This window comes from Vibrio sp. V30_P3S12P165 (assembly GCF_009904905.1).
GTDB lineage: Bacteria > Pseudomonadota > Gammaproteobacteria > Enterobacterales > Vibrionaceae > Vibrio > Vibrio fujianensis.
Genome location: NZ_WXWH01000023.1, coordinates 1 through 54,394, shown reverse-complemented (window position 1 = coordinate 54,394; position 54,394 = coordinate 1). Strand labels below are relative to the sequence as shown.

General features: G+C 43.8%; 44 protein-coding genes. 29 read left to right on the top strand and 15 right to left on the bottom strand.

Annotated features, from left to right (window positions below; genetic code table 11):
- Window positions 1-548: ISAs1 family transposase (locus CAG57_RS05090; protein ID WP_161439501.1), on the top strand; the 548-nt coding region annotated here is incomplete at its 5' end.
- A 136-nt stretch (window positions 549-684) separates the two neighbouring features.
- On the opposite strand, the gene manA is transcribed toward CAG57_RS05090, so the two are convergent.
- Both manA and CAG57_RS05080 read right to left on the bottom strand, forming a co-directional pair.
- The gene (gene manA, locus CAG57_RS05085; protein ID WP_337247019.1) at window positions 685-1,905 is read right to left on the bottom strand and encodes a mannose-6-phosphate isomerase, class I; all 1,221 of its coding nucleotides are present in this window, start codon (window positions 1,903-1,905) and stop codon (window positions 685-687) included.
- A 79-nt stretch (window positions 1,906-1,984) separates the two neighbouring features.
- Window positions 1,985-3,892, bottom strand: a complete 1,908-nt coding sequence (locus tag CAG57_RS05080; RefSeq protein ID WP_099611143.1) for a PTS fructose transporter subunit IIABC — start codon at window positions 3,890-3,892, stop codon at window positions 1,985-1,987.
- Window positions 3,893-4,250: 358 nt separating this feature from the next.
- Between CAG57_RS05080 and CAG57_RS05075 the strand changes: the two genes are divergently transcribed.
- Window positions 4,251-5,093 (top strand): helix-turn-helix transcriptional regulator, encoded by an 843-nt coding sequence (locus tag CAG57_RS05075; protein WP_161426994.1) that lies wholly within the window; start codon window positions 4,251-4,253, stop codon window positions 5,091-5,093.
- Window positions 5,094-5,119: 26 nt separating this feature from the next.
- Here CAG57_RS05075 and CAG57_RS05070 read toward each other — a convergent pair whose 3' ends face one another.
- Together CAG57_RS05070 and CAG57_RS05065 are read right to left on the bottom strand one after the other, a co-directional pair.
- Window positions 5,120-5,896 carry a PTS sugar transporter subunit IIA gene (locus CAG57_RS05070; RefSeq protein ID WP_161426993.1) on the bottom strand — a complete coding sequence of 259 codons (777 nt, stop codon included), beginning with the start codon at window positions 5,894-5,896 and terminating at the stop codon, window positions 5,120-5,122.
- Window positions 5,897-5,951: 55 nt separating this feature from the next.
- Window positions 5,952-6,254 carry a PTS fructose transporter subunit IIB gene (locus CAG57_RS05065; RefSeq protein WP_099611145.1) on the bottom strand — a complete coding sequence of 101 codons (303 nt, stop codon included), beginning with the start codon at window positions 6,252-6,254 and terminating at the stop codon, window positions 5,952-5,954.
- 287 nt (window positions 6,255-6,541) lie between these two features.
- Between CAG57_RS05065 and CAG57_RS05060 the strand changes: the two genes are divergently transcribed.
- Window positions 6,542-8,404, top strand: coding sequence for a fructose-specific PTS transporter subunit EIIC (locus CAG57_RS05060; protein WP_161426995.1), 1,863 nt, complete (start codon window positions 6,542-6,544; stop codon window positions 8,402-8,404).
- Here CAG57_RS05060 and CAG57_RS05055 read toward each other — a convergent pair.
- From CAG57_RS05055 to pnuC, 3 genes are all read right to left on the bottom strand, one after another.
- Complete coding sequence (locus CAG57_RS05055; RefSeq protein ID WP_099611146.1) at window positions 8,378-9,067, bottom strand: Crp/Fnr family transcriptional regulator; 690 nt, start codon at window positions 9,065-9,067, stop codon at window positions 8,378-8,380. The two genes, CAG57_RS05060 and CAG57_RS05055, sit on opposite strands and share 27 nt — an antisense overlap.
- Before the next feature lie 268 nt (window positions 9,068-9,335).
- Complete coding sequence (locus CAG57_RS05050; RefSeq protein ID WP_161426992.1) at window positions 9,336-10,064, bottom strand: nucleoside phosphorylase; 729 nt, start codon at window positions 10,062-10,064, stop codon at window positions 9,336-9,338.
- A complete protein-coding gene (pnuC, locus tag CAG57_RS05045) occupies window positions 10,061-10,801 on the bottom strand; it encodes a nicotinamide riboside transporter PnuC (protein WP_161426991.1) in 741 nt (246 codons plus the stop codon). The genes CAG57_RS05050 and pnuC overlap by 4 nt, the downstream gene beginning before the upstream one ends.
- Before the next feature lie 755 nt (window positions 10,802-11,556).
- On the opposite strand from pnuC, the gene CAG57_RS05040 reads away from it, so the two are divergent.
- Genes CAG57_RS05040 through CAG57_RS05020 form a run of 5 tightly spaced genes read left to right on the top strand, consistent with a single transcriptional unit; the run spans window position 11,557 to window position 16,767 of the window.
- Window positions 11,557-12,582: a sensor histidine kinase gene (locus tag CAG57_RS05040; protein ID WP_161427083.1), complete on the top strand. Its 1,026-nt coding sequence runs from the start codon at window positions 11,557-11,559 to the stop codon at window positions 12,580-12,582.
- Window positions 12,583-13,281: a response regulator gene (locus CAG57_RS05035; protein ID WP_161427082.1), complete on the top strand. Its 699-nt coding sequence runs from the start codon at window positions 12,583-12,585 to the stop codon at window positions 13,279-13,281.
- A complete protein-coding gene (locus CAG57_RS05030) occupies window positions 13,274-14,734 on the top strand; it encodes a potassium transporter TrkG (RefSeq protein ID WP_161427081.1) in 1,461 nt (486 codons plus the stop codon). Before CAG57_RS05035 ends, CAG57_RS05030 begins: the two co-directional genes overlap by 8 nt.
- A gap of 13 nt (window positions 14,735-14,747) precedes the next feature.
- Window positions 14,748-15,401 carry a potassium channel family protein gene (locus tag CAG57_RS05025; protein WP_161427080.1) on the top strand — a complete coding sequence of 218 codons (654 nt, stop codon included), beginning with the start codon at window positions 14,748-14,750 and terminating at the stop codon, window positions 15,399-15,401.
- Between the two features lies 1 nt (window position 15,402).
- The gene (locus CAG57_RS05020) at window positions 15,403-16,767 is read left to right on the top strand and encodes a TrkH family potassium uptake protein (protein ID WP_161427079.1); all 1,365 of its coding nucleotides are present in this window, start codon (window positions 15,403-15,405) and stop codon (window positions 16,765-16,767) included.
- Window positions 16,768-17,046: 279 nt separating this feature from the next.
- On the opposite strand, the gene rplY is transcribed toward CAG57_RS05020, so the two are convergent.
- Window positions 17,047-17,325 carry a 50S ribosomal protein L25 gene (rplY, locus tag CAG57_RS05015; RefSeq protein ID WP_099611153.1) on the bottom strand — a complete coding sequence of 93 codons (279 nt, stop codon included), beginning with the start codon at window positions 17,323-17,325 and terminating at the stop codon, window positions 17,047-17,049.
- Window positions 17,326-17,539: 214 nt separating this feature from the next.
- Complete coding sequence (locus CAG57_RS05010; RefSeq protein ID WP_161433786.1) at window positions 17,540-19,312, bottom strand: DEAD/DEAH box helicase; 1,773 nt, start codon at window positions 19,310-19,312, stop codon at window positions 17,540-17,542.
- Window positions 19,313-19,399: 87 nt separating this feature from the next.
- Here CAG57_RS05010 and rsuA point away from each other — a divergent pair, with 87 nt between their 5' ends.
- The 3 genes from rsuA (at window position 19,400) to CAG57_RS04995 (ending at window position 22,062) form a co-directional block, all read left to right on the top strand.
- Window positions 19,400-20,095, top strand: coding sequence for a 16S rRNA pseudouridine(516) synthase RsuA (gene rsuA / locus CAG57_RS05005; RefSeq protein ID WP_161427506.1), 696 nt, complete (start codon window positions 19,400-19,402; stop codon window positions 20,093-20,095).
- A gap of 96 nt (window positions 20,096-20,191) precedes the next feature.
- Window positions 20,192-21,397: a Bcr/CflA family multidrug efflux MFS transporter gene (locus CAG57_RS05000; RefSeq protein WP_161427505.1), complete on the top strand. Its 1,206-nt coding sequence runs from the start codon at window positions 20,192-20,194 to the stop codon at window positions 21,395-21,397.
- Window positions 21,397-22,062: a DUF2913 family protein gene (locus CAG57_RS04995; RefSeq protein ID WP_099611156.1), complete on the top strand. Its 666-nt coding sequence runs from the start codon at window positions 21,397-21,399 to the stop codon at window positions 22,060-22,062. Before CAG57_RS05000 ends, CAG57_RS04995 begins: the two co-directional genes overlap by 1 nt.
- A 28-nt stretch (window positions 22,063-22,090) precedes the next feature.
- Here CAG57_RS04995 and CAG57_RS04990 read toward each other — a convergent pair whose 3' ends face one another.
- Window positions 22,091-23,530 carry a DUF2867 domain-containing protein gene (locus CAG57_RS04990; protein WP_161427504.1) on the bottom strand — a complete coding sequence of 480 codons (1,440 nt, stop codon included), beginning with the start codon at window positions 23,528-23,530 and terminating at the stop codon, window positions 22,091-22,093.
- A gap of 168 nt (window positions 23,531-23,698) precedes the next feature.
- On the opposite strand from CAG57_RS04990, the gene CAG57_RS04985 reads away from it, so the two are divergent.
- The 15 genes from CAG57_RS04985 to nspC all read left to right on the top strand — a co-directional run bounded on the left by CAG57_RS04985 (window position 23,699) and on the right by nspC (window position 43,217).
- A complete protein-coding gene (locus tag CAG57_RS04985; protein WP_099611157.1) occupies window positions 23,699-25,075 on the top strand; it encodes an MATE family efflux transporter in 1,377 nt (458 codons plus the stop codon).
- A 123-nt stretch (window positions 25,076-25,198) separates the two neighbouring features.
- The gene (locus CAG57_RS04980; protein WP_099611338.1) at window positions 25,199-25,870 is read left to right on the top strand and encodes an ABC transporter ATP-binding protein; all 672 of its coding nucleotides are present in this window, start codon (window positions 25,199-25,201) and stop codon (window positions 25,868-25,870) included.
- The gene (locus tag CAG57_RS04975) at window positions 25,851-28,307 is read left to right on the top strand and encodes an ABC transporter permease (protein ID WP_161427503.1); all 2,457 of its coding nucleotides are present in this window, start codon (window positions 25,851-25,853) and stop codon (window positions 28,305-28,307) included. The genes CAG57_RS04980 and CAG57_RS04975 overlap by 20 nt, the downstream gene beginning before the upstream one ends.
- Window positions 28,304-29,428 carry a lipocalin-like domain-containing protein gene (locus CAG57_RS04970; protein ID WP_443083785.1) on the top strand — a complete coding sequence of 375 codons (1,125 nt, stop codon included), beginning with the start codon at window positions 28,304-28,306 and terminating at the stop codon, window positions 29,426-29,428. The genes CAG57_RS04975 and CAG57_RS04970 overlap by 4 nt, the downstream gene beginning before the upstream one ends.
- Before the next feature lie 577 nt (window positions 29,429-30,005).
- The gene (gene nhaA, locus CAG57_RS04965; RefSeq protein WP_161433784.1) at window positions 30,006-31,190 is read left to right on the top strand and encodes a Na+/H+ antiporter NhaA; all 1,185 of its coding nucleotides are present in this window, start codon (window positions 30,006-30,008) and stop codon (window positions 31,188-31,190) included.
- 308 nt (window positions 31,191-31,498) lie between these two features.
- Window positions 31,499-33,790: a putative monovalent cation/H+ antiporter subunit A gene (locus CAG57_RS04960; RefSeq protein WP_161427884.1), complete on the top strand. Its 2,292-nt coding sequence runs from the start codon at window positions 31,499-31,501 to the stop codon at window positions 33,788-33,790.
- Window positions 33,787-34,218: a Na+/H+ antiporter subunit B gene (locus CAG57_RS04955; RefSeq protein ID WP_099611160.1), complete on the top strand. Its 432-nt coding sequence runs from the start codon at window positions 33,787-33,789 to the stop codon at window positions 34,216-34,218. The genes CAG57_RS04960 and CAG57_RS04955 overlap by 4 nt, the downstream gene beginning before the upstream one ends.
- 2 nt (window positions 34,219-34,220) lie before the next feature.
- Entirely contained in the window at window positions 34,221-34,568 is a 348-nt protein-coding gene (locus CAG57_RS04950) for a Na+/H+ antiporter subunit C (protein ID WP_099611161.1), read from the top strand.
- A gap of 14 nt (window positions 34,569-34,582) precedes the next feature.
- Window positions 34,583-36,067: a Na+/H+ antiporter subunit D gene (locus tag CAG57_RS04945; protein ID WP_237665744.1), complete on the top strand. Its 1,485-nt coding sequence runs from the start codon at window positions 34,583-34,585 to the stop codon at window positions 36,065-36,067.
- Window positions 36,064-36,537, top strand: coding sequence for a Na+/H+ antiporter subunit E (locus CAG57_RS04940; protein WP_099611163.1), 474 nt, complete (start codon window positions 36,064-36,066; stop codon window positions 36,535-36,537). Before CAG57_RS04945 ends, CAG57_RS04940 begins: the two co-directional genes overlap by 4 nt.
- Window positions 36,538-36,543: 6 nt before the next feature.
- Complete coding sequence (locus CAG57_RS04935) at window positions 36,544-36,819, top strand: monovalent cation/H+ antiporter complex subunit F (RefSeq protein WP_161430449.1); 276 nt, start codon at window positions 36,544-36,546, stop codon at window positions 36,817-36,819.
- Window positions 36,809-37,210, top strand: a complete 402-nt coding sequence (gene mnhG, locus CAG57_RS04930) for a monovalent cation/H(+) antiporter subunit G (protein ID WP_237665739.1) — start codon at window positions 36,809-36,811, stop codon at window positions 37,208-37,210. The genes CAG57_RS04935 and mnhG overlap by 11 nt, the downstream gene beginning before the upstream one ends.
- 565 nt (window positions 37,211-37,775) lie before the next feature.
- The gene (locus CAG57_RS04925; protein WP_161427760.1) at window positions 37,776-40,661 is read left to right on the top strand and encodes a pyridoxal phosphate-dependent class III aminotransferase; all 2,886 of its coding nucleotides are present in this window, start codon (window positions 37,776-37,778) and stop codon (window positions 40,659-40,661) included.
- 14 nt (window positions 40,662-40,675) lie between these two features.
- Entirely contained in the window at window positions 40,676-41,920 is a 1,245-nt protein-coding gene (locus CAG57_RS04920; RefSeq protein ID WP_161427761.1) for a carboxynorspermidine synthase, read from the top strand.
- 166 nt (window positions 41,921-42,086) lie between these two features.
- Window positions 42,087-43,217, top strand: coding sequence for a carboxynorspermidine decarboxylase (nspC, locus tag CAG57_RS04915; protein WP_161427762.1), 1,131 nt, complete (start codon window positions 42,087-42,089; stop codon window positions 43,215-43,217).
- A 129-nt stretch (window positions 43,218-43,346) separates the two neighbouring features.
- Here the strand turns inward: nspC and CAG57_RS04910 are convergent, their stop codons facing one another.
- Window positions 43,347-43,859, bottom strand: coding sequence for a glycine cleavage system protein R (locus CAG57_RS04910; RefSeq protein ID WP_099611167.1), 513 nt, complete (start codon window positions 43,857-43,859; stop codon window positions 43,347-43,349).
- Between the two features lie 324 nt (window positions 43,860-44,183).
- Here CAG57_RS04910 and CAG57_RS04905 point away from each other — a divergent pair, with 324 nt between their 5' ends.
- Together CAG57_RS04905 and CAG57_RS04900 are read left to right on the top strand one after the other, a co-directional pair.
- Complete coding sequence (locus CAG57_RS04905; RefSeq protein ID WP_161427763.1) at window positions 44,184-45,431, top strand: CinA family nicotinamide mononucleotide deamidase-related protein; 1,248 nt, start codon at window positions 44,184-44,186, stop codon at window positions 45,429-45,431.
- 227 nt (window positions 45,432-45,658) lie between these two features.
- Window positions 45,659-45,931, top strand: coding sequence for a 30S ribosomal protein S6 modification protein (locus CAG57_RS04900; protein WP_099611169.1), 273 nt, complete (start codon window positions 45,659-45,661; stop codon window positions 45,929-45,931).
- A gap of 5 nt (window positions 45,932-45,936) precedes the next feature.
- Here the strand turns inward: CAG57_RS04900 and yfaE are convergent, their stop codons facing one another.
- The 4 genes from yfaE to ubiG all read right to left on the bottom strand — a co-directional run bounded on the left by yfaE (window position 45,937) and on the right by ubiG (window position 50,888).
- Window positions 45,937-46,215 carry a class I ribonucleotide reductase maintenance protein YfaE gene (gene yfaE, locus CAG57_RS04895; protein WP_099611170.1) on the bottom strand — a complete coding sequence of 93 codons (279 nt, stop codon included), beginning with the start codon at window positions 46,213-46,215 and terminating at the stop codon, window positions 45,937-45,939.
- Window positions 46,215-47,348, bottom strand: a complete 1,134-nt coding sequence (nrdB, locus tag CAG57_RS04890; RefSeq protein WP_099611171.1) for a class Ia ribonucleoside-diphosphate reductase subunit beta — start codon at window positions 47,346-47,348, stop codon at window positions 46,215-46,217. Before nrdB ends, yfaE begins: the two co-directional genes overlap by 1 nt.
- A gap of 117 nt (window positions 47,349-47,465) precedes the next feature.
- Entirely contained in the window at window positions 47,466-49,748 is a 2,283-nt protein-coding gene (gene nrdA, locus CAG57_RS04885) for a class 1a ribonucleoside-diphosphate reductase subunit alpha (RefSeq protein ID WP_161426831.1), read from the bottom strand.
- A 429-nt stretch (window positions 49,749-50,177) separates the two neighbouring features.
- The gene (ubiG, locus tag CAG57_RS04880) at window positions 50,178-50,888 is read right to left on the bottom strand and encodes a bifunctional 2-polyprenyl-6-hydroxyphenol methylase/3-demethylubiquinol 3-O-methyltransferase UbiG (RefSeq protein WP_099611173.1); all 711 of its coding nucleotides are present in this window, start codon (window positions 50,886-50,888) and stop codon (window positions 50,178-50,180) included.
- 353 nt (window positions 50,889-51,241) lie between these two features.
- Here ubiG and gyrA point away from each other — a divergent pair, with 353 nt between their 5' ends.
- Window positions 51,242-53,938: a DNA topoisomerase (ATP-hydrolyzing) subunit A gene (gene gyrA, locus CAG57_RS04875; RefSeq protein WP_099611174.1), complete on the top strand. Its 2,697-nt coding sequence runs from the start codon at window positions 51,242-51,244 to the stop codon at window positions 53,936-53,938.
- Window positions 53,939-54,394 lie beyond the last annotated feature (456 nt).

Genomic DNA, 54,394 nt, shown 5'->3' with positions numbered 1-54,394 from the left:
CAGTAAAGGGGAACCAAGGCAAGTTGTCGGCAGCCGTACAGGCCGCCTTCGCCCCACACCGTCGTGCTCCGATTGAAAAAAACACCTATCACATCGAGAAACAGAAAGGCCGTGTTGAAGCACGAACTTGCCATGTACTCAAGGCCTGCGAGTTGGAGGGTGACTTCTCTACGTGGAGCCGACTAAGCAGTATAGTCATGGTTGAAAATTACCGAGCCGCAAAAGGCAAAGCACCAGTGTTGGAGTACCGCTACTACATAAGTTCAGCTGACCTGACTCCGGAGCAAGCTGGAAATGCTATTCGAGCCCACTGGGGCATTGAGTCAATGCATTGGATTTTAGATGTGAGCATGCGGGAAGATGCTTGTCAGATTTACCGAGAAAACGCAGCTGAAAACTTGGCAGGGTTAAGACACATGGCGCTTAACATGCTAAGAGCTGAGCCAACCAAAATTAGTGTGCCAATGAAGCAGAAGCGTTGCATGATGAACCCCGGCTTCTTGGAGCAAGTCTTGTTAGCTGGATTTAAGTTGGCGGCTAAATTCTAACCATTCATGCGGACGCCCTGTGCAGGGGGGTTGGTTACGTTCTTTCACCCCAATCACATAGCCTGTCTATGCTCATGGGGATTCACTCACTTGCCGCCTACCTGTAACTCCACGTTGTTTGGGTATAGTTTGTCGATTACTCGCTATATGCGCGAGCAACTCGGCCAGTACAACTCATCGTGTAATGTTTGGCATAAGCTGGAATGAACACGGAGCGGCCTTTCTCTACCACACAGGTTTCACCGTTTGCATGAGTGAGCACTAAGGTGGTTTCTAACGGAAGTAGGATTTCAGCACTTTGCACATCAAATGCATTGTGGTTTGAGGCGGTAATGATAGCAAATTTGAAATCGTTCACTGGCACGGGATATTCCAAGATACCATCACGTTCAATGGGGTCGAGTAATAAGCTATCGGATGGTTTTTCGGTAAAACGAGTGCAAGCGATTAACTCTTGTACATCAATATATTTAGGGGTTAAGCCTGCGCGTAAGACGTTGTCAGAGTTTGCCATAATTTCAAGACCTGTCCCTTGGAGATAGGCATGTGGCGTTTCGGCATCTAAAAACATCGCTTGACCGGGTTGTAGTGTGATCACATTAAGCAATAAGGGTGCAAATAGGCCAATATCATTCGGATACTGTTTTTCCAGTGTCGCAATGAGGCTAAACAGGGGAGAGTTTAGTTCGCGCGCTTTTACCAACAGAGCGGTGAGCGCGTTTTCTTTTTGTTGCCCTTCAAGAGATAATAAGCCAGAAAAGAACGCCGCTAAGCCTTGAGGTGTTTGATGAGCGATAAGCTCGTCTAATAGCGGTTGTAGCTCAAAAATAGCAAGCTGAGAAAAATGGCCAATAATCTCATTGATGGATCGAAAACCATTCATCGCTTGGTACTCAGTCAATGCGTAGACCAATTCCGGCTTGTGGTTGGGATCTTTATAGTTACGATGAGCCGCAGAGAGAGGAATGGCTTGTTGTTGTTCTAACGCGAATCCTTGTTCTGCTTGTTGTTTGTTTGGATGGACTTGAATAGATAAGGCTTTTTCTGCTGCCAATATTTTGAATAAATAAGGAAGTTCTTTAAAACGAGTGGCTACTTCTGTGCCTAGAAAAGCATCCATGTCTTGAGCAATCAGCGTAGAGAGTTTTGTGGCTTGACCGTGGATATTGACGGTTGAGCAGCCATTGGGATGCGCGCCCATCCACACTTCAGCTTGTGGCTCATGGGTTGGATTTTCAATCCCAAACAGTTGGTTGACAGAGGTTGTACTGCCCCAAGCGTAGTTTTGAATCACATTATTCATCAATAAGAACATGGGATAACCCGCCTGTGTTGGGGCCGTTTGTGCCTTAGACATTGTTAAATCAGACATAAAATCTCACCATTAAAAAATCATGGCTTGGACCAAATTGCCCAAGCCATTAGAATCGTTAGGGCTAAGCCGTAGCTTGCATCATTTTCGTTTTACGAATTTTCTTCAATGTGACACACGTTATTGCCGTTACTATTGCACCGACGATCATACAGAGAAGTGCAAGCACGGGATGGTTCATTGCACCTAATAGTGCAACCACGGGGCCACCATGTGCGACGCTATTGGTGATACCAAATGAGAACGCCATGACTGCCGCAACCATTGAACCTAGCATATTGGCAGGAATAACCGACATCGGATCTTGCGCGGCAAATGGGATTGCACCTTCAGAAATACCGACCAAACCCATTGCACCAGCCGCTTTACCGGCTTCTTGTTCTGATGCTTCAAATAGAGCGAACTTACGGCCCAATACCGTTGCTAATGCCATACCTAACGGTGCGACGGGGATAGCACATGCCATTGCCCCCATAAATTGTGTTTGACCGCTCGCTATCATACCGACCGAGAATAAGAAGGCAACTTTGTTGAAGGGGCCACCCATATCGAATCCAGCCATTCCGCCTAATACGATACCGAGCAATACCACATTACCGGTACTCATGGTGGTCAGAAGTGCGGTTAGGCTATCCATTAAGCTCGCAATTGGTGCTCCAATTACGAAGATAAATAGCCCCGCAATGAATAATGAACCAGTGATCGGCGCAATCATAATAGGGACTAAAGGTTGGATAAATTTGTGGTAGTTGATGGATGTAATCCATTTGACGAAATAACCCACCAATAGACCCGCGATGATCGCGCCAATAAAGCCTGTGCCTGCATCTGCGCCATAAAAAGATCCGTTATTGGCAATCCAGCCGCCGATCAATCCTGGGGTGAGTGCAGGGCGGTCTGCAATGGCGTAAGCAATGTAACCGGCAAGGATTGGGATCATCAGAGTAAAGGCAACCACGCCCACATTAAGGATTTGATTCCACATACTGCCGTCCGGAATCGCCATGCCAGTTTCACTCGGCTCACCGCCTACTGCCAGTGCTAAAGCGATCAGTAGACCGCCTGTTACAACGAATGGAATCATGTGTGAGACACCATTCATTAAATAACGGTAGAGATCGGAGCGAGCTTGAGAGGCTTTGCCAGCGGCAAATTTTTGTGTATTGCTGGTGGCATCTGCTTGGTAGATGGGGGCGTTTAACGCTTCATTAATCAGGGCCTGAGCATCGCGGATAGGAGCTTTTACATTCGTTTTAACCACACGCTTGCCCGCAAAACGGCTCATGTCCACTTGTTTATCACAGGCGACGATGATGGCGTCGGCACGTTCGATTTCTTGCTCAGTTGGGCTATTTTTGACCCCGATAGAGCCATTCGTTTCTACTTTAATATCATAACCCATGGCAGCGGCACCTTTCTCTAGTGCTTCTGCAGCGAGGTAGGTGTGCGCAACACCGGCAGGACAGCCCGTTACGCCAATAATGAATCCTTGATTGGTTACGGGGAGTGTGGGTTGTTGTGATTCTTGTTTGGTTAACAGCAACGCCAGCGCTTGCTGGCTATTGGATGCGTTAACAAAGGCATCAATAAAGCCATCTTCAATTAATTTTGATGAGAGTTCAGCAAGCACTTCAATATGGTGATTATCGCCACCATCGGGTGAGGCGATCATGAAAAATAATTTAGAAGGTAGCCCATCATCAGCACCGTACTCAATACCTGATTGGCTAACACCGATCACCACCGCCGGCTCAATGACGGCGGCACTTTTGGCATGCGGGATCGCAACCCCTTCTTCAAATCCTGTGTTGCCCAACGCTTCACGTGCTTGAATATCTGTTAAAAATTGTGCTTGGTCTGAGATGCGACCTTGAGCATAGAGAACTTCAATGAGTTCTTTAAACACCTCTTCTTTGCTCGTGGCTTGAAGATCAAGCTTGATTAAATTTTCATTAATGAGTTTGGTGATCATGAATAACCCCTGTAACGATCATTGTTATTTCAGTGCATTGTCAAAGTTGTGCTCAATTCAGGGTAGTGAATAAATAATGCATTTACTGGATAATTGTAACTCACTAGTAAGAGTGTGATTCAGATCATCTACTGTATTTTTATTGCAGCGGTGATTTGTGGGAAAATTATTATATAGAGTTCATCAACCTTATCACTCGTTTCGAGAGTGGAATTGGCGACGGGTTTTATCTAGAAAATTGATTCAGTAACTGGATTTTTATAACCTTGTTGGTGAAGTGTGATTTTGTTCTGTAGTACAAAAATTCAGCCCAGTGTATACCTAAAAAAATAGTCCCCAATAGATAGGGTATGAGCAAATGATTTTTAATGAGTTAATTTCAGCGGTCTTACAAGAAAGGGAACCCTTTCATCATATTTGGTTCGCAGGTGATTTTCATACCCCCCCCAAATTTAGCTATCAAGTCAATTTTCCGCGTCTAGAGTTGGTGTTAAGTGGGGAATATATTAATCAAATGGAAGATGATCATCGAAAAGTCAGCCATATTGTTGCCAAAAGTGGAGACGCCATTTTTATTCCACCAAACTGTTGGAATAAGCCTGATTGGGATACAGATTGTTCGGTATTGAGCATTCTGTTTGGCCGTCGTCAGCTTGGTCTGAGCTTAGTAAGCAAACGTAAAGGTGAGGCGACTTTTTACGATATTCAAAAACACAGTATTCAGACCCGTTCTGGGTTTGCGATTGATAACCTCTTAGAGGCGCTTAGTTCGCTGGCTCGTGAGAATATAAAAAAGCCGATGGATGAGCTTTTGTTACAAGCCCTATTACAATATGCCAAAACAATGTTGGATGCGCCGATTGAGCAGCAGTCGAGCCGCCGTGTGCAAGATTTGTATCAAGGTATTTGTATTTATATTCAAGAGAACTTTCACCGTCCAATTACCCGTGACAGTATTGCTGCTCGGTTTAGTATTTCATCCAATCATTTGTCGCGCCTTTTTCGGCAACAAGGTCACATGACATTAGCTGATTACATTACTTGGGTTAGGGTTGAGCGCGCAAAGTTTATGCTGAAAAAATATAACTTTAAACTGAATGAAGTGTCTGTCCGTTGTGGTTTTAAAGATGTGAACTATTTTTGTCGTGTGTTTAAAAATCGCACAGGGAAAACCCCAACTCAATACCGTGGCTCAATTTGACCAAGAGAAATAAAAAGCTTTATTAATCAAGCTAGTAGGCGAGACATAGCGTACATTAGCAATGCTTGTAAATCAACGCGACTTTTCGTCAGTAGCAGGCGTTCTGCCATTTGATCAGTTAATAAGTTACGGGTGAGATTTGTCGCAGCGATGATCTGTTCTCGAGAGGGTTTTTCCGGCATGACCAGTGCGATGGCAAGATGGACATTGCCCATTTTTGACGCCCAATCCATCGGGATTTGATTGGCAATGACAGCAACGCTAATGTGCTCAACGCCTGCAAACATAACATGAGGCAGAGCGATCCCTGGTATCACACATGTGGAAGATCGCTCCTCTCGTTTAATAAACGCAAGGAGCAGTTCATCTGGATGAATGGGATGAATTAATTGAGCCAATCCTTTTAAACATTCAAACTTAGTCAACGCTGTGTGTGCGTTGGCGTAAAGCCATTTAATGTCACAGGGTGGGCTGATCTGTGGTAGACGTTCGGCCAATTGGCTGGAAAACTCATAGTTGATTTGTGAGCCAACAACCGTAAAGTATTCTGCCATGATGTCTTTGATAACGAAGCAAGCCAGCTCGGCATCAATGCCTATGGCTGTGATTTGGCACAGGTCGTTTTGCTGTAATCCAACCTGTAATATAGCTAAGGATTTGCTTAATTGTGCCACGCGATTGCGAGTTATGTTGATGATATGCAAGGTGCTTTTGAATTTTTTTACCACTCGATTGAGGGGCTGAACGATATGAGCCCGTGCAGTGTTGTTATCAACAAAAAAAGTAATTTGATATTCGTTCATCGGTTATTTCTCCGCATGAAAACGGCAGCTTTGATGCTCAGCCACTTGGCAGTGGTTAATCGCGGCAATAGAGGAGAAATACTTTATCGACATTAAGTAATACATCTTCAATCGGGATTTGAACTTGATGTGTCCCTTCGAAACGTGCTGGTTGTTCAATATCAATGTCAGAGACGATCAAAACGCGATCCGCTTGGGCGATATCATGGGGCGTGAGCTGATTTTCGATGCCCATTGCGCCTTGAGTTTCAACTTTGATTTGTACGTTATATTTAGGCGCTGCTTTCATCAAAGCATCGGCCGCCATATAGGTATGAGCAATGCCTGTAGGGCATGCGGTGACTGCGACAATCTTCATGAACTATCCAATGATTTTTGGTAAATATTAACACAACAACAACCGATGGCATGAATCGATAACCGATAAACATTGGTGTTCTATCACAGTTTGCTCATCATGTTACATTAATCCAGTTGATGTTTCCTTAGTCCTATAGCTGCAAGCGAGTTGGCTGGTTAATCTATGCACAATTAACGTGCAGGTGATCACAGCAACCTTACCCATAGAGAGCCATTTTTGCTCTTCATCGCACAGGGTAAACGCCTATAAGGATACATTCGAGCGTGAATATTGAACAACAATTGATGGATATTACCGACTTAATCGAGCTAGATACGATTTGTTTAGAATTGAAGGCTCAAACCAAAGATGAAGTGTTCAAAGAACTGGTCGGTCTGCTTGGTGCGGCTGGGAAATTAACCAGTCAAAGCGAGTTTTTAACCGATATTTGGCAGCGGGAAGAGATAGGGAATACGGGCTTTGATGATGGAATTGCGATTCCGCACGCGAAAAGTCGTGCCGTTGCTAAGCCTGCGGTTGCTGTGGGTATTAGCCGTACTGGGATTGATTATGGTGCTGAGAATGGCGAGCGAGCGGAGGTTTTTTTTATGCTGGCTTCACCCGTTGGGGATGACCACCACCATATTGAAGTATTGGCACAAATTTCCACTAAAATTATTGAAGAGAGCTTTGTGGAAAAGCTTAAAGCGGCTCAATCATGTGCAGAAGCGTTCGCAATGCTAACAGAGACGTCAGAACAAGGTTCGCCAGCGATTTTTGATGTGAGCGAGCAGCCATTAAGCCCTTGGGCACAAAAGCTCGGACGGATCAAAGAACATTTGTTGTTTGGTACCTCACATATGATCCCGTTTATTGTTGCAGGTGGTGTTTTGCTGTCATTATCCGTGATGATCTCTGGCCATGGTGGTGTGCCGCAAGAAGGCGTTCTCGCCGATATCGCCCAAATGGGAATGGCCGGTTTAACGTTATTTACGGTTGTGCTGGGCGGTTATATTGCTTATTCAATTGCTGATAAGCCGGGGCTTGCACCCGGCATGATCGGGTCTTGGATTGCGGTAAGCCATTACAACACCGGATTTCTTGGTGCGATCATCGTGGGTTTTTTGGCCGGATGGGTTGTGTGGTTACTCAAAAAAATTCGGTTACCCGATAGCATGATATCACTCGGCTCTATCTTTATTTATCCCCTCGTCGGTACTTTCGTGACTTGTGGCGCGGTGATGTGGGTGATGGGAGTACCCATCGCAAGTGCCATGACGGCGATGAATAATGGGCTGACGGAAATGGCAGGCTCCGGAAAAGTTATGCTGGGTACTGTGCTTGGAGCAATGACTGCATTTGATATGGGCGGCCCGATTAATAAAGTTGCCACTTTGTTTGCGCAGACACAAGTGAATACTCAGCCATGGCTGATGGGTGGGGTTGGAATCGCTATTTGCACACCGCCATTAGGAATGGCTCTTGCGACGTTGTTATCACCGCATAAATTTAAGCGTGAAGAGCGCGAAGCCGGAAAAGCGGCTGGCATTATGGGTATGATTGGTATTAGTGAAGGTGCCATTCCCTTTGCCACTGCCGATCCGGCCCGCGTGTTACCTGCTATTGTTGCGGGCGGAATTGTTGGGAATGTGCTTGGGTTTATGTTTCAGGTGATGAATCATGCACCGTGGGGCGGTTGGATCGTATTGCCGGTCATTGATGGGAAAATCGGCTACCTCGTCGGTACAGTGGCCGGTTCTGTGACGACGGCGATGATTGTTATTGCTTTGAAAAAAAACGTGGTAGAAGAGCGATACTATATGCCAGGTTCTCCCGCTTATACGTCAGTGTATGGAGAAGGCGAAGCCGATGTACTAGCGGTTACCTCTTGTCCTTCTGGGGTGGCTCATACGTTTTTGGCAGCGAAATCCTTAGAAAAAGCCGCTTGTGCACTTGGCATTAAAATTAAGGTTGAAACACAGGGGGCAAATGGAGTGATTAACCGGATTACAGAGAAAGATATTGCACAAGCCAAATTGGTTATTTTTGCTCATGATGTTGCGATAAACGATCCGGAGCGTTTTAATAAAATAAACGTTCTTGATGTCAGTACTAAAGAAGCCATATTTAATGCTGCCGCTTTACTCACTCGGGTCAACAGACCCTAGAAAACGACGTAATTGCGGTTCATTCACAATGGCTAAGCGGTTGCCTTGTTTGGTGATTAGTCCTCTTTCGATCAGTTCTTTTACCGCACGTCTATATACTCGACTTGAAGTACCAAAGCGTTCAGCTTCCTGATTCACCTTGTCAAACCCTCCTAGCGTTACGGAATGTTGTTTTTGTTGAAGTAAATCAAAGGCAATGTTGTAAGCGATAGGGTGCAGTAAGCGGCTCGTATAAATCGCCATAGAGTCTTGATAATCCTCAGCTAATGCCGAGGCAAAGAAAACCATCATCTCAGGCTGTTGTTGCAATGCTTGCATTAAACGGTGAATACAAATGAGATCGACTTGTAAGTGTTCATCGGCGGTGACGGTCCACTGGCACGGTGTTTCGGTAAAAAATTCCATTTCACCAAAGATATGGTGGTCACAATTAACTTCACCGAGTTGAAAACGTCGGCCATTCACGGCGATGATATTCATTGAAACGCGGCCGACAGGCACGACAAAAATTTGTTCGAGCTGTTCGCCTTGACGCAGTATGGCTGTGCCAGCATCAACATAGTAGCTGTTTATTTGGCAGCGGTAGATGAGATCTCGAAAAGCTTTGGCTTGTTTTGTCAAATAAGTCGCGAAACGGCCAGTGGGATAGGGGCTGATTCTCATAGTTCATGATTACTGTCGATTAAGAAGGTAAAGAGTACGTTTCTTATTGCTCAATGTCACTCCTCTACGGTTGATAATGAGAGCTTACCAGATGTATCTCCTTGTTACCTGACGCTGCAGCGGTGTTAGCTACGCTCGTTCACCCCCAATCGCATCGTCTGTCTATGCGATTGGGGATTCACTTGCCACCTACCTGTAATTTCAGTGGGCTGGCTATAGAAACGGTGTCTGAAGAGACCATTTCGCTTTGGTGGGGCGGATTACCACACTACAGGTTTACAAGGGCTTCTAGTGCAGCCAAGCAGGCGCGTTTTTCTCCGTCCATCATGTCCTTGTTATCATTCACGTATTGGTTGACTCCTTCTTTTACATCTTGCTGATAACAAACGACGTTATTGAGTACAGATGCTACCTGTAAACCGCGTAAACGACCGACGGTAAATAGTGCTGACGTTTCCATATCCGCCCCTAGGATGCCTTTTCCATGCCAGTAATGACATAAGGCTTCTTCATTGTCGGTATAAAAACTGTCGTGTGAACGGACGATTCCCATATGGTAAGGCCTGTTTTGTGTTTGCAAATAACCATTAATCCCTTGAAGTAAATTGAAACTGGCGTAGGCAGGGTAAGTCGAATCGATATAACTTTTTGAGCCTCCATCATCACGCACGGCAGCTTCCGCAACGATCAGTTGGCCAAGTTGGATATTTGGCTGTAATGCACCCGCTGAGCCGACCCGCACAAGGTAGCGTGCGCCACATTGTGCCAGCTCCTCAACCGCAATAATCATCGACGGTGCGCCAATCCCGGTACTGCACACCGTGATCGCTTTTCCTTGGTATTGTCCATTGAATAAGCGAAATTCACGGTTTTCTGCGATACGTTCTCCGTTATTGAGCAATGCAGCAATGCGATCGGCACGATCAGGTTCACCACAAACGATGACTCGCTCAGCCACTTGGGTTGGATCAACACATAAATGGGGTTGTTTACTCATGCGACGGCCTCATTGACCGATTTTTCGTTTGATGCGCGGTTCCGTTTTGCTGTTTGTGCCCATGCGCGAGTGCCATTGGCTGCGATAAACATTAGGATAGCGTATTGTAATGACATCGCATACACCCCTTGCATCGCATAGATGCCGACACTGATGATGTTTATGACAACCCAAAGTACCCAGTTTTCAACGTATTTCCGAGTCATGAGAACTTGTGCGACAATCGATAATACGGTCATGGTTGAATCCCAGAACGGAAACGCATCCGGTTCTAATACTGGTTCAGATAAGTTGGCACCAAATAGGTTCATGCTATCGACGGCGATGTTTGCTAACGCGAAGAAAAATGGGTCAATATAAAGTGTTAACAGGGCTATCGCACACACGCAGAGGCTGGCGGTGATGAGCATTTTTTTCTGACTTAACCAACGAACTTCGAGCAAATCTCCCGCCGCATTGGGTCTTGTCCATGCATACCAGCCGTACACATTGGCACAGAAGAAAAACAACTGCAGCAGAAGTAAGCCATAAAGTTGGATTTGAAAGAAAATCACCGCAAAAAGGGTCACGTTAATTAAACCAAACAGGTAGTTAATGGTTTTTTCTTGGCTGGCAAACCAGATGCATAGTAAGCCGAAAATGGTGCCAATAGCTTCGATCCAGCTCATGTCATAACCTGTGCCAATCGGAATGTGTAGCAAGGTATTATTGATATCGAATAAGGAGATCAGCTCCATATTAAGTCCTTTTCATTGAATGTTAGTGGATAAAAGGATGGTATCTCTCTTCACTCGTCAAAAGGGAGGACAAATGTCCTCCCAAACAAGGGCGGGATCTCAAACAGACGCTAAAAAAGGCAATATATTTTTTGTTCATATTTTTCTATCAATACTTCTCAAGCCCGATAGCTTCGCAGATTAGGTAATATGTATCGTGGAAAAGACGGGTTCAATGAGTGACTTACTTTCGACGGGTTCAATGAGTGACTTACTTTCAAGTACAGTATAATGCCACCTCTTATGCATTACACATCAGCCCAGTTTTGTTGCTGGGTTGATTCAGTCCTATTACCTTTACGCCTAGGGTCTGTTAACCAGAGACTAACTTATTCTGGCCCCTGGGATCTAAAGCGTTGTTCACCACGATAAGAGTGAATCATCTGTATCATCAGAAATTAGTGCTTCTCCTAATGGCACTCAATGGCAATACATTGATTGGAAAGCCGTCACTCTTGGTTTGATCCTGCTTTAACTGCTACCTAGGTTGCAGGGTAACCTAATACACTTTAGTGGGGGCTTGAGCCGTATGCAGTGAAAGGTGCATGAGGAGGTCAGCACTTAGTAACAGGTGTTGCCTATCCGATCAAAGTTTGTTACATCTCTAGATTTTTCTATTATTACCTGCCATTTTTTTACGTTTTTTTTACGCGAACCCTGATTCCGTATCTGATAGAGTCGCGGTTAATATTTTCTTGCAAATGATTGATATGGCAATGAGTTGGCTACAGAAGCGTTATCTATTATCAGCCTCGGTATTTGTTCTTGCACTTGTTATCTCTTTAGGGCTTGATCAGTGGTTGGGCTCAACCATCGCGGTGTTGCTGATACTCCAGCTTTCTATCGTTGTGATTGCCCTCCAATGTCACTCACGAATAGCTTATGTGGCTGCGATTGCTGAAGCGGTCAGTTTTAACTTCCTCTTTACCACGCCTCGGTATTCGCTTCAGATGTTTCATTTGGATGACATCATCAATTTACTTGTTTTTATTGTGGTTGCCTTTACCACCAGTCAGCTCGCAGATCGATATCGACGCCAACAAAATGCGCTAGAACAAGTTCAACTGCGCCACCAAATTTTGCTCTCTGTATCCCATGATTTGAGAACCCCGCTCGCGGGGATTATCGGTAATCTCACCACCTTCAAAGAATATCAGACGCAACTGCAAGCCAAAGAAAAGAATGAACTGCTCGACAGTGCCATCAAAGAAAGTCACCGCTTACATCAATACATTGAGAACCTTTTGCAAGCGACGAAATTACAACACGGTGTGGTTCGTATCCAGAAGCAACAAGAATCCATAGTACATATTGTAAAAAGCGTTATTGGCCGTTTTTCTCCATCCACTACCAGTATTGAGGTTGTCGTCAATGAGGTGGTTTCATCGGTTGATGTCAGTCGAGCTTTGCTAGAGCAGGCGTTATTTAATGTCTTGGACAATGCGTTGCGCTATTCCCCCAAAGATAAACAGGTCAGTGTGACGATTTATCAGAGTCAGCAGAATGTGGTGATTGATGTCTACAACCAAGGCCAATCACTGCGACCCGATGAAGCAGAACGCATGTTCGAGCTGTTTTATTCAGGCAAGGGAAAAAAAAGTGATGACTCTGGCTCTGGCCTTGGATTGAGTGTGGCAAAAGGCGTGGTCTCAGCCCATCAAGGCTATATCGAATGTGTAGAAGTACAACAAGGTTGTTTGATTCGGATTTCGCTGCCAAGCAGTCAACAAGGAGAGCAGTAAGTGAACTACAAAATACTAGTGGTCGATGATGAGCCTCAAATCCAAACGTTTATGCGCATTTCTTTGGCGGCTGAAGGCTTTGATTACCAGGGAGCAGACTCGTTAGCGACGGCAAAAGTGCAATTTGAGCGTGTTCAGCCGCATGTGGTGGTGCTCGACTTGGGATTACCTGATGGTGATGGTATCGAGTTCCTATCAATGATCCGTCAGTCAAGTAAAACCCCCGTGCTCATCCTAACGGCACGCGATCAAGAAGAAGAGAAGATCCGCTTACTTGAGGCGGGCGCTAACGACTACCTCAGTAAGCCGTTTGGCATTAAAGAACTTATTGTACGGATTAAGGTACTGCTGCGAGACTTGGTCAGTGACCATTTTAGCGAGGATATCGTTACTTTTAGTGCGCTCAAGCTACAAAAAAGTACCCATCAATGCTGGCTGTACAATACCGAAGTGATTCTGACCAAAAAGGAGTTTGCGTTTCTTGAAATGCTCATGATTACACCAGGGCAACTTGTGAAGCAAACAGACTTGTTGAGAGAGGTGTGGGGCGAAAGTCATACCGACGATACCCATTATCTGCGCGTACTGGTTAGCCAATTACGTAAAAAACTCAACGACAGTGCAGACGAACAACAGCTCATTAAAACCGAATCAGGGATTGGCTACCGTTTAGTTTCAATGGAGCCACCTTGTGATTAACCTTAAGAACACCGTTCGACTCTTGGTTATGCCCATACTTTGGATGGGGATTGTGCAAGGTTCATTTGGCTTGTTATCGCTATTTATATTTCAAGACCGTATATCCAGTAACTTTTTCTCTCCTTCGGCGGTAATGATGCTCACTGCCTTTTTGTTATCCGTTTTATTGCGAAAAAGTGAACTGCATAAAGTCACCTTCCGAGATGCGTTAATGTTTGCCAGTTTAACTTGGGTCTTGACCGGATTTTTAGGTGCATTACCGATCCATCTCGTTACAAAAGTCAGTATGACTGATGCAATATTTGAGTCCATCAGTGGGTTAACCACCACGGGAGCCACCATCTTGGCTGGCTTGGACGATATGCCGAAATCTTTTCTCTTGTATCGCCAATTTCTTCAGTGGATGGGCGGGTTAGGCGTGGTGATTTTTGTCGTCGCGGTGTTGCCTATGCTTAATGTCGGTGGAATGCGGCTGCTTAAGGCCGAAACACCAGGCCCTATCAAGGATGATAAGTTATCACCACGTATTTCTAAATCTGCTCATTACCTTTGGGGTGTCTATTTGGCGATAACCGTTGCTTGTGCGTTGGCTTACTATCTTGCAGGGATGTCGGCCTACGATGCTATTGCGCACAGTTTTACCACGGTTTCAACAGGAGGGTTCTCGACCCATGATGCCAGCATGTGGCATTTTGAAAGCCACCTTATCCTTATATTATCCAATATTTTCATGATGTTGGGCGCGATCAGTTTTGGCCTTCATTTCCGAGTTTTTCGAGGTGGCTTTAAAGGGTTACGTCTGTATGCTTCCGATGAAGAGTCAAGAGTGTTTATTGTTACTGCGATTGCGCTCTCCTTTGTTTTGGGCTGGTATATTTTTAACCATTCTGCTTACGACGATTTTCTGACCTCACTCAGTTTTGCCATGTTCAGCGTCGTTTCATTTATGACCAGTACAGGGTTTGGGGCGGCAGATTTGGGCAGTTGGCCTGCGGCAAGCGCGTTCTTTTTAGTGTTTTGTGCTTATCTTGGTGGTTGCTCTGGCTCTACCGCAGGGGGCAATAAATTTGTGCGCGATATTATTACTTTTAAAGTTATTCGAAGAGAGATCCGCCAACTAACTTATCCTAGGGCGATATTACCGATCCGTTATCAAGGTCGTGTAGTGGCCTCTGATGTCACCAACTCAGTGATGGCTTTTATGTCTCTAGCAGCATTGACTACCGTGGTGTTTACCTTATTGATGATGGCAACGGGACTGGATTTTTGGTCGTCTTTTACCGCAGTGGTGGCGTGTATCAATGTGCTTGGCCCTGGTTTTGGCGTGGTAGCAAGCAATTTTCAACCTGTTTCTGATCCAGGCATCTGGATATTAAATCTGGCAATGATCCTTGGCCGACTGGAATACTTCACGGTGTTAGCCATGTTATTGCCCCACTTTTGGAAAAAATAGTAAAGGTATTGTCATGGCACATTTTACTGTCATTGGACTTGGGCGTTTTGGTATCGCAGCCAGTCTTGAACTGATCCATCTCGGACACACCGTGACGGGCGTTGATCGCGACCCAAAAATTGTTGAGAAATATGTCGAGGAGTTAACGCAAGCGATTATTTGTGACTCCACCGATGAAAATGCGCTGCGTGAATTAGATCTTGGAAACAGTGAAGCGGTATTGATCGCGATTGGGGAGGACATGCAGTCAAGTTTGCTTTGCACGTTGGCATTGAAAAATCTCGGTGTTAAAGAGATTTGGGTGAAGGCCAGTACCAAAGCACATCACACCATTGTATCGAAACTTGGCGTTCAACGTATTATCCATCCAGAAGAGGAAATGGGCGTGCGTGTCGCTCAGGCACTAAACTACCCGATGGTGAATAACTATTTGTCATTAGGTCATGGCTTGTATGTGGTGGAAGTTCATATTAAAGCGTCGCTACACGATACCCAAATTGGACAAATTCTTGGCGATACCAAAGGCAGTGTGCAAACGGTTCTCATCAAACGTGAACAAGACGTGCTCAATCAGATTGGTCATGATTTTGTCTTGAAAGCAAATGATATTATTCTGTTGTGCGGCACTCGGGCTGAGTTAAAATACCTCGCTCCAAGGTTGGTGTGACATGGTATTGTGGCATCCCTCGATCACGCCGATAGAGCGTAAACCCAAGTCAGGAAAAAAAATAGTGGGTGCGCCACCGCTGATTTTAAGTGGTAGCTTTTTACTGCTCATCCTGCTGGGTATGGCACTACTCAAATTGCCTATTGCGGTTCATGAGCCTATCACTTGGATACAGAGTTTGTTCACGGCAACCTCAGCCGTGACGGTGACAGGGCTAGTGGTGGTTGATACAGGCACACAGTTCACTTTATTTGGGCAAGTTGTCATCGCTTTACTGATTCAGTGTGGTGGACTCGGGCTCATGACCTTTGCCATTGTGACCTTAATTGCTTTGGGAGGGAAAATCGGCTTTTTAGAGCGTACCGTCGCAAGAGAAGCCTTCAATCAAACCGACTCCTCGATGTTGGTTGCAACCGCTAAATCCGTACTGATGTTTGCACTGACCGTCGAACTGGTTGGGGTGATGATACTAACTTGGTATTGGAGTGATGAACTTGGCTGGGCAACCAGTTTATTTCACGGTTTTTTCTATACCGTCAGTGCGTTTAATAATGCAGGGTTTGCCTTAAGTGCTGATAGCTTAATGCCTTATGTGGATGACCCCGTCGTTAACCTGACGGTTACCGGGTTATTTATTATTGGTGGGTTAGGCTTTTCGGTTTGGATGGATTTAAAGCGAAACCGTCGCTGGTCAAAGCTGACGGTTTATAGCCGCATGATGATAATGGGAACCGTGCTTATCAATGCTGTGGCAGTGATAGCCATCTACCTAATCGAGCGTGATAACCCCAACACCTTAGCGCCACTCAGCGAACTCGGTAAGTGGCTGGCTTCTTGGTTTCAAGCGGTAACCCCCAGAACCGCAGGTTTTAATACGCTCGCGATTGACCAACTCGAAGATGCCACAACCACGATTATTTTGGTGTTGATGTTTATTGGGGGCGGCTCTTTGAGTACTGCAAGCGGCATCAAAGTCGTGACCTTTATGGTGTTGATATTATCGACTTACGCTTACTTACGTCGTGATGAGCAAATCCATGTGTTTAAACGTGAAATCGCGAAAGATACGATCAGCAAAGCTCTGGCACTGACGATGATTTCGGTTGTAGTAACGTGGTTAGCCATCTTTGCATTACTCTTGACGGAAAATGCCCCGATGATAGATGTCGTGTTTGAAGCGGTTTCTGCATTGGGTACTGTGGGATTATCTCGTGGCTTAACAGGTCAGCTCTCTGCATCGGGCGAGCTTATTATCATCTTTATGATGTATATGGGCAGATTGGGGCCATTAACCTTGGCGTACTTTTTAGCCAGCCCACGTCAGAAAAAACTCCGTTTTGCGGAGACAAAATTAGCTATTGGATGAGTTTTTAAGACTAGAACAAGGAAATGTGCACGTGTTTCACGACTAAGGTAATCTAGTTAACCGCAATGCGCATTAATGACCATCACTGCTAGCGTCTTTTATTCGATGTTTTTTGTTAAACTCAATTGTGAAGTGAATAAGGCAGGTCTTTTAAACGGCGAAACCCCGATGTTGGTAGCATCGGGGTTTCTAATTTTTTAGATTTGTCGGTTGGTAAAGCCGGAAAATCTTAATTATGCAAAAGGTTGGATTATATCCGATGAATTCCTTGGTAGGGAATTAGATGCGGATGAAGTCCATGTGCTCAACTTTTGGCTTGAACACGTGACGTTGAACGTCTTGAGGTTTAACTTTAACTTCTGTGCCATCAATAACAAGCGTGATGCCTTCGTAGAATTCAGGCTTGTCCATTTGGTTGATGATGTCAGCGTGTTTTAGAGCGATAGCAACTGGTGCAGCTTCGCCACCATAAACGATAGCAGGGAATTGATCAGCATGACGTAGGCGGCGGCTCGCACCTTTACCTAGTTCAGTACGTACTACTGCATTGAATTTCATAGTATTTACTCTCAAAATTAGTAAAAATAAAAGTTACAGCCACAATGCGACCTTGTGCTGTAGTGTTGCTTTGAAAGCCACGAACAAACGTGATTATCAAAACGAGCGCGGATACTAGCATTCAATTGGCTTGCGGGCAATAAAAATCCGCTCAAGGGAACGGTTGCCAATGATTCAAGTGGCCAAAAGCGGGATAAGCATCGTCTATGATCCTCTACCCATCTTTCTTTGGTGTTATGCGGCTTGGATCGCTGGTTAGTTCATCTTCAAAAATTTTATCTCGCAAACGCCAAAAACGACCTTCTTTGCGAGCGATAACAAATTTGGGGGGCCGGAAGCGATGTTGATTCTCAACGACTTTATTGGGAGAGGCGGCTGTAAAAGGTCGGTGTTTATCAGCTAGGTGAGGACGCACGAAACGTTGCTTAAATATGGTTTTTTGTTTGACGCTGGTTAATGACCAAAATTCATGTACTAAGGCATTATTTTCTCCCTGATAAGTAACTTTCAGGGAGTTTTTGCCTTGGTTGTCTTTATGAACCGAGAGATCCATCGACAAGCATTCAAAGACTAAGGCATCTTTTAAATTGAGCGCTTCTTTTAACTTTTTATCTGGGTCGACCAGGGTTGCATCACATGCATGACAAATTCGCGCAGCAATATCATTATCCGCACCACATTCTGAACAGTATTTGGCACGGAAACGGTAGCCGCAATGCTCGCGTTCTCCCGTTTCTTTGTCTGCAAAATAGCCTTGGCAGCGACGCCCATAATGCTCAATCAGGAAGCCATTTTGATCTAATTTACCCCAAAAGTTGTTATTAAACCCGCAAGCAGGGCAGGGGATGGTAATAATTTCGCTGCTGGAGTCGGGTTTAGGATCTCCCACTTCTGGTTGGTATAAATCGTAGCTATTTCCTGCGTAATCTAAAATCAGACATTCTGTTTTGCCTGGTGATAGCCTTAAACCCCGACCAATAATTTGTTGATATAAACTGACCGATTCAGTGGGGCGCAAGATGGCGATAAGATCGACATGTGGAGCATCGAATCCTGTTGTGAGTACAGAGACGTTGACTAAAAAACGGATCTCTCGCTGTTTAAATTGTTGAATAATGATGTCTCGCTCATGTGATGGAGTATCACCAATCACAATTGCTGCCTGCTCAGGTGGTAATAAGCCGAGAATTTCTTGAGCGTGGCGCACCGTTGCAGCAAAGATCATGACTCCTTGTTTGTTTTTTGCGAGGTTAATAATTTGGTGCACAATTTGTGGTGTGGCACGTTTGGACTGTTCAATCACGAGGTCGAGTTCAGATTCCTTATAGCGCCCCGTGCTGGCGGGCTTGACTTGTGAAAAATCATAACTGAGCACCGGAGCATCAATCAATTTTGCGGGAGTTAAAAAGCATTCATCAAGTAAGTAATGAATAGGTAATTCAAAAATACAATCTTGAAAAAAACGGGGCTCTTCGCTGCGTATTAGTCCCCGAGTGTGGTATTGATAAATCCACCCCATGCCTAATCGATAAGGGGTAGCGGTTAAGCCAAGTACTTTCATCCTGGGATTTAAGGATGAGAGGTGTGCAATAACTTTTTGATAACTGCTATTCTTAGCATCTGGAACTCGGTGACATTCATCAATTACTAAGAGTGAAAATTGAGCGGTGAAATCGGTTAAGTTACGTGCTACCGATTGAACCGAGGCGAAAACAACCGAATGATCGGTGTCTTTTCGCCCTAATCCTGCCGAATAAATTCCTCCGGTAAGCCCATAACCTTCATATTTGGCGTGGTTCTGCTCAACCAGTTCTTTAACATGAGCTAGTACTAAAACGCGTCCTTTTGCTAAGCGAGCAAGCTCTGCAATAACCAGGCTTTTACCTGCTCCGGTTGGTAAGACGATAACCGCGGGAGTTGAATGTTGACGAAAATAGTGAATCACCGCTTTGACAGCATCGGCTTGGTAAGGGCGTAGTGTATACATAAATAACGAAAGATTAATTGTGTGAAATAGTTCAACTATTTTTAGTAAGGCTTGTATAATACCTGACTTAGAACAGATGAGGTATTCATGCGTTTAGATAAATTCCTGTGTGATGCACTCGGCACCACACGTAAAGAATCGACTAGCCTATTGAAAAGTGGTGAAGTAACCGTCGATGACATCGTACAAAAAAGTGGATCCTTTAAGGTCAAGAGCGATGCTTGTGTGGAATGGCAAGGCCGTTCTATTTGTTTAACCGGGCCTCGTTATATCATGTTATATAAACCTCAAGGATATGTTTGTTCGCATGAAGATAGCTTTAATCAAACGGCTTTTGTTTTGCTTGATGAAGCGAACCTACGTGATTTACATTTTGCGGGGCGCTTAGACGCAGATACAACGGGATTAGTATTAATTACCGATGATGGGCAATGGTCACATCGTATTACCTCACCTAAACATCATTGTGAAAAAACCTATCGAGTCTGGCTTGTCGACCCGGTTGAGCCCGATTACGCTGAGCAGTTTGCTCTTGGTCTTGAGCTGCGCAATGAGCGCGAATTAACACGTCCCGCTCAATTAGAGATTATCGATCAAACACAAGTCTTACTCACGATTCATGAGGGCAAATATCACCAAGTGAAGCGGATGTTCGCCGCGCTTGGCAACAAGGTGATTGGCTTACATCGTGAACGGGTTGGCGACATTATACTGGATGACAAGTTAGAGCCGGGTGAATACCGTCGGTTGACAGAACAAGAAATTGCCTCCGTGTGGCAATAGGTTCTAATCATATTAGATTCAACTGCTTATCGTTTACCTACAACGTAAAATAGTTTTGGGTATACCGTTTAATTATTATCACTATTCTGGAAAGTTATGACTAAAGATGCGTCTCCTCCGCCTAATGCGGCAAATATTGGCTTTTTATTATTTGTGGTGCTTGGGGCGATAGGAGCATTAACTCCGTTAGCCATTGATATGTATTTGCCTGCTATGCCATCGATCGCTAAAGATCTCGGAACTAGCGCGGGGGCGGTGCAAATTACCTTGACCGCTTATACCGCAGGGTTTGCAATTGGACAGTTATTGCATGGGCCGCTAGCAGATAGTTATGGACGGCGGCCTGTGATGCTGGTTGGCGTCTTTTTATTTGCGGTTGCCTCTGTCGTCAGTGCCACCATTCAAGGTATTGAAGCACTAACCTATATTCGAGCCGCGCAAGGGTTTGCTGGTGCGGCAGCGGCGGTTATCATCCAAGCGGTCGTCCGGGACATGTTTGACCGTGAAGATTTTGCTCGAGCCATGTCCTTCGTTACTTTGGTGGTGACATTAGCACCATTGGTTGCGCCAATGATTGGCGGACACCTTGCAATTTGGTTTGGTTGGCGATCTATTTTTTGGGTCTTGGCGATTTTTGCAATGATCGTGATGGCGATGGTGACATGGATGATCCCAGAAACCTTAGCGGTTGAGAACCGTCAACCGTTGCGGTTGGGAAATACCTTACGGAATTATTTTCAACTTTGTCGCAGTGGTCAGGCGATGGGGCTTATCTTTGCTGGAGCATTCTCTTTTGCCGGTATGTTTGCCTTTTTAACGGCAGGGTCATTTGTCTATATTGATTTATATGGCGTTACACCGAATGAATTTGGTTATCTGTTTGGGCTTAATATTGTTGCGATGATCGCCATGACCAGCTTGAATGGTCGAATTGTGAAAAAAGTCGGTTCTCATGCCATGTTACGGTTTGGGCTATTTATCCAACTTATGGCCGGTTGTGGCTTGTTAATCGGTTGGTTGTTGGATTGGGGGCTGTGGGGAACGGTGCCTTTTGTTGTGCTGTTTGTCGGTACGATTTCTACTATCGGTAGTAATACTATGGGGTTATTGCTTAGCGGTTATCCACGAATGGCAGGTACGGCTTCTTCATTGGCTGGCACATTACGTTTTGGTACTGGCTCGGTAATTGGAGCCATTGTGGCCGCGATGCCAAGCGGTGTTGCGTGGCCGATGATTTTTATGATGGCGGCATGCTCTGTGTTGTCGGCTGGTTTTTATTGGATATTCGGAAGAAACGCATAATGTCGAGTTATCATTTAGAAATTCAACATGTAGTGAATAGTGCGCTGCAAGAATTAGCGCAAGAACATGCTTCGGGGAAATTGGTCGATGCTCCAGTAGCGAATAACCATTTTTTAGTACATTGGGTATCTAAATCATTAAAAAATCAACGTTTTCATCGTTGTGTGGGCAATGATTTAACCACTTGGCAAAAAGCGGGTCGCTCCAAGGGGAATCAAGCGGGGCTATTACCGCTGTTTCAGCGCATTGCGGCTTATTACCAACACTTTTTTCATGATCAAGCGGATAATACGCTGACAGATAAAAAGATTGAATCTTTTCTGGATCAAATGGAGCAAGCGGGGTGGGAAGTGTCAACCTCTGAACCTTTGGTTGATTGTGGTCGGGTACAGCTCTTTACCGATGGACAAAATTCTTTAGCGCTGTGTGCCACGCAATGTGAATCTTGCTTTGAGGGTGAACGTTTGGTGAAACCTATGAGTTGGTTTGTCCGTGGGCATCATGCTGAGTTTATCGAACAAGCGTTTGCCGCAGGGTTTATGCTGCACAAACGGACTGACTATAAATCGAATGTAAAATATCATGGCGAGTATCTGATCTTTCCTGATAACCAAGGCAATCAACTGGCAGAAATTCCATTATCTTTCCAAGCCTCGCCTCGCTGATCTTAAATGAAGATTTACTGTAATTGCTTTAAGCATTAGCTTTTTGTTTTGCTTTTCGTACGATGGCCCGTACCATGCCTTTGAAAATAAATAAATGGGCGGGCATCATCACAAACCAATAAAGAAGTCCAAGAAACCCTTGCGGATGCCACCAAGCGGTGACGGTCAATGTGCGTTTACCTTCTTGTTCTTTTATCATAAATTCAAGTCGGCCAAGTCCGGGCCCTTTCATACCAAACAGTAAAGATAAAAATTGGCCGGGATCACACCGGATCACTTTCCAAGAATCAATAAAATCGCCAATTTGTAACTCTGGCCCTTGTGGACGACGGCGAATTGGACGACTGGCACCGAATAAGACATCTAACCATTCTCGGGTACGCCATAAGGTATTGGCAAAAAAATACCCTTGCTGATCACTACCAATGGTTTTTATAACATGCCAAAGTTGTGCTCTGGTTGCTTCTGTCGTGATTGTGGCTCCGGTTTTTTTAGCATAGAACCCAAAACCGGGCTGCCAACGTTGCATTGCACCGGGATCAAACCCCCATACATTGCTGCGAATAAACTGACCTTCTTGCTCAATGGTGTTTTGTACGGCTTGATAGTATGAGATCAGTGGTTGAGGATAGCGCTGATGAAGTTCATCAGCCTTAGCAATATAGTCATGCGCTAATCCATCGAGTAGTGCGCGCCCAATACTAGAGGGAACTGAAGTTACCAGCCCAAGCCAATAAGACGCCATACGTGGTGTGAGTAAGCGGGTAGACCAGAGTCGAAATGGTTTACCCGCTAACTGACAAATAATATCAAATTGCTCTCGATAACTAAGAATATCGGGGCCACCCGCTTCGAATTGTTGGTGGGCTTGAGGTGTTTCTTTAGCCAGATTGAGTAAATAGTTGTTGAGGTTATCCAGTGCAATTGGATTCGCTTTGGAATCGACCCATTTGGGGGTAATTAAAATGGGCAAGTTATAGACAAAATCTCGCATGATCTCAAAAGCGGCTGAACCTGGGCCAATAATAACTCCGGCGCGTAGTTCAGTGATTGGAACGCGGCTTTGGCGTAGAATGTCTCCAGTTTTCTGTCTTGCCAATAAATGTTCCGAATGTCCGACAAGCGGCTGCAAGGCGCTGAGATAAATCACATGTTGAACTTGGCTTTGATCTAGCGCTAGGCGAACATTCTCGGCAAGTGACAGTTCATAATCAACAAAATCTCCTCCTTGTGCCATGCCATGAACCAGAAAATAGACTAAATCAAAATCGTTAATCAATTGTATGGTCTTATCTCGCTCCGCAAGATCAAGATGCGTGATGGTCAATTGAGGATGGGTAGGAATACGATCGGATAATTCTTCTACCTGTCGAGCGGTAGCGGTGACGGTGTAACCTTCGTTCAGCAATAGAGGAAGCAATTGTGAGCCGACATAACCCGAAGCACCTAACACTAATACCTTTTTCATCTTTATTCCTTCATATGGACTAGTTTGAATTTATATCGATGCGTATAATTCACGGGTTAATAAATGGTATACCCAGTTGTATATTCGCTTTTGAATCGGCAATCGTTTTGCCGATGAACAGTGGCGAGAATACTCATCATATCAAACTCTCACGACAGAGGTGATCCGTTGTCTGCTATTTCTCAAGTTATATACTACACCAAAGGGGATTTTCTGCGTCGCTTGATCGCTATTGCTTTACCGATCAGTTTACAAAGTATCATGTTTTCGAGCCGGGGGTTAGTCGATGTACTGATGCTCGGTCAACTGGGTGAGGCAGAAATTGCAGCCGTCGGTGTCGCCGCAAGAGCGACTTTTGTAACAACCATTATGCTAGTGGGGGTGACAACTGGAGGGGCATTATTAACCGCTCAGTATTGGGGGGCCGCCAATCATCAAGGGGTACGAGAGAGTACCGCTCTGACTTGGTTGATTTCCACCTTCTTTGCCCTATTTACTGTCGCACTTTTTTTATTGTTTCCTAGCCAAATCATGGGATTAACCACAGATTCGCTGCAAGTCAATGCACTGGGTAGCCAATATCTTGTTATTACCTCACTAAGTATGCTGGCCGTTGCTTGTGTCAGCAGTATGGCGGTAGGGCTGCGTGCGATGCACAAACCAGGAGTGAGTACCTTTTTCAGTGGTATTGGTATTGTCGCTAACGTGATGCTTAACTGGGTGCTAATTTTTGGCAAATTGGGCTTCCCCGCTTTGGGTATTGAAGGTGCCGCCATCGCGACCGTATTAAGTGGTGCTATAGAGGTTGGGTGTTTATATGGCTATCTTTATCGCAAGAAGCATCTACTTGCTTTTGGATGGAATGATATTAAAGCGGTAATGGTGTGGAAACCGATTGCCCGTTTTTTGCAACTCTCTTTGCCCACGACGTTTAACTTTTTGACGTGGGCTGGTGGTCTATTTGTTTACCATGCCATTATGGGACAAAGTGGTGTCCAAGGTTTAGCCGCCTTGTCTGTCATGACGCCAGTAGAATCGATTTCACTGAGCTTGTTGATTGGTATGTCGAATGCTGCTGCTGTGTTGGTGGGTAACCAACTGGGGGCAAAGCAATATGATGCGGTGTATTACCAAGCAATCGGAGTAACTATTTTAAGTTTTATCGCTGGTATCGTGGTTGCTATCGCGCTCTTTATAATTCAAATTCCAATTTTAAATGCATTCAGCGCTCTGACCGAAGAAACGCGTCAGTTGGCCGAAAAATTTATCATGATTTTGAGTGTAGGGATTGTGCTACGTTCTGTACCAATGACAGTGATTGTCGGGGTATTACGAGCCGGGGGCGATGTGAAATTTTGTTTTGCGCAAGATGTATGTGCTCAGTGGTTGATCGGTATCCCACTCACGGCACTGTCTGCTATTTATTTCAATCTCGCTCCTGAGTGGATATATTTGCTGTTTTTACTTGAAGAGCTGATTAAATGGGGTGGATCAATGTGGCGAATGTTTAGTAAAAAATGGATGCGTAATTTGATTGAAAATTAGGCTGAGGTTGTCATTTTGATGCAATTTGATTCATATTTTGTGATCTGGCGTCCAAAAAACTTTCTACCTGAAAGGATTTAGTGTAGATTCTCAGTCTTATTTTGAGCAATGGTGAGTGATTTAATGTTACAACTGATAGACTTGTGCAAAGGTTATGTGGATGGTGATGAGTTCCACCCTGTGTTACAAGGTGCAGAGTTAACGTTAAATCGAGGCGACCAGCTGGCGTTGATGGGGGAAAGCGGGTCAGGAAAAAGCACGTTACTGAATTTGATCGCTGGGCTTGATAGTGCTGATTCTGGTGAAATCTGGTTTCCTGGTTTTGCCATGCATCGTACCTCTGAACATAAACGAACCGCTTTTCGTCGCAATAATATCGGCCACATTTTTCAACAGTTTAATTTGTTACCAACCCTCAATATTGCCGATAACATCCGTTTTTGTCGCCAACTGAAAGGGCTTGCGGAAGATCAAGGCTTACTGCGACAAATTCTTTCATCATTAGATTTAATGCCGTTGCTAGGGCGCTACCCGGAAGAGGTTTCGGGTGGTCAGCAACAACGTGCTGCCATTGCTCGAGCCTTGTACATGCAACCGACGCTTTTGTTGGCTGATGAACCGACAGGAAGTTTAGATGAACGTAATGCAGAAGCGGTGATGCGTTTGTTGACCAGCTTAACTCGTCAGCTTGATTGTACTTTATTACTGGTTACCCATAGTGAAAAAGTGGCTCAGCATATGCGTGGGTGTATCCGCCTACAAGGGGGGCAGCTTCATGTTATGGCCCGTAGTTAAAGCGCTACTTGGGCACTATCGGCGTTACCCTCTGCAAATTTTTTTGGTTTGGCTCGGTTTAACACTCAGTGTCTCTTTGTTGGTGGGTGTGACTGCGATTAACCAACACGCGCAGCAGAGTTATCAGCACGGTGAAAAACTTTTCTCTAATCCTTTACCTTATCGCATTCGCCCTAAACATATAGCCAATAAAATCCCACAAGGTTTTTATGTCCAGTTGCGCCGCGAAGGTTTTCAGCAATGTGTCCCTTTCGACAATTATCGTTTAACCACTCAAAATGGAATTGACATTACTTTACTCGGAATTGATACCGTAGCGATGTTACCGATTAATAGTGATCGTCCATTGCCTGAAATGGTCACGCTTTCTTTAATGAGGGCCCCTTATCCAGTGCTTGTCAGCCAAGAGTTTGCAGCTTTACAACAGTGGCAAGATGGCGATTTTATTTTGTTAGAGGAAGGGAGTGCTTTAGGCCCGATATTGGTTGACCGCTATCATTTGATCAATGGGACTCGGGTGATCGCTGATCTTTCCTTGGTGAGAACATTACGTAAGAGTGCTGGGCTTTCTGTGATTAGTTGTGGAGAGATGCCAAGTCGTAAGTTGGAAAAATTAAAGCAAAGTTTGCCCAATGGTATGGTCTTGGTCAGGACATCTCGCTCAGATCTGGAATCATTAACGCAAGCGTTCCATATGAACTTGACTGCATTAGGAATGCTATCTTTTCTGGTGGGGATGTTCATTTTTTATCAGGCGATGTCACTTTCGCTGATCCAGCGGCAGCCTTTGGTTGGGATTTTACGACAAACCGGGGTCTCTGGTTGGCAGCTAGCGCAAGCTTTATCAATAGAACTCATTGGGTTGATCCTATTTAGTTGGCTATGTGGCAACGTTTTAGGCTTATTGCTCGCTAATCAGTTACTGCCATCGGTTTCGGCGAGCTTAAGTAATTTATATGATGCACATGTCGGGCTTTCTATTAATTGGCGTTGGGAATGGGGCAGTTACAGCTTATTGATGGCGATGATTGCTGCCTTAATTTCGTGTGCCTGGCCTTTAATTCGTTTACTCATGTCTCAACCGATTCGATTAACCACGCGTTTATCATTAGCACGTTTTGCGGGGGCAGAATTTACCTTACAGGCTATAGTGGCTTGTGCGTTGGGGGTCGCTGCTATTGCCGTATATCAAGCTCCTAAAAGTCAAACATCGGGTTTTGTTATCATCGGATTAATGTTGCTGGGTGCAGCATTGATCACGCCTTATTTAATTTGGAAGCTTTTTATCAGTTTTTCTTATACGTTACGTTGGGTTAAAGTTCGTTGGTTTTTTGCTGATGCTGCGGCCAGTATGAGCTATCGCGGTGTGGCGACGATGGCTTTTATGTTGGCCATGACAGCTAATATTGGTGTGGAAACTATGATTGGTAGTTTCAGACACACCACGGATACTTGGTTAACTCAACGTTTAGCGGCGGATCTTTATCTTTATCCGACCAATAGCTCGGCAGCAAAAATCACCCAGTGGTTAAATCAACAACCTGAAGTCCAAGCGGTGTGGCATCGCTGGGAAAAAGATATCATGAGCGATAAGGGAACGATTCAGGTTGTCAGTACTGGCTCTTCAGAAGGTGAGCTAGCGTCGTTAACCGTAAAATTAGCTATTCCCAATTATTGGTATCACTTGCATCACTCTCGTAGTGTGATGATCAGTGAGTCGATGGCATTACGATTAGGGATCCGGCCGGGTGATTATTTAGATCTTTCATTGCCATTAGGTCAAAGCTGGCTCGTGGTGGGGGTTTATTATGATTATGGTAATCCTTACCATCAGGTGTTGATGTCTCATCATAATTGGATAGAGGGCTTATCAACCAGCGGTAACGTTTCGTTAGGGGTCACACTCAAAGATAAATATAAAGATACCGAGCACTTGCTTGAGCGATTAAATACGATGTTTAAACTCGATTCTGAACGAATGTTTGATAACCATCGTTTACATAAACAAGCGATGCGTGTATTTGATCGAACATTCGCGATTGCTGATAGTTTAGGTAATATTACCCTGTTTATTGCAATATGTGGCATTTTCTTTGCTACGTTAGCAGGGGAGGTTTCGCGTCAGCGGCATATTTCTTTATTACGATGTCTTGGTGTTTCCGGTAAAGAATTAGTGATTATTGGCGCTTTGCAACTGTTTGTGTTTGGTCTCATTTCTTTATTGATCGCCTTACCGTTAGGGTTAGCGTTGGCAAAGTTAATGGTGGATATTGTGATTCGCGAGGCTTTTGGTTGGACGCTTGAACTACAAATGGTGCCTTCGGCTTATACAAAAACCATTGTACTTTCTATGTCGGCTTTGATTGTCTCCGGAGCGTTGCCAATTATTCGTTTGGTACGTCAAACCGCAATGAAATCATTGAGAGATGCGGTATGAAGATGACAAAAATTGGCAGAGTGTTATTAATAGCGACATTGGGCTGCACGGTGTTAGCTGTGCTTATATACCGCCTTTATCCAATCTTAAATCCGCTTGAGCCATTGCTAGATGGTCAATCTAATCGACTACTTTTATCGAATCAAGATCAACGTTTTTCGCTCGTCTCGCCAGAGAAACCTGTACGTTTACCGCATGATTTTTCCATTCACCCTGAATATCAGCATGAATGGTGGCATGTCTTTGCCAATGTCCGTGATGAACAAGGCCAAGAGTATGGTGTGCAATGGAATTATTTTCGAGTGGCGAATGATAATCGGCAAGAGAGTGGCTGGCAAAATTCACAACTATTTTTGTCACACGTGGTTATTTCAAATGCACATCAAGTATGGAAAGAACAAAGGATTGCTCGTGGTGGAATCGGGCAAGCCGATATGATTCAGTCGCCTTTTCGCTTATGGATTGATAACTGGCGCTGGCGCTCTCTAGGATCTAGCCCATTGCCGAGTCAGTTAATGATCGAAACAGATACTTTTGGTGTCTCATTGCAGATGGTGGCAAATGGGCCTTATATTTTGCCTGGACAGCATGGTTATCAGCGTCGAGGGGCCAAGGATGCGATGGCATCTTACTCAATTTATGCGCCATTTATCTCGGTTAATGGATTGCTACAATTGAGTCCTGAGATGAATGCTATTCCTGTGGAAGGGGAAGCCTGGGTAAGTAAAGAGTGGGGCAGTGGATTATTAGGAGAAGAGCAATTAGGTTGGGATTGGTTTGTACTCCATCTTGATAATCATAAGATCTTAACCGTGTATCGTCACCGATATCGGAATAAAGCGCCTTATTTATATGGAACGTTAGCAACACGACAGGGAAATACGTTAGTATTATCTGCTCAAGATCTTGATATTTCACCGCTCGCTACCACGACCCTCACGGAGACGAAAACATTACCACTCCAGTGGGAAATTTCGGTGCCAAGCCAAAATATCCACCTCACTACTCAGGCGTTGAACCCAAATTTGTGGCTTTCTTTTGCTTTGCCCTATTGGGAAGGCCCGATTAAAGCTAGTGGCTCTCATCAAGCGCGTGGTTTTATGCAATTAACCGGTTATTAGGGCCAACTGACTCTAGTACTCTCGCTCGTTTTGATGAGTTTCTTCTCCACCTTATTAATTTCTTGGTTACAGATTCACTCAGCTATTGTTATTAAACTTATCTTCTTCCTATTTGAAGCTGCAAGGGGGCTACGTTCGTTGACCTTAATCACATCGCCTGTCTATGCTCATGCAGATTATGAGAGCCATCCGTAACTCTCACCAAAGGTTAGCCTGCGGCTGTTCAAATTTGTTCCAGACCAATTTGTCACTCACTTGATGGCTACCTGCAACGCCCAATTGTTTAGGAATAACGGATAGCCTTGCCAATCTCTTTATCACATCTGCATTTTATCTTTCTTACCTTTGCACGAGTTTAGGGTTGATTTATTTTAATCACGGAATTTACGTTTATTTACGCTCTATTGTTCGGTTTTTCCGATGTCTTTATTCATTACAAGCGATTTTTAAAGCGACGGTAGCCTGAGTAAACTGCTCGCATCTTCTTTTTGCCGTAGTGACGTTATTAATTCCCCATTTTTTAGTCACTTAGGTTATCTCATCGTTTATTAGCATAATAATTAAGGACGATATCATCATGATTGATCTGTTTCGTAGTTTTTTTAAGTCGGAAGCGGCTGGTGGCGTTCTGCTTGTTTTTGCCGCCGTTGCGGCCATGTTGGTTGCTAACTCTCCACTGAATGAACTCTATCAGCATGTACTGCACGCTCCTGTATTGGGTATGTCTGTTGCTCATTGGGTGAATGATGGTTTGATGGCACTCTTTTTCTTATTGATTGGCTTAGAAGTCAAGCGTGAGTTAATTGAGGGATCACTAAAGTCAAAGGAACAGGCGCTATTCCCAGCCATTGCTGCGCTTGGGGGCATGCTTGCTCCAGCGTTGGTTTATATGATGTTTAATTCTGCCGACCCAATGGCGAGTCAAGGATGGGCCATTCCAGCTGCGACCGATATTGCGTTTGCATTGGGCATTATGGCATTACTCGGCAATCGAGTTCCAGTGAGTTTAAAAGCCTTTTTACTGGCGCTCGCCATTATTGATGATTTAGGCGTTATCATCATTATTGCGCTTTTTTATACGAGTGATTTATCGCTTGCGGCTTTAGGTCTCTGTGTGATCGCCATCGGAGGACTATATCTACTGAATCGTTACCGGGTGACTCAAACGGCACCTTATTTAATTGTTGGTGCGATATTGTGGTTTGCCGTTCTACAATCAGGGGTGCATGCAACCTTGGCTGGGGTAATTGTTGGTTTTGCGATACCACTGAAAGGAAAACATGTTGGACATTCACCTCTAAAACATTTGGAGCATAGGCTCCATCCTTGGTCGACTTTTTTAATTTTGCCACTATTTGCATTGGCGAATGCCGGGATTTCTTTGGCGGGTATTTCTATCTCTGGGCTAACGTCGACTTTGCCCATCGGTGTTGCATTAGGCCTATTTGTTGGGAAACCCTTGGGTATTTTTACCTTCAGTTGGATTTCGGTGAAACTGGGAATGACTAAGCTACCTGAGGGAATTGATATCAGGCATATTTTTGCAGTTTCTGTTTTATGTGGGATTGGCTTTACGATGTCGATATTTATCTCTTCTCTTGCATTTGGTAGCAATTATATTTTATTAGATAATTATGCTCGTTTAGGTATTTTGATGGGGTCGACCACTGCGGCATTAGCTGGTTATATGATGTTGCGAGCCACTTTACCGAAAAAAGTAACTTTAGAAATGCCATCTTCGCTTGCTCAAGCGAAAAAATAGTGGTTTTACTAGGCGAGGGTCAACAGCCCTTAAGTCATAAAATAATGTTTCAAGTCATTTCGTTGTACTAGTGTGTAATGGCATAGGTAGATTAAGCTAGCGTTATGTGTAGAAGAAAGTATGAAACAAGGTTTTTATGCTTTCTTCTTTCGTATACACTGAGCTATTCTTTAGCAAAAGCTTCTGGTTTATCTATCATGACGAATCATGAGGCAACCAAGGTGAACCTAGGATTAATATTTAGTTACTCACTAAGATAAAAACGTTGTTGAGTGTTCAATACAGCGTTAACGATTGGAGATCATTGAATGCTATTAGCATTAATGTCAGGATTTGTTGCAACTTTTTTGGTTCCTTTGCTGTATCGTCGGCTTGGGGAGCAGGCGGTATGGTGGATTGCACTGCTTCCTGCCGCTTTGTTTATCTATTTCTTCGGTTTTATCAACGCTATTGCCCAAGGTGATGTGCTTTTCTTCCATTATCATTGGATTCCATCGCTCGATATTTCTCTCGATTTAAGACTTGATGGATTAAGCTTGCTATTTGCATTACTCGTCAGTGGTATTGGGACTCTTGTCATTGTTTATACGGGGAGCTACCTTGCTGGGCATGCTGATCAACGTAAGCTTGTCATGTATTTATGTGCATTTATGGGATCGATGCTAGGGGTAGTTTTAACCAATAATCTGATGGCGATGTTTGTCTTTTGGGAGTTAACCAGTATCACCTCGTATATGTTGATCGGTTTTTATCATGAAGAAGACAAATCACGTAAGTCTGCACTGCAAGGGTTATTTATCACTGTAGGTGGAGGACTAGCACTTATGGCCGGGATTTTATTACTGGGTCAAATTGCAGGAAGCTACCAGTTAGATCAGATCATAAGTCAAGGGCCTCAAATCCAACAACATGCGCTCTTCTTTCCGATGATATTGCTCATTTTGGCAGGAGCATTTACTAAGTCAGCACAAGTTCCTTTTCACTTTTGGTTGCCTAATGCCATGGCTGCGCCGACACCGGTGAGTTCATTTTTGCACTCTGCGACCATGGTTAAAGCCGGAATCTACTTAATGGCGCGTTTGCAACCCGTGATGGCAGGAGAGAGTACTTGGACCATACTGCTTGTCACTGTTGGTGCATTGACCATGTTAGTCGGATCCATTATGGCAGTGACAAGTACCGATTTGAAACGTATTTTAGCTTATACCACGGTGGCTTCGTTAGGCACTTTGACACTACTGATTGGTATTGGAAATGAGGCAGCATTAATTGCCGCGATGATTTTTCTGCTAGCGCATGCCTTATATAAAGGGGCACTTTTTATGGCGGCAGGAACGGTTGATCATGAAACGGGAACCAAAGATATTCGTCAGTTAGGTGGATTACGTCGCACCATGCCACAAACGGCTATCTTTATGTCGCTTGCGGCATTAGCTTTAGCTGGCATTCCACCTGTATTAGGTTTTATTGCTAAAGAGTCGATGCTGATGGGCCTATTGACGAGCCCGTGGCAGAGTATGCTGTTACTGGTTGGGGTTATATCATCGATCTGTTTAGTTGCCTGTGCTGGGTTAGTGGTAATTAAGCCGTTTTGGGGAGCAAAAATTGCCACTCCAAAATCACCACATGAAGCCCCTTTAGCGATGCGGTTAGGTTTTTCATTATTGGCGACACTTGGGCTCATGTTTGGGGTACTTCCGTCTTTGGTCTCACCATTGATTACTGCTTCTGCTTCTGCGGTGATTGGCCGTCCTATTGAGCCGGTGTCTTTATCGCTTTGGCATGGATTTAACCTTCCTCTCTTGATGAGCTTTCTCGCTTTTGTGTTCGGTTACTTGCTGTTTAAATATTGGGATAAATTATCAGCGCATGTTGTATGGGCTAAATCGTTACTTAATTATGGCCCTGAAAAAGGTTATGAATATTTCATGGTGGGGTTGGTGTCGTTTGCAAAGTGGCTAACAACTAAACTGCAAAATGGCTACTTGTCTAATTATATCTTAACCATCTTTATTACAACCATTGTGTTAGTCAGCTATACAATGGGCAATAAGGTTGGTTGGTATGGCACGTTGGATTTTTCTGGTGTCGAAGTGTATGAGATTTTGATCTCAGCAATCATTATCACCGTGGTCGGTTATGCCTGCATCACAGAACAGCGTCTGGGCGCAGTAGCAGCCATTGGTGCGTTAGGTTTTAGCATGGCGTTGATTTATGTATTCTTTAGCGCTCCTGATTTAGCAATTACCCAAGTTCTGATTGAAACATTAACCGTCATTTTATTGGTGTTTGTGTTATTTAAGTTACCAAGATTCCAGCGTTTATCTAGTTCAGATGTCAGGTGGCGTGATGCGTTAGTTGCAATTGTTTTTGGGGGGATGATGACATTGCTTGTCATGACCGTCATTCATTTTGCAGAGCCAGAACGTATTAGTGATTATTTGATTGAACATAGCTATGTAATTGCGAAAGGGCGAAATATTGTTAATGTAATTTTGGTGGATTATCGAGCTTTGGACACATTAGGAGAAATCTTTGTTCTCGCGCTTGCCGCGATTGGAGTGACGGCGATGATTAAATTGGACAAGGGTAAATCATGAAAACGGATTCCGCATTAATCTTGCAAGTTGCCGCTCGTTTTCTACTACCGATGCTGCTGCTTTTTTCTATTTTTTTATTGCTACGGGGTCATAATGAACCTGGTGGTGGCTTTATCGCTGGTTTAGTCGCTGCTAGTGCTTTTGCTTTGCATTTGTTTGCCTTTAACCCGTTACAAACTCGTCAATTAATGGGTGTTGATAGTGCTCAGTTGATGGGTATAGGGCTTATCATTGCGATGTTAAGTGGTGCCATTGGGGTCATTAAATCGGGTAGCCAATTTTTAACCAGTGTGTGGTGGACGGTTTATCTACCGGGTGTTGGTGAGCTGAAACTCAGCACACCCTTATTATTTGATATTGGGGTTTATCTGGTTGTTATTGGTATGGTGACGACCTTGTTACTCACCCTCGCTGAAGTGGAGGATTAATCATGGCCACTTTATTTGCCTTTGTGATTGGCGGTTTGTACGCTGCGGCATTATTTATGATGCTCAGACGCAGTATTGTTAAACTGGTTATTGGATTAATGATCCTATCTAATGCTGCCAATCTTCTGATTTTTACTGGGGGAGGACTGGTGAGGGGCGCACCTCCTTTGATTCCTGAAGGGATGAATGTGCCTGCTACTGAAATTGCCGACCCATTGCCACAAGCCTTAATTTTAACGGCTATTGTGATTAGCTTTGGCGTATTAGCGTTTGCCGTTGTGTTGATTCACCGAGCTTATAAAGTGATTGGTGCCGATGATATGAACAAAATGAAGAGTACAGATTCTTAATTATGATACTACTAATGCCTATTCTTGTTCCCATGTTTGCGGCTGCCTTATCCATGACTATTTGGCGGCATCGCACTCTTCAGCGTTGGGTCAGTGTTTTTGCCAACTCCATTTTATTGATTTCGGCGCTGATCTTATTTCATGATGTGTATAACAACGGTATTCAAGTTGCCTACTTAGGGGATTGGCAAGCGCCTTTTGGTATTTCATTGGTGGCCGATTTATTGGCAGTGATCATGGTGACTGTCTCCGCGTTTGTTGCATTTTGTATTGCTATTTATGCATTGGCCACAATGGATGAAGAAAGGGAGGCTTTTGGGTTTTATCCTTTATTACATTTAATGCTAGCGGGAGTTATCGGCGCTTTTCTGACAGGGGATATTTTTAACCTCTATGTGTGGTTTGAAGTTATGCTGGTCGCTTCCTTTGGGCTTTTAATTCTCGGTGGCGAACGCGCACAGATGGAAGGTGCATTAAAATATGTAACCCTAAACTTGTTGTCTTCCGCCTTGTTCTTGAGTGCTGTGGGTTTATTGTATGCGTATGCTGGTACTTTAAATATGGCGGATCTCGGGAGTAAATTAGCGGAGTCTGATAATACTGGGGTCGTAACCGTCATCTCTTTGCTCTTTTTAGTGGCATTTGGAATAAAGGCGGCTGCGTTTCCGCTGTTTTTTTGGTTACCGGCTTCTTATCATACACCGCCAGTGGCTATTTCTGCGGTATTCGCAGGGTTATTAACGAAAGTTGGCGTGTATGCCTTATACCGCGTATTTAGTGTCATTTTTATTGGAGATATTGCTTTTACGCATCACACACTTTTGTTGTGGATGGGGATATTCACAATGGTCACCGGTGTGTTGGGGGCCGCAGCACAATATGAAGTCAGACGAATTCTTTCTTTCCATATCGTCAGCCAAATCGGTTACATGATTGTCGGATTGGCCTTATTTACTCCTTTAGCGATTATGGGAGGGATCTTTTATCTTTTTCACCATATTGTGGTAAAAACGAATCTTTTTTTAATCAGCGGGGTTATGCACCGTTTACACGGTAGTTACCATCTTGAAAAATTGGGTGGTCTTTATAAATCTGCTCCTTTTTTAGCCTTTTTATTTGCGATTCCAGCGATGTCTCTGGCAGGCATACCGCCACTTTCTGGCTTCTTTGCCAAATTTGTGGTGATCAAAGCCGGTATTGATACCCAAGCATGGTTAATGGTCACATCGGCGTTAGCGGTGGGCTTATTAACACTTTATTCTATGGTGAAAATTTGGGCAGAGGCGTTCTGGAAGCCATTACCGGTGGCAGCAGAAACGAAGCCACCTTTATCAGACGGTGAACGTTTTTGTCTCTATCTACCGATCATATTAATGGCAGGCGTTACCGTTACGATAGGGATCTGTGCTGAGTGGTTTGTCCAGCTAGCGAGTTTAGCTGCTGAGCAGATAATGAATCCACAAGGATATATTGATGCCGTATTAGGAGGCCAACCGTGAAAGCTTTTGGATGGAATATGTTACTTGCTTTGGTATGGTTGGTACTGTCTGGAAATTACACAATTTCCAACTTATTTGCTGGGATGATCATGAGTTATGCCATTTTGGCTTACTTACTACGCGATAGCCCGACATTTGAGGCTTATTTTAAAAAATTACCGAAAGTGATTAGCTTTGGCTTATTTTTTATTTGGGACTTAATTAAAGCTAATGGGCGTGTTGCTTATGATGTTTTGACGCCCACTCACTTAATGAAGCCCGCAGTGATCGCGATTCCTTTAGAGTTACGTGATGAAGGAGCAATTACCATGTTTGCAACCCTCATTACCGTGACGCCGGGTTCTTTAGCATTAGATGTAGCGACAGATAAAAGTGTTTTATATGTTCATTTAATGTACTTTGAAGATGAGGCTCGTCAAATTGAAGAATTTAAGCGTCTTGAAGCGCGTGTAATCGATTTATTGGGGTAAATAAGTATGTTAGATATTGTCTATACCCTCTGTTTTGCCATGTTAGCGATGAGTCTAGTATTGGCAACGATTCGCTTACTAAAGGGGCCATCATTACCTGATCGCGTTGTTGCATTGGAACTAATGGCTTCATTAACGGTAGGTTTGGTTGTTCTTTATAGTATTCGTTATCAGCAACCTTACTTTATTGATGTGGCGATTGTATTGGCCTTAACATCATTTATGGCTGCAGTCGGTTTTTCCCGTTATTTAGAAAAGCGAGGACACCGTGATGATGACTGATTTTATCATCTCAATTTTGGTACTTTTAGGCTCTTTTTTAATGCTACTCGCTGCGATTGGAATAAATCGGATGCCTGATCTTCTCACTCGGATGCATGCAACGACGAAAGCGGGAGCGTTAGGGGTCGGTTTAATGGTAACTGCATTTGCCGTGGTCAATTGGGGCGACGTTGCTTTTGTGGTACGAGCATTTGCGGTTGTTATTTTTGTTATTTTGACAGCACCGATTGCCGCGCATGTATTAGCCAGAGCTAGCTATTTTGTTGGTGTACCTCAATGGGATGGCGTAGTAAAGGATGTAATTAAAGAGCGTTACAACTTAGAAACTCATGAGTTAGCCAGTCGTCATATGCCATCAAAAGAAGAGTTTGAACCACCCCAAAAGGACTAACTGGTCATTTTTTATCATCAGCTCGGATGAATACTATGATAAATAATCAAGCCGATATGCTCTGGTTTTGATAAAAAATCAAGATCTTTAATTCATCATCAAGCGTTATGAATTGAGAGATGATCTTAATAAATTATCGATGAAAGTCGTTGCGAATATCGCCAGTTATATGTTAACGTCCGCAACAATCTCGGACGATGATTCTGGGGGATACGCGTAGTGACCATTCAAGCTGATTGTGACACTACGTAGGGTAGGTATCAGTAAATCCTTTTACTGATAGACGGGATACTATTGCTGTAAAAACAGCATGTTAATGGGAAACCCAACATTGAACTTACTTAACTTACACACATTAATAATCAGCTTTGTGCTTCCTCTATGCCCTGTTTATCAAGACAGTAGCATAACCGAACCTTGATTCTCTGTTTTAGTCATTGGCCATTGTTAATGGGCCAGATTCCGAATGTATCTTTTCAGTGCATTGGGAGGTTCACTATTTGTCATTTTTTCTCGAATAGTCATCGAGAAAGGACAAAACTTTAACTATTTCAAGGGAACGAAGATGAGCACAGCCTTTGAAGTCGATAACGTTATCGCAACCTGTTTTTCCAACCAAGTACCAATACTCGATGGTCTTTATGATCTAACGCCTGATCAAGTGTTGCTTGATCAAGCTGAACACGAATCCGCGGTACGTTCTTATCCACGTCGCTTACCGATTGCGATTAAACAAGCTTTTGGTTGTTTAGTGGAAGATACTCGTGGACAGCTTTTCCTCGATTGTTTAGCTGGCGCAGGAACCCTTGCGTTAGGTTATAACCATCCTGAAATCAATCAAGCGTTGAAAGACCAGCTAGACTCTGGCTTGCCTTATCAAACCTTGGATATAGCGACTGCGGCAAAAACCCATTTTATTAAAACAGTGAAAGGATTTTTACCGACAGAACTTGCTGAACAGTGTGTCATTCAGTTTTGTGGGCCATCAGGTGCGGACGCGGTTGAAGCGGCGATTAAGCTTGCCAAACAAACGACTGGTCGTAATACCATGTTTGCGTTTCGTGGCGCTTACCATGGGATGACTAATGGGACGATGGGCATGATGGGCAACCTAAATACCAAGGCACGTCGTACCGGTTTAATGTCCGATGTACATTTTATGCCCTTCCCATATAGCCTGCGTTGTCCGTTTGGTCTCGGTGGTGATGAAGGTGCCAAAGCCAGTATTCGTTACATCGAGCGATTATTAAATGATGATGAAGCTGGGATCATGAAACCCGCTGCCATTATTGTTGAGCCCGTGCAAGGCGAAGGTGGGGTTATCCCAGCGCCAGCATTTTGGTTGCGTGAGTTGCGCCGTATCTGTGATGAACATGGCATTTTACTGATTTTCGATGAGATTCAGTGTGGGGTTGGTAAATCCGGTTATCACTTCGCCTTTGAAGAATCAGGCATCAATCCTGATGTACTTTGTTTATCAAAAGCGATTGGCGGTGGTTTACCCATGTCCATTTTGGTGATCAACAAACAGCACGACACTTGGCGTCCAGGTGAACATACGGGGACTTTCCGCGGTAACCAATTAGCAATGATCTCTGGGGCTAAAGCACTAGAAATTATTGTTCGCGATAATTTGGTGGAGCATGCCAATATTGCGGGGCAATATTTACGCATGGGCTTAGAAAACATTCAACGTCGTGTGAATTGTATTGCCGAGGTTCGTGGTAAAGGTCTGATGCTTGGCTTAGAAATTCAAGACCCAAGTGGTGAGCTGAATAAATTTGGCGAGCCTATACCGGCACCGCAATTAACGCTGGCGATTCAACGCGCAGCACTAGAGCGCGGCCTAATTGTTGAGAAAGGCGGACGTGATGGTTCGGTGATTCGTTTCTTACCACCATTGATCATCTCTTTCGAGCAAATTGATTTTGCTTTACGGACTTTAGAACAAGCGATACTTGCTGCTGGCGGTGGCTTGAAAGAACCAGAAGCATCAAACCAACAATGGAAAAAACACTTTATCCATACCGGACATTTAGGCAGCCAAGAATTTGCTCAAGTAATGAATCACACCACAGCAGCAATGAAAGCGGTATTTGAGCAGGTTAATGCTCCTTACTCAGGTGTGGAACCAAAGCTGCTTGAAAATGCGATTAACGCGGTTGATCTGGATAATAAAAATGCCTCTTTGCGCGATGTGATTTCGGACACCGCAGAGCTGATCGCTAAAAACTCGATCATTGTTCAACATCCAGATTGTATTGCTCATTTGCACACTCCGCCATTGATGCCATCGGTGGTGGCTGAGGCGATCATCGCTTCACTCAATCAATCCATGGATTCTTGGGATCAGTCCTCTGCGGCTACTTTTGTTGAACAGAAAGTGGTGGATTGGATGTGTGATAAATACCAGTTAGGTGCTCAAGCGGACGGTATTTTCACCAGTGGTGGCACGCAAAGTAACCAAATGGGTTTGCTGTTAGCCCGTGATTGGATTGCCGATAAATTAAGTGGCCATTCAATTCAAAAGCTTGGCCTACCAGACTATGCCGATAAGCTGCGGATTGTGTGTTCGAAAAAATCGCACTTCACGGTGCAAAAATCTGCATCTTGGATGGGCTTAGGCGAAAAAGCCATTCTTGCTGTGGATGCACTGCCTAATGGCACGATGGACGTCACTCAGCTAGACGCTGTGATACACCAAGCAAAAGCGGATGGTTTAATACCTTTTGCTATTGTCGGCACCGCTGGAACAACCGATCACGGTGCCATTGATGATTTAGTGGCGATTGCTGATGTCGCTCAGCAATATGATTTATGGATGCATGTCGACAGTGCTTACGGTGGTGCGCTGATTTTGAGTAGTCATAAACAGCGTTTACAGGGCATTGAGCGCGCTCACTCAGTCAGTGTTGATTTTCATAAGTTATTTTTCCAAACCATCAGCTGTGGCGCATTATTACTCAAAGACAAGCACAACTTTAAGTATCTGCTTCATCATGCGGATTACTTAAACCGTGAACACGATACTTTACCAAACTTGGTTGATAAATCGATTGCGACCACCAAACGTTTTGATGCTTTAAAAGTGTTTATGACTATGCAAAACGTGGGCCCACAACAAATGGGTGCCATGTATGATCACTTGCTTGAGCAAACTCAACAAGTGGCTCAGTTAGTTCGTCAGCATGACGCTTTTGAACTGTTAGCTGAACCTTGTTTATCTACCGTGTTGTTCCGCGCGGTAAACACACAAGCGTCTGATTTAGAAGAACTGAATAAAACCGTTCGTCTTCAGGCCTTGGTACGCGGTATCGCTGTACTTGGCGAAACCATAGTGGATGGCAAAACAGCTTTGAAATTCACAATCTTGAACCCATGCTTAAAGATTTCAGATTTTGAATCTTTACTGGCTAAAATTGAAACTCTAGCGGTTGAGCTAGCGAAATAAAGGTAACGGATACTATGTCAATTCTACAGATTGGTGCGGGCGGTGTTGGTTGGGTAGTTGCTCATAAAGCAGCACAAAACAATGACGTACTGGGTGATATTACCATTGCTTCTCGTTCTATTGGGAAGTGTGAGAAGATCATTGAATCCATTAAAGGTAAAAACAACCTTAAAGATTCGACTAAGAAGCTAGAAGCTCGCGCAGTGGATGCTGATGATGTTGCAGCTTTGGTGGCACTGATTAATGAAGTAAAACCAGATTTAGTGATTAATGCAGGCCCTCCTTGGGTTAACGTCACAATTATGGAAGCTTGCTACCAAGCGAAGGTCTCTTATTTAGATACTTCGGTTGCGGTTGACTTATGCACAGAAGGCCAACAAGTACCTGAAGCATATGATCCACAATGGGCGTTTCGCGATAAATTTAAGCAAGCGGGCATTACTGGTATTTTGAGTGCAGGTTTTGATCCTGGTGTGGTGAGTGTGTTTGCCGCTTATGCCGCCAAACATTTATTCGATGAAATTGATACCATCGACGTGTTAGATATTAACGCAGGCGATCACGGTAAAAAATTCGCCACCAACTTTGATCCAGAAACTAACTTACTGGAAATTCAGGGTGATTCTTTCTATTGGGAAGACGGCCAGTGGAAAAGCGTTCCTTGTCATACCCGTATGTTGGAGTTCGATTTCCCTAACTGCGGTAACTTTAAAGTCTATTCAATGTCTCATGATGAGATTCGTTCGCTGCAAGAATTTATTCCAGCTAAGCGCATAGAATTCTGGATGGGCTTTGGCGACCGTTACCTAAATTACTTTAACGTAATGAAAGATATTGGTTTATTGAACCCAGAGCCATTAACTTTGCATGATGGAACGGTAGTAAAACCACTGCAAGTATTGAAAGCTATGTTACCGGATCCAACGTCACTCGCTCCGGGCTATACCGGATTGACCTGTATTGGTACTTGGGTTCAAGGTAGAAAAGACGGCAAAGAACGTAGTGTCTTTATCTATAATAACGCTGATCACCAAGTGGCTTATAAGGATGTTGAGCATCAGGCGATTGCTTATACCACTGGCGTACCAGCAATTACTGCAGCGCTGCAGTTTTTCCGTGGTGAGTGGGCACAAGCGGGTGTGTTCAATGTCGAGCAGCTGAACCCAGATCCATTCCTAGAAACCATGCCATCGATTGGTTTGGATTGGGATGTGATTGAACTTGAGCCAGGCCAGCCTGATATTAAAATTCTCAACTAATCATCACTGAGAGCATTCTAGCATTGATGGCTTAGGTGTCGATGCTGGAAATGTCAGACAAATATCACATGTTTAAAACAGCGGCTACTCAGTAGCGGCTGTTTTTGTCCTTTATAGGATACTTCCAGCGATTTTAATCACTGGGTATAAACAGGAATAGAATCAGATGCAAAAAAATGACTTAAGTACCCCTTATTTCATGATTGATGAAGCCAAATTGATCGCTAATTTGGAAATCGCTAAACGTTTAAAAGAACGTTCAGGTGTTAAATTAGTGCTCGCATTGAAATGTTTTTCAACTTGGGGCGTGTTTGACATCATTAAGCCTTACCTTGATGGAACCACCAGCTCGGGCCCGTTTGAAGTCAAGCTAGGTTATGAGAAATTTGGTGGCGAGACACACGCTTACAGTGTTGGTTACAGTGAGCATGATGTAAAAGAAGTCGCTGATATTTGCGACAAGGTGATCTTTAACTCCCAGTCTCAGCTTGCTGCTTATCGTCACTTGGTAGAAGGTAAGGCATCACTAGGTTTACGTTTAAATCCGGGAGTGAGTTATGCGGGGCAAGACTTAGCCAACCCGGCTCGTAAATTTTCTCGTCTCGGAGTACAGTTTGATAAGTTAGATACCAGCGTTTTCGACTCTATCAATGGTGTGATGTTCCACATGAACTGTGAGAACAAGGATGTGGACGCATTTATTGTGCTGCTTGATGCGATTTCTGACAAGTTTGGTGCTTATCTTGATAAGCTCGATTGGGTAAGCTTAGGTGGCGGTGTCTTCTTTACTTGGCCGGGCTACGATGTAGATAAACTCGCCGATGCGCTGAAAGCTTTTGCTGATAAGCACAAGGTTCAGTTGTATCTTGAACCAGGTGAAGCGATCATCACTCAAACCACAGATTTAGTCGTCACCGTAGTTGATATTGTAGATAACGAAATGCAAACCGCGATTGTTGATTCTGCAACGGAAGCGCACCGCCTTGATACCTTGATTTATCAAGAGCCTGCATCTGTTCGTGAAGCAGCGGCACAAGGTGAATATGAATATGTGATTGGTTCTTGCTCTTGTCTTGCTGGCGATCAATTCTGCGTGGCTAAATTTGCTGAGCCATTACAGATAGGCCAAAAACTGCATATTATGGACAGCGCCGGTTATACCATGGTCAAGCTAAACTGGTTTAATGGTCTAAAAATGCCGTCAGTCTACTGTGAGTGCCGTGATGGACAAATCATCAAGTTAAATGAGTTTGGTTATCAAGACTTTAAACGCTCTTTGTCTCAATGGTCAGTTTAATTGTTTTTCCAGCCATGTATTGTCGATTGACAGCGAGTAACTTCTCGCTGTTGTGACAAAGAGTAAGGGAGGCACAAGCCTCCCTTTATTGATCGATCTAATAATTGATTAAGTTAGGTGCTGGTTAGATTAAGACTCGAGCATGACTCGAGTATCTTCACTGAGCGCTTCCAGCTCTTTAATGACATCTTCAATCTGGATTTCTGCTGGCAAGCGAATGGCCATCATCGCACTAAATAAACTTGAGCTTACTCCACCACCACCCGCTAAAAAGACTCGCTGACAATCCATATCTAAAATGCCAATGCCTTGACCATCCAGTAAATGAGTGATTTCATTGACGATACCAAAGCGATCATTTGCATCAAGACGAACTTGGTAAATCGCTTCTTCCTGATTAGCGCTGGCTTCACAATCGACAATTTGCACCAGCAGATCCGGATGTGATTGAAATGCTTCTTTAACGATGGAGGCTTTATCAAGCGGCATCTCGACTTTAATCACGGCTGCAACTTGGTTGTCAATAAAATTTACTTTGCTAATTAGCCACTTACCGTCATTCTCATGGGTAATGGCGGCAAGCTGTTTAATTGTGGCAGCGGTCGCTGTACCCACGAAGTTAACAATAAAAGTACAATTCATAACGGCCTCCAGAACATTACCTAACAAATCCTATACCACTGAGTGTAGGTGTTTCTTGTTAATAAAGCTTGATGTGGGTCAATTTTTACAAGAGGTATGAAGACAAAGATGCGATAATTGTACTTTACGCACAAAAGAGAGCCATTCTTTGAGCAATAGAAGGATTGAGGTCTAAATCAACGCGAAAAATTTATCCTCAGGAAGGGTTGTGGTCATGTTATTTAGTTAACAATAGTCGCAGATTCGAAGGATATTTAGGTATACTGAGTCGTAAAAGAGTGGTGGAGAGTGAAACTCCTTCACCAATAGAAATAAGGGTTAATTATGCTCAAAATAGCAATGCTAAGTACAGGTGAAGAGGTTCTACACGGTGATATCCTGGATACGAATGCGGCTTGGCTTTCTCGTCTCTTTTTTGACAATGGGTTTAGTCTTCACAAGCGTTCCACCGTTGGTGATAGCCAAGCAATATTAACGGAAGAGTTATTGATGCTCAGTTTTAATAACGATGTGGTGATTGTGAATGGCGGTTTAGGGCCAACGAGCGACGATCTTAGTGCTGCGGCTGCAGCACAAGCGGCAGAACAGGCTTTGGTGCTCTTTCCTGAGTGGTTAACGAAGTTAGAAGCTTTTTTTGCTCATCGACAAAAAACTATGCCAGAGAGCAATATTAAACAAGCAATGTTGCCAGAAAAAGCGACTATTTTAGATAACCCAATTGGTACCGCTTGTGGATTTAAAATGCAGATTAACGATTGTTGGTTCTATTTTACGCCTGGCGTGCCAAAAGAATTTATACGCATGGTTAATGAGCAAATTTTGCCTGATCTAAAACAACAGTTTCCTCAGCAGGTTGGGCTTGAATGCAGTAAATTATATACTTTTGGCAGCTCAGAATCTGGCTTATCCGATCAGTTAGATAAACTTCAGTTACCTGAAGGGTATACCTTGGGTTATCGTTCATATTTACCCTTTATTGAAGTGAAATTATTTGGCCCTCGACATGATTTGACTAAGCGTATCAAGTTAATGCAAATCATCCATTCTTTGATTGAACCTTACGTTGTTAGCATTGATCAACCGATGCTCGAGCATCTGGGGCATTTAATGTCTGATAAAGGGCTGTCCTTATCGATTGCCGAACAAGCAACCAAAGGTTGGTTGTCACAGTGGTTGTTAAGCAATGCTCAGATTGATCAACTGAGCGGTCATAGCTGGATATTAAGCCATCAGGTTGCTTCTGAGCTTGTAGAGAAAGAACCGTTAGCGGCTATTTTTGCTTTGGCGGGAGCGACGAAAGATAAATGTGCAACGGATCTTGCACTCGTGACCGGGCCTTTGCATCAAGATACGTTTTGCGTTGCATTATCAACGCCACAAGGTGAGTGGGGGCAGCAATTAACTTTTAATCGAACTTATTCGTTGTCTGAGCAAAGAGAGTTGATTGGTACTATTGCGGGGGATATGTTACGTCGCTATCTTTCTGGAAAAACGGTGTTTACCCAATACGGTTCAGTGTCGGTGATAAAAGAAATGCACCTACCCGCTCAGTTATTAAGCATATCATCATAAACCATCACAGGGTTGAGCAACATAACCGAATGAAAGATAACCTTATTACTTGAATTTATGGTATTGCATAGCGTCTATGCATAATCAGTCTAAACGGTAACTGCCTGATTCATTGAGAGTGTTGTTGAACTGATACAATTGATTGCCACGAGATTATTATTTGTTTGTAAACTTAACCTTGTTTATCCATCAAACATCGGCTTGAATCATTTCGGCAGGAGGCTGTGATGTTCCATCAATCAAAAATTATCGTGTGGTATAAAATTGCTAGTCAAAAAATAATATTAGGTGAAGTGTTGGTCAATCAATCCCAAGATATGACTTCGTTGTGGCGGCGTGCACCATCGGAAGACCCACTCAAGCTGGGTTATGGCTATCAATTGTCCTTGTTTGATGATGACGGGAGAGAGGTCGCAAATAAATCGGTATCAGTGACGACTGCAGATCGTTTACTGTTTGGGACAAACAAGCCAGAATGTCGCTCTGGCTTGTTAAAATAGATAGATTAAGCGCGCTTAGCTTTCGGGAAGTATTTCACATCTTCCAATTCAAGCGCGCTTTTTGCTTTGCAGATACAAGGTAAAATTTCGTTGCCTTGTGTGTAAGCCATGGCAAAACCAACATACTCCACTTCACCAGAAATTAAACGGCAACGACAAGCACCACAGTGGCCATCTCGACAGTTATACTCTGGCAGTAACCCGGCATTTTCCATACTTTCCAGTAAGGTGTTCGTTGGGTTCGATTCAATCGTTAATATTTTGTTGATCGTGAGGCTGGTCATTACAGTTCGAAGCCCTCAAAATCATCAGCTTTCACTTCATTATCAATTTGACCAACTAAGTAAGAGCTGATTTCTGCTTCTTGTGGTGCTACTTGAACATTGTCAGAAGATAGCCACGCATTAATCCAAGGAATCGGGTTACTGGTTGCTTTTGGATAAGCAGGTTCTAAACCAACGGCTTGCATGCGGATATTAGTAATGTATTCAACATATTGGCATAATATATCGCGGTTTAAACCGATCATTGAACCATCTTTAAATAAATACGCAGCCCACTCTTTTTCTTGTTCGGCGGCTTCTTTAAACAGATCAAAGCATTGTTGTTTACATTCTTCTGCAATTTGCAAGAATGAAAAATCATCAATCCCATTACGCAGTAAATTGATCATGTGCTGAGTGCCAGTGAGATGCAGTGCTTCATCACGAGCGATTAACTTGATAATTTTTGCATTTCCTTCCATTAGCTCACGCTCAGCAAAAGCAAATGAACAAGCAAAGCTAACATAAAAGCGAATCGCTTCTAGTGCATTGACCGACATAAGGCATAGGTAAAGCTTTTTCTTTAGTTCCAGAAGGCTAATATTGACTGTCTCACCATTCAGTTGGTGAGAACCCTCGCCCAAACGATGGTAATCGTTGGTGTATTGGATTAAGTCATCATAATAGTGGGCAATATCCTTTGCTCGCTTGAGAATGTGTTCATTTTCAACAATATCGTCAAAGACAACCGCAGGATCATTCACAATGTTTCGAATGATATGTGTGTATGAGCGAGAGTGGATCGTTTCAGAAAATGACCAGGTTTCGATCCAAGTCTCTAATTCTGGTAGTGAAACCAAAGGCAGTAATGCAACGTTTGGGCTACGGCCTTGGATCGAATCGAGTAGAGTTTGGTATTTAAGGTTGGAAATGAAAATATGCTTTTCATGTTCAGGTAACTTCCCGTAATCGATACGATCACTAGAGACATCAACTTCTTCTGGTCGCCAGAAAAAGCTTAATTGTTTTTCAATCAGTTTTTCGAAAATTTCATATTTTTGCTGATCGTAGCGAGCGACATTAACCGATTGACCAAGAAACATAGGTTCTTTGAGTTGGTTATTTTTTTTCTGGGTAAACGTACTGTAAGCCATAGTGTTTCATCCGTTTCACCTCTTATTATTGCAAGAGGTATACAAATCATCAGTGAATAACGTTTGTTCTCGCTCACTTGTACGAGTGTACAAAGTGAGCTGAAGAGAACGACAAAGTTAGATCTTACATCCGCCGCCAGCACAATCATCATCTTGTGGCTGAACAGCATCTTTTTGATCGTCTTTCGCACCATCACGGGTGTTATGGTAGTAAAGCGTTTTTACCCCAAACTTGTACGCAGTGAGTAAGTCTTGCAATAACTTCTTCATTGGCACTTTACCTGAGTCATATTGACTTGGGTCGTAGTTAGTGTTGGCAGAAATCGCTTGGTCAACAAATTTTTGCATGATACCGACTAGGTGCAAATAACCCTCATTTGAGCCGATATTCCATAATAACTCATAGTTCTCTTTGAGTTTGATAAACTCAGGTACCACCTGCTTTAAAATACCATCTTTAGAGGCTTTGACCGATACATAACCACGTGGTGGCTCAATACCATTGGTCGCGTTAGAAATTTGCGATGAGGTTTCAGATGGCATTAAAGCGGTCAAGGTTGAGTTACGTAGACCAAACTCCATGATGTCGTGACGCAGAGTATCCCAATCGTAATGCAGATCTTCACGACAAATAAGATCAATATCTTTCTTATAGGTATCGATGGGGAGCAAGCCTTTAGCATAGTTTGTTTCATTGAACGCAGGGCATCTTCCTTGTTCTTTGGCAAGGTTTACCGATGCTTTAAGCAGATAATACTGCATTGCTTCAAAGGTACGATGCGTCAATCCATTCGCGCTGCCATCGGAATATTTCACACCGTGTTTTGCCAAGTAGTAAGCGTAGTTGATGACACCCACGCCCAACGTTCGGCGATTCATGGTGGATTTACGTGCCGCTGGAAGAGGGTAATCCTGATAATCGAGTAGAGCATCTAATGCACGCACCACCAATTCAGCTAACTCTTCGAAATCATCCAGTTTTTCTATTGCACCTAAGTTAAAGGCAGAAAGTGTGCAAAGCGCGATTTCACCGCTATCGTCTTCCACATTGGTCAACGGCTTAGTTGGCAACGCGATTTCTAAGCATAGGTTAGATTGGCGTACTGGTGCGATGCTGGCATCAAATGGGCTATGGGTATTACAGTGATCGACATTTTGAATGTAAATTCGACCAGTAGATGCACGCTCTTGCATTAAGAGCGAGAAAATTTCAATCGCTTTTACGCTGCGTTTTTTAATGTCCGGATCATTTTCATATTGAACATATAAACGTTCAAATTCATCTTGATCTTGGAAGAATGCGTCGTATAGACCAGGAACGTCGGAAGGTGAAAATAGGGTAATATTGCCACCTTCGACTAAACGCTTGTACATCAATTTATTCAGTTGGACGCCGTAATCCATATGGCGAACACGGTTTTCTTCCACTCCTCGGTTATTTTTCAGCACCAGCAGGGATTCAGCTTCACCATGCCAGAGAGGATAGAATACCGTGGCTGCACCACCGCGCACCCCACCTTGAGAACAACATTTAACCGCAGTTTGGAAGTATTTATAAAAAGGGATGCAACCGGTATGGAAAGCTTCTCCTCCACGAATTTCCGAGCCGAGTGCACGGATACGGCCAGCATTGATTCCAATACCCGCACGTTGAGAAACATAACGAACCACAGAGCTAGCAGTGGCATTGATTGAGTCTAAACTATCGCCACATTCAATGAGTACACATGAGCTGAACTGGCGGGTCGGGGTTCGGACTCCGGCCATGATTGGGGTTGGCAATGAAATTTTAAAGGTTGATGTCGCATCATAAAAACGTTGTATATAGTCTAGACGTGTGGCTTGCGGGTATTTTGCAAATAAACACGCGGCGACCAAGATGTATAAAAACTGGGCGCTTTCATAGATTTGACCGGTTACTCGGTTTTGTACGAAGTATTTACCTTCCAGCTGTTTGACGGCGGCATACGAAAAGTTGAGGTCACGGCGATGGTCGATAAACTCATTCATGATCGCGAATTCTGCTTCGCTATAATCTTTTAATAAGTGTCGATCGTATTTGCCTTTTTCTACCATCTTTGAAACGTGTTCAAAGAGTGTTGGCGGCTCGTATTGACCATAGGCTTTCTTGCGTAAGTGAAAGACGGCTAGGCGAGCTGCTAGATATTGATAATCCGGTGTTTCTTCAGAAATCAGATCCGCGGCTGATTTGATGATCGTTTCATGGATGTCAGAAGTGGTGATCCCATCATAGAACTGGATATGAGCACGCAGTTCAACTTGCGATACGGAGACATTTTCTAGGCCTTCAGCGGCCCAAGTCACCACGCGGTGGATCTTATCGAGGTTGATCGTTTCTTTGCGGCCATCACGCTTGGTGACAGTAAGTTGTTGGTTCATTCTGCTTTATTTCCCTAACAAAACTGATAAAAGCCGTGTTTTGGTGTGGTTTTTGTAAGTTTAACGTTGGCTTTGTTATCGAAGTCGCCCTACACCTAGTGTGAATAAACACTATATGTAGGGGTGTATCAGTGTTCGGGTAACAAGATAGTGCTATCAGAGGGGGAATGCAAGTCAGAGTTGCTGCATAATTTGTGGATAAGTTGGGCAAGAAAAATTTTCAGTTAGTAGCTACTTACCGACAATCAAACGGTAGAGTTAATAGTAAAAAATAATGGTTTGAATATTGGTTTTATACTCACCAGTTCAGAAAAAAAATCACTTGATCTTTTGCGATAAATTGACTTCAGATAAGAGACTCGAATGTTGACCACCTAAGTCTCTTGTTTTTATCTGAGCGGTGCTATTTTCTACGATACAATCATCAGATTATTTTAGATGTTGAGTATGAACGATGTAATTAACACCGACATGTTTACCCAATCGATAAGTATCGGTGAGCGGATTATACAATAGGCCGGTTATGCCTTGTTCTTGCAAGGTCGTTTGATCGACCATTTTAAGCAGTTCTGAGGGGCGAATGAATTTCGCATGATCATGAGTACCACGCGGGACAATTTTGAGTAACTGTTCGGCACCCACAATGGCAAATAAGTAAGACTGAATATTGCGATTAAGGGTGGAAAAGAAGACGTGTCCCCCCGGTTTGACAAGCAGAGCACAGGCACGTACGACAGAAAGCGGGTCAGGCACATGTTCCAGCATTTCCATACAGGTCACGACATCATAATGCTGAGGAAATTGTTGGGCATGATCTTCAATTGTACTCTGAATATAAGTCAGATCGGTTCCCGTTTCTAACGCGTGTAAACGGGCCACTTCAAGTGGTTCTTTACCCATATCTAACCCCGTCACGATCGCCCCTTCTTTGGCCATACTCTCCGCTAGAATACCGCCTCCGCATCCGACATCGAGTACGGTTTTGCCAAATAAACCATTGGCTTTTTGTAAAACATAATTAAGTCGCAATGGGTTTATTTGGTGTAAAGGCTTAAACTCTCCGTGTAAATCCCACCAACGTGAAGCCATCTCTTCAAATTTTTTAATTTCGCTGGGATCAACATTTTTTACTTGAGTCATGCTTATCATTGCCTGTGTTATACATCGAGAGATAGGATGGTATTATAACTAGCTTCGCTATTCATACCACACGTTATCGATGATTCATTAAATGTTGAACAAAAACTAACCACTTATCAGTCGGATATGGAATGAGTGTGTAATTTCTCAGCATTTTAGACCCAACAAGCGTCACAACCTGATAAAAGCGTGGGGAAAGTGATGCCGAACCCAGTCAACTTGTGTTATATTTTCCAACCTTATAAGTATCAATATGATCCGGGCGACAGATCGGTGATGTCTAGCTCTGTTTTGAGAGCAACATTGAATGTGGTCTGGATATACCGATCAAACTGTAGAGGGATAATGGCTCTATGAGCGATCTAGCTAAAGAGATCACGCCCGTAAACATCGAAGATGAGCTTCGAGGTTCTTACTTAGACTACGCGATGTCCGTTATCGTGGGTCGTGCTCTTCCTGATGTGCGTGATGGCCTAAAACCAGTTCACCGTCGTGTTTTGTTTGCGATGAATGTGCTGGGTAATGATTGGAATAAACCATATAAAAAATCTGCCCGTGTGGTAGGGGACGTAATCGGTAAATATCACCCACATGGTGATAGTGCGGTTTACGATACAATTGTGCGGATGGCACAGCCATTCTCACTCCGCTATATGTTAGTCGATGGCCAAGGTAACTTTGGTTCGATTGACGGTGACTCAGCGGCGGCCATGCGTTATACCGAAGTTCGTATGGCAAAAATGGCTCATGAACTTCTTGCGGATCTAGATAAAGAAACCGTGGATTTTGTGCCTAACTATGACGGTACCGAGCAAATTCCTGCGGTGTTACCGACTAAAATTCCTAACCTATTGGTTAATGGTTCATCAGGGATTGCGGTTGGTATGGCCACCAATATTCCTCCGCACAACTTGGGCGAAGTGATTGATGGCTGTTTGGCCTACATCAATAATGAAGATATCACGATTGATGAGCTTATGGAGTATATTCCTGGGCCAGATTTCCCAACAGCAGCATTAATCAGCGGCCGTAAAGGCATCGTTGATGCTTACAAAACTGGGCGCGGTAAAGTTTACATGCGTTCAAAAGCGGACATCGAAGCGGATAAACATGGTAAAGAAACCATTATTGTCACCGAAATTCCGTACCAAGTGAACAAAGCGCGTTTGATTGAAAAAATTGCTGATTTAGTCAAGGAGAAAAAGGTCGAAGGCATTAGTGCATTGCGTGATGAGTCTGATAAAGACGGAATGCGTATTGTGATTGAATGTCGCCGCGATGCGGTGGGTGAAGTGGTACTGAATAACCTGTACGCCAACACTCAACTGCAAACCACCTTTGGTATTAACATGGTGGCACTGGATAATGGTCAACCCAAACTTTTCAACCTAAAAGAAATGTTGAAATGTTTTGTTAACCACCGCCGTGAAGTGGTCACTCGCCGGACTATTTTTGAATTACGTAAAGCGCGTGAACGTGCGCATATTCTTGAAGGTCTGGCACTTGCATTAGCTAATATTGACGACATTATTGATTTAATTCGAAAAGCGCCCACCCCTGCTGAAGCAAAAGCGGGGTTAATTTCAAGAGGTTGGGAGCTTGGCCATGTTGCCGCGATGTTGGAACGTGCGGGAACTGATGCCGCTCGTCCTGAATGGCTTGAGCCTCAATACGGTATTCGTGATGGTCAGTATTTCTTAACTGAGCAGCAAGCTCAGGCGATTCTAGATTTGCGTCTACACCGTTTAACCGGATTAGAACACGAGAAAATCCTTGATGAATATAAAGCGCTGTTAGATGAAATCGCAGAGTTGATTCGTATTCTTTCTGATACCGAACGATTAATGGAAGTGATTCGTGAAGAATTACAACTAGCGAAAGCAAACTTTGGTGATGCTCGTCGTACCGAAATTACTGCAGCAACGCATGATATTGATATGGAAGAGCTGATCGCACGTGAAGATGTGGTGGTGACGCTTTCTCATGAAGGTTATGTGAAGTATCAATTACTCAGTGATTACGAAGCGCAACGCCGAGGCGGTAAAGGTAAGAGCGCAACTCGCATGAAAGATGAAGATTACATTGAACGTCTTTTAGTTGCTAACACGCATGATAATATTTTGTGCTTCTCCACTCGTGGTAAGACTTATCGCCTAAAAGTGTATCAATTACCATTGGCTAGCCGCACTGCTCGCGGTAAGCCGATTGTTAACTTACTGCCACTTGAAGAAAATGAGCGTATAACGGCTATCCTACCGGTAACGGAATTCAGTGAAGATAAATTTATCTTTATGGCCACTGGGGATGGTACGGTGAAGAAAACGTCATTAGACCAATTTGCTAATGTTCGGGCTAATGGTTTGATTGCCGTCAATCTACGTGATGATGATTCATTAATTGGCGTTGATATCACCGATGGTAATAATGAAATCATGCTGTTCTCAAAATTTGGTAAGGTGGTTCGCTTTAAAGAAGCTGAAGAAATACCGCTATTTGATGAGAATGGTCAACCGGTGCTTGATGAAAATGGTCAGCCAGAAATTAAGTTCAAAGGTGTCCGTCCTATGGGGCGTACCGCTTCGGGTGTCCGTGGTATGAAATTAGCTGATGGCGACCAAGTGGTTTCGTTGATTGTACCGAAAACAGCAGGTGATGTGCTCACCGTGACCGAAAATGGTTATGGTAAGCGTACCAGCTTGTCTGAATATCCGACTAAAGGTCGTGGTACTCAAGGCGTGGTTTCTATCAAAGTGTCTGAACGTAATGGTAGCGTTGTGGGTGCAGTTCAAGCTGAAGAAGGCGATGAATTCATGATGATCACCAACGCAGGCACTTTGGTGCGTACCCGCGTCGCTGAAGTGAGCCAAGTTGGCCGTAATACGCAAGGCGTTACTTTGATTCGTACTTCCGAAGATGAAAAAGTGGTTGGTTTACAACGTATCGAAGAAGTGGATGAAGCGGATTTACCTTCCGTACCAGAAGCAGAAGATATAATCGTTGATGCGAAGGATTCACCAGCTCACGATGGCGAGACGGATTTAGAAGAATAAATAGTATTTACATTATACTCAAACAACTTGGAGTTGCAGGTTGGCGGCAAGTGAGTGATAAATTTGTCTGGAACAAATTTGAACCGCCGCAGGCTGACCTTTGATGAGAGTCACGGATAGCTCTCATCATCCCCATGAGCATAGACAGGCTATGTGATTGGGGTGAAAGAACGTAGTCAACATCCTTACAGATTCAAGTAGGAAGGGTATATAAACAATAAAAACCGAGTGATAATAAGCTCGGTTTTTTTATATCTAAAGCTGCTGGCTATCGCTCGATCCATAATAAAAGGTTAACGGGGTATTTATAGCGAAGTACACGCTGTTGGAACAATATATTTAGATCGTTATCTCTTGATCTTTTTATCTACAAGATCATAAAAAGATCCCGATTATTTATAAAGACACCGATAATAATGATGATTAAACATTATTTATTCTTCTCCCGTATTATTG

Excerpts from the sequence above, each read along its gene's own strand:
- manA (WP_337247019.1), bottom strand. The coding sequence starts at position 1,905 with ATGTCTAAGGCACAAACGGCCCCAACACAGGCGGGTTATCCCATGTTC.
- CAG57_RS05080 (WP_099611143.1), bottom strand. The coding sequence starts at position 3,892 with ATGATCACCAAACTCATTAATGAAAATTTAATCAAGCTTGATCTTCAA.
- CAG57_RS05075 (WP_161426994.1), top strand. The coding sequence starts at position 4,251 with ATGATTTTTAATGAGTTAATTTCAGCGGTCTTACAAGAAAGGGAACCC.
- CAG57_RS05070 (WP_161426993.1), bottom strand. The coding sequence starts at position 5,896 with ATGAACGAATATCAAATTACTTTTTTTGTTGATAACAACACTGCACGG.
- CAG57_RS05065 (WP_099611145.1), bottom strand. The coding sequence starts at position 6,254 with ATGAAGATTGTCGCAGTCACCGCATGCCCTACAGGCATTGCTCATACC.
- CAG57_RS05060 (WP_161426995.1), top strand. The coding sequence starts at position 6,542 with ATGGATATTACCGACTTAATCGAGCTAGATACGATTTGTTTAGAATTG.
- CAG57_RS05055 (WP_099611146.1), bottom strand. The coding sequence starts at position 9,067 with ATGAGAATCAGCCCCTATCCCACTGGCCGTTTCGCGACTTATTTGACA.
- CAG57_RS05050 (WP_161426992.1), bottom strand. The coding sequence starts at position 10,064 with ATGAGTAAACAACCCCATTTATGTGTTGATCCAACCCAAGTGGCTGAG.
- pnuC (WP_161426991.1), bottom strand. The coding sequence starts at position 10,801 with ATGGAGCTGATCTCCTTATTCGATATCAATAATACCTTGCTACACATT.
- CAG57_RS05040 (WP_161427083.1), top strand. The coding sequence starts at position 11,557 with ATGAGTTGGCTACAGAAGCGTTATCTATTATCAGCCTCGGTATTTGTT.
- CAG57_RS05025 (WP_161427080.1), top strand. The coding sequence starts at position 14,748 with ATGGCACATTTTACTGTCATTGGACTTGGGCGTTTTGGTATCGCAGCC.
- CAG57_RS05020 (WP_161427079.1), top strand. The coding sequence starts at position 15,403 with ATGGTATTGTGGCATCCCTCGATCACGCCGATAGAGCGTAAACCCAAG.
- rplY (WP_099611153.1), bottom strand. The coding sequence starts at position 17,325 with ATGAAATTCAATGCAGTAGTACGTACTGAACTAGGTAAAGGTGCGAGC.
- CAG57_RS05010 (WP_161433786.1), bottom strand. The coding sequence starts at position 19,312 with ATGTATACACTACGCCCTTACCAAGCCGATGCTGTCAAAGCGGTGATT.
- rsuA (WP_161427506.1), top strand. The coding sequence starts at position 19,400 with ATGCGTTTAGATAAATTCCTGTGTGATGCACTCGGCACCACACGTAAA.
- CAG57_RS05000 (WP_161427505.1), top strand. The coding sequence starts at position 20,192 with ATGACTAAAGATGCGTCTCCTCCGCCTAATGCGGCAAATATTGGCTTT.
- CAG57_RS04995 (WP_099611156.1), top strand. The coding sequence starts at position 21,397 with ATGTCGAGTTATCATTTAGAAATTCAACATGTAGTGAATAGTGCGCTG.
- CAG57_RS04990 (WP_161427504.1), bottom strand. The coding sequence starts at position 23,530 with ATGAAAAAGGTATTAGTGTTAGGTGCTTCGGGTTATGTCGGCTCACAA.
- CAG57_RS04980 (WP_099611338.1), top strand. The coding sequence starts at position 25,199 with ATGTTACAACTGATAGACTTGTGCAAAGGTTATGTGGATGGTGATGAG.
- CAG57_RS04975 (WP_161427503.1), top strand. The coding sequence starts at position 25,851 with ATGTTATGGCCCGTAGTTAAAGCGCTACTTGGGCACTATCGGCGTTAC.
- CAG57_RS04970 (WP_443083785.1), top strand. The coding sequence starts at position 28,304 with ATGAAGATGACAAAAATTGGCAGAGTGTTATTAATAGCGACATTGGGC.
- nhaA (WP_161433784.1), top strand. The coding sequence starts at position 30,006 with ATGATTGATCTGTTTCGTAGTTTTTTTAAGTCGGAAGCGGCTGGTGGC.
- CAG57_RS04960 (WP_161427884.1), top strand. The coding sequence starts at position 31,499 with ATGCTATTAGCATTAATGTCAGGATTTGTTGCAACTTTTTTGGTTCCT.
- CAG57_RS04955 (WP_099611160.1), top strand. The coding sequence starts at position 33,787 with ATGAAAACGGATTCCGCATTAATCTTGCAAGTTGCCGCTCGTTTTCTA.
- CAG57_RS04950 (WP_099611161.1), top strand. The coding sequence starts at position 34,221 with ATGGCCACTTTATTTGCCTTTGTGATTGGCGGTTTGTACGCTGCGGCA.
- CAG57_RS04945 (WP_237665744.1), top strand. The coding sequence starts at position 34,583 with ATGCCTATTCTTGTTCCCATGTTTGCGGCTGCCTTATCCATGACTATT.
- CAG57_RS04935 (WP_161430449.1), top strand. The coding sequence starts at position 36,544 with ATGTTAGATATTGTCTATACCCTCTGTTTTGCCATGTTAGCGATGAGT.
- mnhG (WP_237665739.1), top strand. The coding sequence starts at position 36,809 with ATGATGACTGATTTTATCATCTCAATTTTGGTACTTTTAGGCTCTTTT.
- CAG57_RS04925 (WP_161427760.1), top strand. The coding sequence starts at position 37,776 with ATGAGCACAGCCTTTGAAGTCGATAACGTTATCGCAACCTGTTTTTCC.
- CAG57_RS04920 (WP_161427761.1), top strand. The coding sequence starts at position 40,676 with ATGTCAATTCTACAGATTGGTGCGGGCGGTGTTGGTTGGGTAGTTGCT.
- nspC (WP_161427762.1), top strand. The coding sequence starts at position 42,087 with ATGCAAAAAAATGACTTAAGTACCCCTTATTTCATGATTGATGAAGCC.
- CAG57_RS04910 (WP_099611167.1), bottom strand. The coding sequence starts at position 43,859 with ATGAATTGTACTTTTATTGTTAACTTCGTGGGTACAGCGACCGCTGCC.
- CAG57_RS04905 (WP_161427763.1), top strand. The coding sequence starts at position 44,184 with ATGCTCAAAATAGCAATGCTAAGTACAGGTGAAGAGGTTCTACACGGT.
- CAG57_RS04900 (WP_099611169.1), top strand. The coding sequence starts at position 45,659 with ATGTTCCATCAATCAAAAATTATCGTGTGGTATAAAATTGCTAGTCAA.
- yfaE (WP_099611170.1), bottom strand. The coding sequence starts at position 46,215 with ATGACCAGCCTCACGATCAACAAAATATTAACGATTGAATCGAACCCA.
- nrdB (WP_099611171.1), bottom strand. The coding sequence starts at position 47,348 with ATGGCTTACAGTACGTTTACCCAGAAAAAAAATAACCAACTCAAAGAA.
- nrdA (WP_161426831.1), bottom strand. The coding sequence starts at position 49,748 with ATGAACCAACAACTTACTGTCACCAAGCGTGATGGCCGCAAAGAAACG.
- ubiG (WP_099611173.1), bottom strand. The coding sequence starts at position 50,888 with ATGACTCAAGTAAAAAATGTTGATCCCAGCGAAATTAAAAAATTTGAA.
- gyrA (WP_099611174.1), top strand. The coding sequence starts at position 51,242 with ATGAGCGATCTAGCTAAAGAGATCACGCCCGTAAACATCGAAGATGAG.